Genomic DNA, 57671 nt, shown 5'->3' on the forward strand with positions numbered 1-57671 from the left:
ACCGCCGAGATGATCAAATACGCCGCCAATGCGTTCCTCGCGACCAAGATCACCTTCATCAACGAGATCGCGGACCTGTCCGAGAAGGTCGGCGCCAACGTGCAGGAAGTCGCCTGGACAACCGCATCGGCACCAAGTTCCTGCATGCCGGCCCGGGCTTCGGCGGCTCGTGCTTTCCGAAGGACACCAAGGCGCTGATCAAGATCGCGCAGGACTATGACGTGAGCTTGCGCATCATCGAATCCGTGCTCGCGGTCAACGAGAACCGCAAGCGCGCGATGGCGCGAAAAGTGAGTCAGGCGCTCGGCGGCTCGCTGCGCGGCAAGACCATCGCCGTGCTCGGCCTCACCTTCAAGCCCGACACCGACGACATGCGCGACGCGCCGTCGATCCCGCTGGTCACGGGCCTGATCGACATGGGCGCGAAGGTGAAGGCCTTCGATCCCGTCGGCATGGAGCAGGCGAAGGGTGAGCTGCCCAGCATCACTTATTGCGAGGATGCCTATTCCTGCGCGGAAGGCGCCGATGCGATCGTGATCGTCACCGAATGGGTGCAGTTCCGGGCGCTCGACCTCGACCGGCTGAGGACGACCATGGCGCAGCCCGTCATCGTCGACCTCCGCAACGTCTACCGCCCCGAGGAGATGGCTGCGGCTGGCTTCGTCTATGAGAGCGTTGGACGGCCGAGCGGGTCGCGCGATTAGCCAATCGTGGGCCGCTCCTTCCCAAGGTGAAACGGCCCTTTTCCCTGCGCTTCCTCCCGCTTTTTATCGATTGTATCCCGTTTAGCTCGATGCTTTTGGAAACTGATCGCAGGCCATGGCGCTCATGATGATGGGAACGCGCGCCAAGCAGCGTTTCGTCGCGCCGCTAAGCAATAAAGGCCGCAACGAAACGGCCGCCGCTCCTCCATCGAGTCGGTTCAGTACCTCCAAGGCACCGCGGCACTCCCATACGGGGATTGATCCTGTAGAGTTCAGCTGCCAATGGGGTTGGGCAACGCCCAAATCGAACCGTCGTCATCCTGGGGCATAATGGCCGTTTGAGCGAAAGGTCTCAATAAAAGATAGGCGGGTACCCATACCCCAGTTGCGCATGATCTTCTCCGCGGTTCGATCTTGAGCAAGCCGGTCCTCCGCACAAGCTGCCCGAACGACGCATTCGGCGTCGAGATCTGCGATGACATCCTCGAAAGCAGAGATCGTCTGCTGAATGGCTGCGATCTTCTGAAGCTCGTCGCTGATCGGGGCGATGCGGCTCCGAGCGCGACGACTATCTCGCGGCGCCGCTCTTTCAGTTGGAAAGGGGAAACCATGGTCGGGTAGATATCTCATCAGGTTCAGGCGGCGCAGCGGCCTCGACGAAGCGCCCCCCTGTTGACTTAAATAATAAATTGACATTTAATATCTCGGCTTTAAATATCGAAAATAATAGTGAAGTTAAAAGCCGTGCGGCGGCCAAATTTGGAGTAACTCAATTGCGCGTGCTTCCGATCGCTTTGATTGCATTCGGTTTGCACACCGAAGCCCAAGCTCAATACGCGGCTAGGAAGGAGCCCAATCTTGCAAATCCTTGCACATATACGATTCGAGCTTCTGCTTATGAAGTTCCCGTCGACGGCCACCTGTGTTGGCGCGCACCTGCGCCGTATTACTCTGAGTACGCACTGTTGCGCTGCGCGCCACCATATGGTCTTCAGGAGCTCACCTTGGTAAAGCGCGCGGATTCCCGATGTAGCCAATACGAGTTGCGCTAACAAGGGTGCCGCAGTCACCTGCACACGCGGTGATAAGGCCGGACGCCAGCAGTCGGCGCCTGAGCGGCGGCCCGTTTGCACATCATTCCAGAAGGCAGACAAAGAACGGTCTACCGGCTTTTCCTCAAGCCGCTGCTCGAATTAGCAGTTGAGCCAGTCTTGCAATACTGGCTCCGGCTACGCCTCCCGCGATCTTCTCTCCGGCATCGGCGATGTGGCCGTGCCGATCTGGCGTCAAATGTTGCAGCAATTCGAGCGCGCTTGCCACGACGAGGACTAAAGCTATGACGCGTAGCAAGTGTTGAGGGTAGGCCATGACAAAGAGTGCGCCAAGCAGGCCATAAGCGAGGAACCTCTCGATACCTGCGGAACCAGTACCTGGACGCATCCCAATCGGCGACAATGTCGCAAAGATAATAAAGCCTAGTACGCACCAGGCCGCCAAAACGATCAGTTTGCGGGACATAGCCAATCGAATAGTGCCTCCCGCGGCTTGCGTCGAGCTATTGTTCTGCGGTCAACCCGTGCGAGTCGCTTGCTGCTCAAGGTTGAGTTAGAGCTTCCCTCTCAGTTCTGGGAATTGAGCTGCATCGCTCTTTCCGAGTTCTTTTGCTGCTCTGCATGATCGCCAGCCCGCAAGCCGGCCGATGCACAGGAATGCGCGGCCTTTGCCGCCGAATGCGATTGGCCTGCGCAGTCGCAAAGTATCCCGCGTTCGGCGCCCAGTCGAGCGCGGCAAGAACGAGGCGCGCATTGGGCTTGCGGATTGCGAGAGGTGATCCCGGACTTAGCGGCTACGTGGCCGATTGTGTACGCCGCCTTCCGGCGGTAGCTCGACCTGAGCGGAATGCTATTTACGGACCGCCATTGACGGCGATATGGCTGAGCTTAGCGACTTCTCAACGGCCTGTCCGCTCCGCTCGGGAGGTGAGTTCATTTGCTTCAAGGCAGAGGCTTAGCGCCGACACCCGCGAAAGCGGCAGATAGCCGGGGGTCAACTAACCGCGCCGCAAGCTCCGCCGCGCGCGTGCGCGCTGATCCCATCGGGTCAGCATTTGACCAAGCTCACCCTTCTGCGAAGACTCCTTTTCGTTTCGGTTTGCAGGCTGAGTTGGTAGCCATCTGGGCTGCAAATAGGGTGCCCAGCGGCGCTCTTCGGCGCGGCGCCTACGAGAAATGAGATCTCTGGTCAAGTAACCGGCGCCAAAGGAGACAGAGATCATCGTAGACAAGATGAGGACCGCGAACACTAAACAACTCCACTTACGACGCTGCGGGTATTTGATGGGGATGGGCAGTCAACTGCTTGCTACCGTCGCCTCCCTCAGGGGCCGGTTCACTTCCTTCAAAGCTGTGCTCGGGATAAGCAGCGCGACAAGCGCGGCAGCTACGTCGCTAGCCAGCGCAGCGAAACGCTGAAGGAGGCGAAATGCCAATCCCGTCGCAACGCTTGGGCTGCATTGTGTCTCCTTCCGAAAGGCCGTCATCAATTCAGCGGACACTGTCGTCCTTGCCATTTGGGCTGCCATCGCCGCCACCGTTGCCCCAACCATTATTGCCGTGATGATGGACGGCCCTTGCACCAGACTGGGCAATCGCATCCGATGGGAGAGAGGTTGATAGGAAAATTTCCCACAGGTTTCAAGAATGCGCGGCGGTCGTCGTTCTGGACTGGCATCGTGTTTCCCACTTAGTCGAACGGAATTAAATCATATTAAACAATTAAATCAAACATATTATGTTCCAGGACCAAGTGCGTTGTCCGTTTACCCCCTCGCGTCAGCGCGTAAGACGTTTCCTCTGAAGGTCCGCATCTAAAATGCTCCTCCTTAACCGGCCCGGCTGCTCGATCGCTCGGACTCCGCGCCTGCAGACGGCGTACTTGCTCGGCCGCCACATCGATCGCCTGCGCTCGATGGCATGATCCGTTCCTAGCCGAGCTTAAGCGACTACAAAAAAAGCGCGCGCCGGCGGGCTGGCGCTACCTTGAGGAACAAGGCTGGACCATGCTGCGCCGAAGCGAAGGGGCTTCCGAGGTGCGGCGCTGCGCTGCCTGCGATCGAGCACGGCAGCGATGAGCATCATGCGCCCGAGGCGCTGGACGTCGTTGTCCGCACGCGTCCGCTCGAAGCCGAGCCTACAGCGTTTTCGTAAGCAGCTAGGTCGAGTAAGCCGAACCAGCGGACGCGCCTTTGCGCAGCGGATCGGATAAGTGCGTGGATTGCGAACAACGCGCCATGTTGTTCGACCGCGCCATCAATAATGTTGGAGCGTCGCTTTAGCCACCTGACGTCTCCTTTCTTAAAAACCAAAACTAGTGCAGGAATTCTGATAAGATAAAGGCTGGCTGCGCGCTACAGCTGGCGGCGGCATGGAGGCCAGAAGGTACGCCGAATAATCGCTTTGTTCAGGCGTCCCTGCCGCGCCTACCGACCGAACCCATTTCCAAAGCTGCGCCCGAGGCCCCAGCACAACATCGACCGGCTCGCGGTCACAGCCGGCGACGAATGCAAGGCTTTCGTCGACGGCGTTTCGCAGTAGCCAACCCATGTCGAAACCGCTGCTCGGTATCATTAAGCAACGAACAGGAGCGCCCGCCGAGGCTAAAGCATGTAAGTAAGGGTAAGCCAACCCGATACTGCGAAACACACTACAAGACCGATATAGGGAAGAGCCACGCTCATTGGAATCTCCCAAGGAAAGAATTACGTCGAAATGGCCGTCTTTCCGACGCTCGCATCTACGACGAGCCTAAGGCCTCGCCTTGTCGCAAGGGGCGCTTTCTTAGCGGCCGTCTGTTTTCGGAGTTCGATCTCTGCTAGCGCAACGCGCCTGCGCAGCCCTTGGACTTCCAGCATCAAGTCGTTTAGCTTTTGAAGTTCCTCGGAAAAATGGCGGCGACGCGGACTACAAAAAGCATCCATTGGCCCCTCACAATAAGTCAACGCTGCAAAACATAGCTCAATAGAATAACCCTATACGTATTTCTGGTTTTCGAAAATAATTTTGGACGGAACTAAGGTCGGCGCTTCCGATCGCCACTTATTTGAATCAGACTATTAAAGTTGAATTATAAGGCCGGACGTTGCGGCTGTATATATCGAAATTCAATATTTGACTTCGGCCGCTCTAGATCTGCCGGAAGGGATTTATTTCCCTGAAGCTGATTTCGGCTTGCTCAATTAACCGCGCGCGCCTCGGGGTGCTCCGTGAGTTCAGGTGATCCCGTGAAGTGTTGAGAGTTCGAGGCTGAGGATGATGTTGGATCTTCTTGTCATCGTGCTGGCCGTATCCGCCGTCTCGTCATTAGTCGCAAACCATGTTGTTCGTCGACGAGACGTTCTGTGGCAGGTGCGAAGGAATAATCGAGAAGGTCGCCAGGCTCTTCATTCAGCGTCCGTCATGAATAGGCGCCCCATCCCAATCTCCTTCAGAAGCGGTTCGAACGCGACGTCGGACGATCCAACGTCGCAGCCGATCAACGACCTTCGCTCGCAATCCAGCGGCGATGCGCGGAACTTTGATCGGCCGAGAGCGGCGGCCATTGCGATCCTTAGATCCCTGAACTCGTATGGGTCGTAAGGGCCGCGCAGCATTTCGATGCCTTGTCGGAATACGGCGAGTGCCTCGGGCGTCACCTGCGCAGAACGACGCCCCTTGTCACGTTTCAATCTTGCCGGCATTCAGCGTGGTTAACGAATGAGCGAGAGCCCAGGGCTGGAATGAATCTTTAATCGTCGACAGAACGAGTATAGCGGGAGCTCCTTCGACAAGGCTCACCATTGGCAGCCGCTCGACAGAAATATAGAAGATCGCCTGCACAATCTCGCGCAGATCGACCGCGCGCCGGCCCAACCGCCGTCGCGGCGGTATCTTCCGAACGATCAACGCCCTTCTGTACCGGGCAAATCACTTGTGTAACGCAGGACACTGCGCTGATGCTTGTTACGAGCGGCTTTGGTCCCGCGCTATGGTGTCCTCCCCCGAAACTTTGCAAATCCGAAGGAAACCGCGCACCTTTTTCGGTCAGGCTCTCGGGCCACGATCGGATAAGCTCCAGCGTAGGGTACGGAGGGAGGTACTTGGGTCGGGCTCGGGAATTTTGTCGACGTACTCGAGACACACTCACTCCCCGAGGTCGGCAATCGTGGTCCACAGCTGAGGGTTGTTCGGCATCTGACTTCGTACCCAGCGATACGGCGCACGCGCCCACGGTTTGGTTTGCGGCGTCAGATTGTCGAGAACTAGAGTCCCGCTTCGGGTACGCACGACGACAACAAGATGATGTTTTCCCAATTTTGTGACGACCTCACTCAGCAGCAGCGCCCCCGCGGGCCAGCCGCGATTGAGCAGTTCGTGGCGCTTGCTCACTGCGTAATCGTTGCAATCGCCACGATCCGGATTGATCAACCAGGTTTCGACAACTGGGCCCAATTCCTGGTTCTCAGGAATGATGCTGCGATTAACGGTCTAATTAACCAGCTTAAGATCGGCCCAGCGTTTGTCAGTGAGGCGAACCGCCCCGCCGCGAAACAACGGCCTTCTGCGGCATTCATCCCCGTAGCGCAGGCAAAACATAGTGTAGGCCATCGGTGGCAGCGTGGGGGTCCCGAACTGGATGTGCTGGTTCACCGAGAGCGTTCTCGGGGGCATGTCCAACTGTCCCGCATTGCCGGGCTGAAACCCGATCACCACCTCCCCGAGTACCAGCGCGGCTCCGGCTAAAGCGGCTGAAAAGGGTGCATTTGGAGCTCCCCACGTACTAATAACTCCCCACGTACTGTCTGCCGTAGACGCGGGCGGAAGGCGAAGAGCATTAGTGCCGTCGCCGGCCTGACGTGCGTTGTTGCGCGGACATCACTATAGGCTGTTTGATCAACGGCTTCGACCGGAAATGGTTCCTAAGATCCGCCTCTAGCATTGGAAACCGAACGGAGTGCTGGAGACCAGCTTGGGATGTCGGCGCAGATGAGCTCCGATCCCAGCACCCCGGGTCTCGGCATCTGGTGAGTGCCGCAGTTGCTGCATTGCGCAGAACAAGGTGGCGCAAAAGCTGCTGGACCTACCAGCAGTTGCGCAAATGCGATCGCAACCCCTGAGAGATTGGCAAAGATCGTCAGCTGCATGCTACGCGTGGTTCGCAAGATTTTGCGCCGGCAGTAGCAGTGAGGCGGGTGCCAATACCCACAGGTTTGTCAGCAGCGCCACGGGGTGAGCTGATGCGCGGGCATTCACGATGATGAGCGTTCGAAATCCGGGCGTGCGACAACAGCCCCGCTCAAAGCCTGAGCGGTGCGTGGGCCACGAAGGGGGCCAGTTCCCATAAGTTCAGCGCAACCCAACGGCGTGATCTGCAAGTTACCCCACCAAGCTCGTTCATTGCCCACCGATGCAGCTCTGAGTGATGGGCACGGCAGAGCGGCACCGTGAACTCGTCGCCGACCTTGCGCCCGAGAGTGCTCGGCTGAGCGAATCTCAGATGATGAGCGTCGCTCGGGGGTTGCTGGCAGACGAGGCAGGGCTGTTCTCGGACACGACAGGTGGGCCTTGCTGCACTTACGGGGCGGCTCTTTTGGGATAGGCAAGCCCATCCCCCTTTAGGAGTAGCTGCGACGCCGCGTCAGTCGCTGCGGCCGCATCCGGGAGCAGCTCCATTGTCATTTCGAGCGTTGGTTCGAAGCAGCTGGCCGGCGAACGGGCAAGGTCTTCAAGCTTGTTCTGATAAGCGGGCTCGGCGAGCCGGGCATCCGGCTCCAGAAGGGTGTGCTTTGAGCTGGCCTTCGCCCAGGGGAGCAGAGCTTAAAGGGCTCAACAGTTGTTCGCGGAGCTCAGCGGACTTCGGTGGGTCTGCACCGGTGCACGGTTGAGAAGGCTTCCTTAGTCCGCTTTCGTCGTTGCGCGAGAGGTGATTGCGGCTCGCGGCGTCGAACATCCTCCGGCTGCTGTTCGTCGACGAGACCGAAGCCTCGACCATGATGGCGCGGCTCATGGCCGTTCAGCGTATGGCAGCGCTGTGCCTTCGTCGGCGCGCTCAGGGCGAGTGGCATGACGGCGCCGATGGTCCTCGACGGCCCCATGGGTGATCCGGCGTGCGAGGCTTACGTGACGCAGGCGCTTGCGCCGACCGTTGGGCCCGCCGACCTCGCGGCCAGCAGACAAGCGGGCCGGAGTCGGCAGCGCGATCGAGACGGCGGGCGCCGAGCTCCCTTATTTGGCGCTGTATTCGGCCGATCTCAATTTAATCGACACGGCCTTCGCCAAGCCCCAGGCCCGCCTTCGAAAGACCGCCGCTTGATCAATCAAGGATTTGGTCGACGCTATTGGCCCCGCTCTGCCGCCTTCAGCGCGCTAGAGCGTCTGAACTTCTTCGTCGCAGCCGGTTATGATCACACCTGATCAGAATCTGTTCGATAAACGCGCTGTTTCCATTTTAATTTGGGCTGGTCCGTCCGGGTCTCTCAATGGCAGCACTAATTTCTTCGTTCACGCTGCAAATTGTTCTCGATCTTGTGCCTTTTTAGCGACGTGGGTCAGCGACGGAGTGCGGTGCCGGGGTAGTCAAAAGAAGACAGTGCAGAATTCCCGATCGCAAATCGGATCGGCGAATTAAATGCCCTAGCGTTATTCGCGCGCCACTGTATTACCGCCCTCTTGCCTTTATCGCCGCTGGTTGCTGCAATTAAATGTGGATTGGGGAACAGTTTTGTAAGCCGTGCCTTGCCCGCTGCTTGGGCTTGATGGATTAATGCTCTTAGAATCGGGGATGGAGCTATGAACATCGATCATCTGAAGTTGCTATCGCTTGACGAGCTTTCGGAAATTCGCGACGAGGTGATCGCCAAACTTGGCGACGCGATGTTGGCGGAAAAAGCTAGATTGGAGGAACGGCTGCGCAGGATCGGAATGGCTCACGAAGTCACCCGGTTTGAACGTAAGCGCCGCCAATACCCGCCCGTTCGTCCGAAGTATCGGAATCCAAAGAATCCGACGGAGACCTGGTCGGGGCGGGGCAGGGTGCCGCGATGGCTCAAGCCGCAACTTCGAGGCGGCCGCAAGCTGGCTGATTTCCTTATTGCCAAAGCTCTTGATTAGACGCGGCCGATCAATTGATCACGCAGCCATCTGCACCCTGTCGGCCGAAGAAATATCATAAAGGTGCTTCGGGTTTGCGCGCTCGGTGCGCGCCGAGGAATGCCGCGGCCGCAGCGAGCTGATGCGGTTTGGAGGGGCCGTTTGCGGGACGCCCGAGGTCATCATCTGTTGAAGGCCAAGCCGCGCGGCCGCAGATCGTGAGCCGAGCTGCAAGCCCCCGCTCAGATGTCGGTCTCGCTGTCTCATTCGCGGGCGCACCGGCTTCTCTCCTGAGAGAGCAAACTCGGACGCTAGGCGTTGAACAATGAACGCTTTGCGACTTGCACGGCTGCGCGAAGGCGGCCTTCGCCTCGCGACCGCCAAAATAAATGCGTTCCATTGTCTTGCTTCTCGACCCACAGTCTGCCTCGCCTTGACGAGCGATGCGGGCGGCCTCAGCTCAGCCGGTTTATTTCGCGCGGAGCAGCGCTTACGATGAGATAGTGCACGATTTTGTCCTTCTTAAGAAACCCGAATTAAACGAGAAGTTGATGTCCGGGATACAGGAGCGCATGGCGCATGGCCGATTAAAATGCCCACGCTCAAAACAATTAAAAAAAGAGCAACCAGGTACTCACGGCCACCTTCCCCCTTGGAAGTGAACCTGGCTGTTTATGCGCAGTCAAAGCATCGCGCAGCGAACCGCGATTTCAGCGGCGGCTGAGGGTTCATTGCCCCGGGCGGTCTATCGTCGGAACGCCAGAAAAAGGAGTGTGCCGACGATGGCGGTCGCGAGAAGTGGAAACCAAATGTCCGGCACTTCAGGGACTCCGACTCACTGCGTCGGATTGAATGCGAGCCGGGCTCATAATTCTTCTGGTTTTCGCTATTCTCCACAGCTCAAAAGCAGTGGCTGCCACTCGCAACGGATAATTGCGGTATTATATTCGTGGTGGGCCGCCCTCGGTTCGAAGCTATTCGATCTCGCGCATTCGTTTAGCTAGCCGGCGCCGCGTGCAGATTCCATTCTGATCGGCAGTTCCAGCTTTAACGCAACTCGCGAGCATCAAGCTTAACGAGTGACAATCGTTGCCAAGTTGCCGAGACGGAATACCGTCGCGTCGATCGGGTATTTTCCCGAACCACCAGTCAGTGGGGTTGTCTGAAAACAGGCATCGATTTCCATGATTCGATATTCGTCGTATGGAAGTTCGAACTATCGTGCACCTGCCAAGCAGTGCCCCTATCGCGACCCGCTGGAAGCCGAGTACCTTCAGCTCATCGAGCTGCGAGAGCGGGTCAGAAAGGCCGAAGCTGCGGCCTCAAAACGGCTTACGGTCGCGACAAAGCAAAAGAACTCGCAGCAACGAAGATGAATCCGCTGGCAGTGATCTGTTCAGTGCCCCCGGCGGCGCTTGTGGCGCGGCGTTTTAACCACCGAAGTAAAGTTGTCTACAGTGGTCGAGATGGGCTTGGTGGGCAGGCTTGGCGAGATGCGTGCAGTCTGGACAATCCTTCGGATTTCCCGGCGATGCACTGCCATCGGTCTTTTTCAAAGTTCTCTCGCAGGCATTAGACCTTGCCGCCGAGCAGCCGATCGGAACGTTTGGGAGGGACACCAGTCTTTCGGACCAGGTGAGCGGGCCACGCGCCGCGCGAGCTGGCGATAAAGTGCTCGACGCCCAGGCGCAGGTCGAGCGACCGCTTCGCCCAAACGCGTTCCCGCCACGAAAGGAAGGTTTCTGGTCTGCGAGCGAAGCGGCGAGCAGACTTGTGACCGACATCTGGTGGGTGGCAGGGTGCCACGATGGCTCGAGCCGCAACTCGCGGGGGCCGGAAGCCGGATATCGCACGATGAATAAGCGGCTAACCAGCAGTTAAGAAAGAACGAATATCCTATTCCGCAGTTACCTGTGCGCCATCCCGGCAAGCAAGGTTATTGTTTCCGCCGAGGATGAGTTTTGAACCCAGGCCGGAACAACATGAAGGACCTCAGGCCACGATTGAATAAGCTCCGCGCTGACGCCAGAGACTTTGCCGTTATGAGTCAGCGGGCGACGGATGCCGAAAAGCGCGCGTTCTTTCAACGCTTGGCGGATGAACTCGCCTTCGAAGCTCTTGAGCTCGAGGTAATCGTAAAACAGCAAGGGCAGTTGGATTGCAGCGACCAGCACGAGGTCGTGGAATTTAAGCCGTCCTCTCAGAAGACGCGCGGCTGATGCGGAAAGAGGCTAAGCGCTCGGCTTTATTTTCCTTATTCCCCCGCGCGCATAACGATCCTCAAGCATAGTTCTGTAATATACGAGCGCAACTGCTGCGAAAGCTTGGGGTATGGAGGAAAGTACTTTGGTCGGGCTACGGGAATTTTGTCGACGAACTCGAGACACACTCACTCCCCAACGTCGGCAATCGTGGTCCACAGCTGAGGGTTGTTCGGCATTTGAATTCGTACCCAGCGATACGGCGCACGCGCCCACGGTTTGATTTGCGGCGTCAGATTATCCAGAATTAGAGTACCGCTTCGGGTACGCACGACGACAATAAGATGATGTTTTCCCAATTTTGTGACGACCTCACTCAGCAGCAGGGCGCCCGCAGGCCAGCCGCGATTGAGCAGCTCGTGGCGCTTGCTCACTGCGTAATCGTTGCAATCGCCACGATCCGGATTGATCAACCAGGTTTCGACAACTGGGCCCAATTCCTGGTTCTCAGGAATGATGCTGCGATTAACGGTCTAATTAACCAGCTTAAGATCGGCCCAGCGTTTGTCAGTGAGGCGAACCGCCCCGCCGCGAAACAACGGCCTTCTGCGGCATTCATCCCCGTAGCGCAGGCAAAACATAGTGTAGGCCATCGGTGGCAGCGTGGGGGTCCCGAACTGGATGTGCTGGTTCACCGAGAGCGTTCTCGGGGGCATGTCCAATTGTCCCGCATTGCCGGGCTGAAACCCGATCATCATCTCCCCGACTGCCAGCGCGGCTCCGGCTAAAGCGGCGGAAAAGGGTGCATTTGGAGCTCCCCACGTACTTATAATTTCCCACGTACTGTCTGCGCGGAAGGCGTAGAGTTTAGTGCCGTCGCCGGCGTTACGTGCGTTGTTGCGCGGACATCACTATAGGTTGTTCAACCAACGGCTTCAATCGGAAATGGTTCCTAAGATCCGCCTCGAACAGAGTGCTGGAGACCAGCTTGGGATGTCGGCGAGATGAGCTCCGATCCTAGCACCCCGCGTTCTGCAGGTTTGCTGCATTGCGCCAAAGCGGTCAGGCTTGAGAACAAGGTGGCGCAAAAATCGGTGGTGCTGGACCTACCAGCAGTTGGGCAGGTGCGATCGCAACCACTGAGAGATCGGCAAAGGTCGTCAGCTGCACGCTACGCATGGTTCGCAAGATATTTTGCGCCGGCAGGAGCAGTGAGGCGGGTGCTAATACCACAAGTTCTGTCAGCGGCGCCACGGGGTGAGCTGATCCGCCGCGAAGGGCATTCACAATGATGAGAGTTTGAAATCCGGGCGTGCGACAACAGCCCCGCTCAAAGCCTGAGCGGGGCGTGGACCACGAACGGGGCCAGTCGCCCACAAGTCCGGCGCAACCGGCAACGGCGTGATCTGCAAGTTAGCCCATAAGGTTCGCTCATTGCCGTACCGATACAGCTCTTGGTGATGGGCACGGCAGAGCGGCAACGTGAACTCGTGCTGACCTTGCGCCCGAGGGTGCTCGGCTAGCGAACCTCAGATGACGAGTGTCGCACGGGGTTTGCTGGCAAACGAGGCGGGTTCTCGGACCATCAACGGGTGGACCTTGTGGCACTTACGCGGCGGCTCTTTGGGATAGGCAAGCCCATCCCCCTCCAGGAGTAGCTGCGGCGCCCGTCAGTCGCGGCGACCGTACCCGGGAGCAGCTCCATTGTTATTTCGAGCGTTGGTTCGATGCCGCTGGCCGGCGAACGGGCAAAGCCTTCAAGCTTGTTCTGATAGGCGGGCTCGGCGAGCCGGGCGTCCGACTCCAGAAGGGTGTTCTTTGAGCGGTAGGCTGGCCTTCGCCCACGCGAGCAGGTTTACGCGAGCAGTGAACCCGGCCCGATGGCGGGTCATCTAGACCACCTGCTGCCCAAGCCGTCCAAGCTGGCGCGCGGTCACCATGCTGCCATGTCCTTCAATATCGCCTGGTTCACCGCCCTATTGCGCGAGCGGGAGGCCGCAGCCGGGGTTGCTTTGGAACTCTGCATCCTGACAGCCGCCCGGTGAGGGGAAATCCTTGGCGCCCGTGGGCCGAGATCGATTTGGACGAGAAGATCTGGACGGTACCTGCAATACGCGCGAAAACGGGTCGCGAACATCGTGTGCCGCTGTCCGGTCGCGCCGTGGCGATCCTCAGGCAGCTCAACGAGGTGAGTTCATATCTCCCAATCAGGCTCCCGGGAAGCCGCTGTCCAACATGGCGATAGAAATGAGTTTGCGCCGGATGAAGATCGACGACGCGACGGTTTCGGCAACTGGCCCGTCAACGGCGGGAAGGCAGCCTTGATCGCCTCCATAGCCGAGGTTAACGCTGCGCCAAGCTTCGCCGTCCGTCGGAGTTTTGAGGTTGACGTCGAACCGTGCGCTCGCTGGCAGGTCCAACGCTCGACGGCGCTTGAAATCAGCTTCGTCGACGCGCGATCACCCTTTTTGATTTTGGGGGCGCGCGATTTCGGTGATCTTTAAGACCTCGGATAACAGCTTCTCGTGGACCTCAGCGCAGCCTTTATATTCCGCTAGATTCGGGTGGTGTGGGCTTTGTCGAGAACCCGCCATGTTCGGGCGGCATCTTCAATGTATGTTCCACGGCTTGAACACGGTACGAGGCGATTGCACGCTCGAAGTATCCGTCTGCTGCACGGAGAGGTAGTTTGAGCGAAACCTGCCTCGTCAGCGTGGTCATTCCCGCATACAACGCTTCCGCGACGATTGACGAAACGCTCCGGAGCGTCCGGTCGCAGTCACACGAGCTACTGGAGATCCATGTCGTGGATGATGGCTCGACCGACAACACCGTCATGGTCGCGCAAAAACATGCCGATCAGGATCCCCGGATCAGGATCATCAGGCAGGACCATGCGGGGGTCGCGGCGGCCCGCAATCGCGGGTGGCAAAGCGCTCGCGCCGATTTCATCGGATTCGTCGATGCCGATGATCTTTGGGCGCCCACCAAGGTCGAACGCGAGCTTCAGGCCCTTATTTCGGCAGGAGAAAAGACCGGCCTTGCCTACAGCTGGCACGTGCGCATCGACGCCAAGAGCCGGGAGCTCGTTAAGGCGGCTCCGGTCTATTGCGCAGGCGATGTCCTGGACGACATCCTCACATGGAATTTTGTAGGTAACGGCAGCGGGATCCTCGTCCGCCGGGAAGCACTGCATGCCGTCAATGGCTTCGACAGCAAGCTCCACGCGGCGGGCGCGCAGGGCTGCGAGGATCTGCTTTTCTATTGCCGCGTGGCTGAAAGATATCACTTCGCTGTCGTTCCCGAACATCTGGTTGGCTACCGCCTTTTGCCGGAAAATATGTCGAGCAACCTGCCGAGTATGCTACGGTCCTATATGCTGGTCGCAGACGAGATGGCCGTTTCCCATCCCGACCGGGCGCACAGGTTGAGGCTTGGAGTTCAAATCTATAGCGTCGCGTTGCTGCGGGTGGCCCTGGCCAGCCGCAAATTTGGCTATTTTGCAACTTGCCTGGCGCTCGTAGTTCGTCGGCATCCGTTGCTGGCGGTTAAAGCGTTGACGTTTCAGCTGCCACGCGACGTTCTGAGCTGGTTGCGCTCGGGGCTCCAAGCACGGCTGGGACCGCGGCAGCGCGGATTTCCGGAGCTGAGTTCGTGTTTTCGGATCGGCGAACCGGGCGCGAAGCAAAAGACGACGGCTGGTGCGGTGTCGGCGGAGCAGCGCGCCGCAACCCGAGGTACAAACACAGCCGCACCAAACAGCGCTGCCGGTGCTGGCGCCGTAAGCGTCGTCGGGGTTGGCCACTCGGCGAACGGTTTGCCAATCGGCGCGCCGGATCCGGCCCGGGCTCGCCCGAACAGCCGATAGGCTCGAGCCGTTAGGCCTGTTGCCTGCGCCTACCACTTACAAGCCACGTCGGGCAGGCTTTCCGCTCCCCCCGGTCGCTAAACTCCTCTGCTCGAATTTTTGAACTCTGACTCACGCCCTATCAGATCGCAGACAAACCAGTAGCGACCAATGGGAAGAACGGCGCGTCGCTTTTCGGCAGCGCCGTCGAGCGAGCTGCGGCGCCGTGGAAGCGAGCTGCGGCGCCGCGGACGAGCTGTTCACGGCTCCGGGCGCTCGGAAGCGGCCTCACTCAGAACCGCAGCTGTGGCTGGGCCGTGGATGGGGCCAGCCGCCCACAAGTCCAGCGCCACCTGCAACGGCGTGATCTGCAGGTTCGTCCACCATGCTCGTTCATTGCCGTACCTATGCAGCTCTTGATGGTGGGCGCGGCACAGTGGCACCGTGAACTCGTCGCTGACCTTCCGCCCAAGGCTGCTTGGTTGTGCGAATTTCAGGTGATGCGCATCGCATGGAGTTTGCTGGCAAACGAGGCAGGGCTGTTCTCGGACAAACACCAAATGGGCCTTGCTGCGCTTGCGTGGAGGCTCCTTCGGATGGGCGAGCCCAACCTCCTGGAGTGATGGGTGCGGCGTCAAGTGGGTTCCTGCGACGGCATCCGGGAGCAGCTCCGATGATATTTCGGGCGTTGGTTCGACGCCGCTGGCCGGCGAACGGGCAACGTCTTCAAGCTTGTTCTGATAAGCGGACTCGACGAGCCGGGCATCCGACTCCAGAAGGGTGTTCTTGAGCGGGAGGCTGGCCTTCGCCCAGGCGAGCAAGCCTTCGCTGGCCAGCAGAGCTTCAAGTTGGCTCAACAGTTGCTCGCGGAGCTCAGCCGACCGCGGTGGATCTAGCACCGGCGCGCGGTTGAGAAGGCCCTGAGTCCGCTTCGTTTTTGCGCCGAGAGGGGCTTGCGGCTCCGCCCCGCGCGGTCCGGCCAGCGCGTCGGGAGCATCCAGATCGTCCTCCCCGGCAATTCCGACCAGAGCGAATAGGGCATAGCGCCTTGCATAGGTGAGCGCGGCCCCCATCCGGTGCGGTGCCTCGACGTCCTTGGCGGCGCAGACCGGCCACTCCGAGGCGATCCACTCCCCGGAGGAATGGGCAAGCAGCGTCGTGAGATGGATTTTGGCCGTGGCGGCCTCGATCCGGGTGGTCTGGATGGTGGCGATCTCCTGCTGGCTTAAAGTCTTGCGGACGATCTCTAGCCCGGAGGCAAGGGACGCGTAACGAAAGGTGCGATCGTCCTCGCGCGGAAACGGCGAGCGCATCACCGCGGTCAGTGTCTTCTCTGGGTTCGTCAACTCGGCTTGGGCCCGGGCGAGGGCTGCAGCGATGGCGCCGATCCGCTCACTGGATTGGTGCATGTTCGGCCTCCGTAGGCTGCGCCTCGAAGCTGATCGCGCCCAACTTGGAGCGTTTGGCCTTGATGCCGTGGCCGGTTGCCTCCTTGGCATCCTCCGGCACCAGCTTCTTCAGGTCGGCCTTAGCGGTCTCATGCTCGCCGTGCGCCTCGCGCGTCCGAAGATAGGTGGCAGCTAGTTCGGCCCAGTGATTGGAAGAAGACATGTCCACGACCTTGACGGCGTCAAGCCGTGGACGTGGCGTTTCGATGTTGAACAGAACCGGCGGCTCGCCGCTTTGAACGCAACGCCAGAACTTCTTCTCGGCCGTGAGCAGCAGGTGCTGATAGAGCGGATCGGCTTGGACTTTGATCTCGACCCACTTGCCACCGCCCGTGATGATTGAGAGCACGGCCGAGCGGGAGGCGATCACCCACATGTTGTGCTGAAGCTGGGCCATGTGCTTGTCGGCGGCCGCTTCCTCGGAAAAATTCCAAGGCAGCATGAACTTGGCTTCGAACACGGCTCCAGTTTGCGCGACGCGGCCATCCAATGTCGCGCCCATCCATCTGTGGATCGGGTGTCGGACCCTTCGCTGAACGTCTTCGACCGTGTGGCCGCTATTTCGCTCGTACCAGGCTCGGTTGAGGTCCTCGGTGATGCTGCCAAGTTGGACAATCAGTTCTTGGCTCAGGTCCTCGGTCTCGAGCTCGCCCCGCTTCTCACGCCAAAGTCTGGCGAGCTTGTCTTCATCCTCTCCCATAATGATCCTGGCGTCGGACCCCCCGATAAATGTGCGCCTGTCGAGTATTCTGTTGGCAATTACGTGCATCGCTGTAATCCTGGGTCAGGTGATTCAAGAAGGATGAATTGATACTAAAAGTATCTATTCCGCTGGCAAGGATGTCAATACTAAAAGTATCAATTAGGCAAATAAAGGCAGCGCGGGCTCTACTTGGCTGGTCGCAAGATGATCTAGCGGCAACGGCCGGGGTCTCGATTCCAACCATCAAGCGCCTGGAAGCTTCAGACGACGTCCTTGGGGGGCGCGCCGAGACGGCTTCTAAAATCTTGAGCGCTCTTTCCTCTGCGGGGATCGAGTTCATCGAGGAGAATGCAGGTGGACCGGGCGTTCGACTGAGGAAACCCACGCAATGACGGGTAGCCGTCGCGTCGTCTGAGTCCATTCATTGCAGTGTCCTCCGAACCCGATCGATGATGAGATCGCTCATAATAAACGGCGCAACCACCTAACAGGCTCCTCGGTAAGTGCCGATGAAGGTTCGACTGCTCCAGTGCTCGCGGCCCCAAGCGAGGCCTTGGGTGAGCGCGTCAACCTGATCGTCATGGCGACCGGGGAATGCGAGCAGCTCGGCTACGAATTGTTCCAGCCATCCGGCGCGTCGGGGAAGACGGACCGAACCTCCAGCGAACAAGTCGGTCTGCGCAATCAATCGCGCGCGCTTATCAGTGCCCGGCTTGTAAGACGTCACGTTGACGGATTGCTCTCGCAGACTCTGAATGAGGCCCAGACTGATCGGAGAATCCTCGATCAGAAGCGTTGATGATCTGTACCTTCTTTTGACCTCCATGACCTTTCTCTTCAAGGTTTCGAAGGGAAATCGGCCGCGCACCACCTCGAGAACGAACACGATTTCCTTGCGAACCAGAAGAATGACGTAGGCGGAATAATCGCCAGATTGGGTTTCACTCAAAGCGATGTCCCAGCTCATAACGATGCGATCGCCAGGCTCAGATGAGATCTGATCGTAGGTAACGAGCCATTTCTTCTTGATGATCGTGCCGCCAGGCGGGGTCGGATTCTGCTGGTATTGTGCCGAAAAAGCGATTGGCCCCATCTCACGCTTCAGTTCGCGCAGCACTTCCACCGACTCATGCGTAGGGTGGAGGAGCTCACCCTGCTGTCGCCTGTAGGTGCGGCAACGACCGAGGTCATAGGTTTGCGAGTGTTGCGCAATTGCAGGAAGATTGAGGACGTCAAAGCCACCTTGCTCCTGCAGGTACCCGACGAGGTCATCCTGATGGACCCGTTGCATGACCACCACGATACGCGTCGCTGTCTTGTCGTCGCCACGCGAAAGTAGGGTGGAGCGATACCACTCAAGGACCCGCGCCCGCACCGTCTCCGACATGGCGTCGCCAAGCTTCAAGGGATCGTCAATGACAATCAGGTTGCCCCCGAGCCCAGTGAGCGTCCCCTCGATCGAGGTCGCGATGCGTTTGCCACGCTTGGTGGTGACGATCTCGCGGTCGGTCTCCCGATCAATGCGCATGCCGGGAAAGCTAGCCAGATAGAGCGGATCATTCACCAGGCGCCGGAAGTCGCTGGCATGGGTGCGCGCAAGAAGATCGGAATAGGAGACCACGACCACGCGTTCCCAGGGAGAATGTCCGAGAAACCATGCCGGCAACGCAACCGATGCACACAGTGACTTGAGCGAACGTGGCGGCAGGGTGATGATCAAACGTCGGATGGGACCTGCAGCGACCTGGGACAGCTTGTATGTGATGGCCTCGTGATGCCAGTTCGGTTTGAACTCGACTTCTGGCCGCACCACACCGAAGGCAAATTGCGTGAATGCGGTCAGGTCATGGGCGAGCACTGCGCGCAGAGCGACATCCGCATTTGGCTCGATGTGTGTCGGCATGGTCATGTGTTCATGTTTTATCGGCTTCGTCTGGCGCATCGTCATCCAGCAGGTCGGGAGGAGCGAGAACAGGAGACGGTGCGGAGGAGCCCGAGGGCTGTGTTTGCCGTGCGACATACGCATCAAGGATGGCTTGGCGGTCCCCCGTGAGAACTTCACCGAGCACTTTTGTCTTCGTTAAGAACTCGGAGCCCACGCGTTCGGCGATCCAGAAGGCGTCGTGACGCGCATGCCGGTCGCCCTTGGCAAACTGAACGGCGAGCTGCTGCATGCCCGCGTCCCACATCGTAATAACGCGTTCTCGTTCGCCCTGCGCCAGCTTCACTTTTTGGCTGAACGCGCGTTCAAAAAGCTCTTTGAGATCAGGGACGAGTGATGGCGCCTTCCGCTTGGCGCCCCCGGGGTTGCCGCTCTGTCCAGGCTTGAATTGATGCTCTTTCGGCGGGCAACCCGGGCCGATCTTATAGAGCTGCTCCGCAGAAGTGTTGGACGAAGCGGCATGTTTGGCGGATTTTCCGCCTGAGCCACGCATTGGCGGCGGTGAGTTACCTGCCATTGCAATCCTCGCGGGGTGATCGTCGTTGATCGACGGGGTCGAGGCTTGCGTGGTCGTCGAGGCGGAGTGCTTCGACGTCATCGAAGGTCATGCCTCCGTTATCCAGTTCTGCGGCTTTGCCACTGTAACGATGAAATCGACGGAGGATCAGGTCGCAGCAAGCGGGATCGACCTCGAGCAGATAGGCCTGCCGCCCTGTCTTCTCGGCGGCAATCAGCGTACTGCCGGCACCCGCAAACGCATCAAGCACGATCGCGCCGCGACTGCTCACGTCCCGGATAGCATCAGCGATGAGCGCAACGGGCCGACAGGTGAGATGCGTCGGCAACGTTTCCGCGCGGCTCGGGTGAAAGGAGGCGCCGTCGGCATATTTCCAGAGGTTGCTGCGATTACGACCATGCTGGACGGGTGTAGAGGAACTGAGAGCGGCACCGTCGCCGCGCCGGAGAACGGCGATCAACTCATGCTGTTCTCGATAGAGACCACCCACCCTGGCTTCGCGCTTTACCCACACCACCGTGGCTTCGAGCGACAGTTGTTCCGCTCGCGCCGCAGCAAACAGCGCGTAGTTCAGCCCGCTCGAAAACGCGAACATGAACGCACCGGGCTGGGAGCTCGCCTTTGCGAGCCGCAAAGAGGACGACACGAACTCAATGACATCCAGCTCCGACCTCGCACCGTGCGCCGATACGAAGGCGGGATCGAGGCGCCTGCCGCGGCCGGAGAACTGTTCGCCTGCAAAATTTCTGAGCGGGTCAAGAAAAACCACCTCGGCCAGCTGGCCGCGCATGAGACGTCGGACGTCGGTGGCGCTGGTGGGATCGCCGCACAGGAGGTAATGACGACCTAGCTTCCAGAGGTCGCCCCGGTGCGACACTACAGGCTTTTCCGGTGTGGGCAATTCGTCGTCGGGACCGACGGTGTGGCCGTTCAGCTCTGCAGGTTGGTCGAGGCGGATGTCTATGTCGCCTAGCGAGAATCCTGCCACTTCAATTTCATGAAATCCGAGATGCGTTAGCTGCTCAAGCTGGATCGCGAGTCGTTTCCGGTCGTACCGGCCCAACTCCGCCAATTGGTTGTCCGCCAGGCTGTAAGCGAGACGTTCCGCTTCGGTGAGGCCGGATAACCGTACCGCAGGGATTAGCTTCAGCCCGAGATATTTCGCGGCCTCGACTCGGCCATGACCCGCGATGATGTCCATACCCGATATCAGGATCGGGTTGGCGAAGCCGAACCGTTTGATTGATTTCGCAATCTTTTCAATCTGCCGTCGGCGATGAATTTTAGCGTTGCTGGGGTTCGGGCGCAGGGCCTGGACGAGCACATAATCGATCGTTAGTCGGTCCGATCCGGCTTTTGACATAGGGCACTCCGTGGATAGCGACGCGGAAACATGCCTGCGCTGGATCTGAAAGGAAGAACGAAACGCGAGAGGATCTGTAGTGAGTTTTGTCCCGCCGGCGGCCCTGGCGGCTAACGGCGGTCGCCGCTGTGCTGAATAATGCTGGCAATCTTCGCAGCACGCGCGCTGAAGTTGATAACTCCACCCTCGCGATACTGTTGACATTGATCCCGGGCTCGGGACGTTTTGCCGGCTCTAGGGTAACGCCGATTTTCCTGCAGATCGGTTGCGCAGAAAGGCGAACCGATTGGAAATAAGTTCAAGGTTATTTCGACGAACTTTCGCGCTGCGAGGTTGCGCGTTGGCTTTCGATCGGCAGGCGACGCAGCGCCGCTTTGATTTGCCTGTCAATGCCGTGGCTCTTGCGCTCAACGGACAGCCCTGTTGCCTGTTCGTAAAAAAGGCTGGCAAAGTCTACGAAGTTGTTTTTCCCGTCGCTGCTCGGTTTATAGGGTGAAAATCTTGCCCAAAATGCCAGCGCCAAATTCACGATGTGCTGTTTGCGGTAATCGCGGGGTCGACCAGTTTGGGTCATACGGGCTTTGCACGCCGCGTGGCGAATGTTCTCCAGGGTTGATATCACAGCGGGTGTCTCTAAGTTGGGTCCGCGAAGAGGCCCGAACGCTTCGCATCGCCAGAAAGCTCCATGTGAGTGTCCGTGACGCCTCAAGTCGTCAAGGGCCGCGATTAATTGGTCGGTGGCGCGCGCAATCGCATTGAGCGGCGCATTGTGTTTGGCGGGCGTTGGTCGCGGTTCGTGGGCAGCAAGGGCGCGAGACGCTGCCAACGCACTCTCGATCCAACCACGCGCCTTGGAATCCGTGGTCGGGACGCCGGCCAATTTCAACCATCCGCTAATCGTCTCATTATCCGATCGCTTGGCAAGCATGTGTCACCTCTTGATCGACGGCGTTCTCTGGCAGATTAGAGTTCCGGTGCCCACGGGATTGTCAGATGTGCTTCACCGTCCCTGTTGCTTGAACAGTGCTTCCCTGCTCGCCCAATCAGGGGGAATACCGGCTAATCCTTTGTAATCAAACAAGATTTCAATCCGACGAAACCGTGGCGTCCCTGCATTTTGGAACAAATCACCCTGCATTCCCCTAGATTTGCAAGCGGTCGAACTCTATTTGAATATCGCAGATGAGCGAAGACACCCACGTTCTCCAAAGCGGATCCCTTTCGGCGACCATCAAGGCGCAAGGCGCCGAGATGTGTTCGCTGGCGAGCGATGCCGGCGTCGAGTTCGTCTGGCAGGCGGAGGCGGCTTGGCGGCGCCATGCGCCGCTGCTGTTTCCGATCGTCGGGCGTCTCGCCAATGACGAATTGCGGCACCGGGGCAGGACCTACCGGATGACCCAGCACGGCTTCGCGCGTGACAGCCGCTTTGCGTGGGCGGAACGTGGCGAAAGTCGCTGTGTCCTGGTGCTCGAAGACAGCGAGACGACGCGCGCGCTCTACCCCTTCGCGTTCCGCCTGACGGCAACCTATGCGCTCGACGAATCCGGTCTCGATCTTTCACTCGTGGTCGCGAACACCGGCAAGGAGATATTGCCGGCCTCGCTCGGCGGCCATCCCGCTTTCAACTGGCCGCTCCAACCGGGACTGGCGAAGGAGAGTTACGCGCTGAGCTTCGCGAACGCAGAGCCATCTCCCGTCCGCCGTCTCGACGGCGGCTTGCTGCGTCCGGCAACGGAGCCGAGCCCGATCAAAGGCTCCGTGTTGCCCTTGTCCGAATCCCTGTTCGTCGACGACGCAATCATCTTCGATCGGATCGCGAGCAATTCTGTCCGTTATGCCGCGGAGCAGGGCGCGTCCGCCGGGCCGTGGTTGGAAATGTCATGGCGAGGCTTTCGCGAGCTTGGCGTCTGGTCGAAACCGTCGGGCGCGCCGTTCCTCTGCCTTGAGCCCTGGCGCGGCTATGCCAGTCCGGCCGGATTCGACGGCGAGTTCACCGACAAGCCGGGGCTGATGCACATCGCGCCCGGAACGGAACAGCAGTTGTCGTTTCGGGTCGAGGTTGGATCCGCCTGAGGCCGGACGGCCTTCGCGCATCTCGAGTTCTCAGACCTCGATCCGTGTGAGGTCCGCGCCGAGCACGACTGGACCTGCGTAGTCCCGCCTGACGTCCGCAAGCAGCGCGTTCAGCATGGAATCGTCGGTGCGAGGCCGGTGATGGGTCAGCGCGAGCTTCTTGACGCCGGCCTTGGCCGCGACCTTCCCGACTGTATCGCCGCAGGCGATCGTGAATTTCGCAAGCCGGCGCAGGTGCTCGTTGTCGATCTCCGGCGTGGCGAGGAAGCAGCACTGGACCAGCAGGTCGGCCCCCTGAGCCAACCGCTCGAGACCGGGGCAGGGCACCGTGTCGCCGGAAATTGCGATGACCTTGCCCTCGGCCTCGAAGCGATAGCCGAGACACATCCAGCGTGCGAGGAAGGCCGGCGACATGTCGAGGCCGTCGCCATGCGAGACCAGTTCGGCGCTGATCTTCCAGCGCCCGGTGTCGAGAACGGGGCCCGGTATAATGTCGGTCGCGACGACAGGTTTCCACCCGCCAAAGCTCGGCTCGCCCTGATCGCGCCAGGCGATGTCCTTGTCGTAGACCTGCGTGACGAGCGTATTGACGAGCCGTTCGGTATCCGGCGGTCCATAGATGCGCAGATCGTCCTTGCGCCCGTGCAACCATGAATTGAGCATCACATCGTAGAGGTCGCCGATGTGGTCGAAATGGTGATGGGTGAGAAAGACCGTGTTGATCGAGCCGAACGGCACGCCCGCCTTGCTGAGCTGCACCATGACGCCGCGGCCTGCGTCGATCAGGACATTTTCCTCGCCGAGCCTGATCAGCGTGGTCGTCGCCATGCGGCGCGGGTCCGGGCGCGGGCCCCCGGTGCCGAGCAGGATGACTTCCATGGCGCCACCTCCTGGGTCAGGCTTTTCGGGCGCCACAGTAGATTTGAAGCTCTTGGCGTGGCAAGCGGCCGCGGGATGGGCTTCAGCCCGCACAACAGCCGCTTGTGCGGGGCTCCCGAACATGATGCGTGGGATGAGAAGTGTGGGCCAATTCATACTTAATCCAGTTGGTTCGTGACCAATGTTGTTTGGGCGCGATAACGCGCCTAGTATTGCAGCAGGCAATTCGAGGGGGCTCGAACAGTCGTGAATGTACGTTCACAGGACGGCGCGCTCGGCGACCTGAGCTTCCAGGCCGGCCCGCAAGCACACAGGACATCCAACATCGTGGCTGATTCCGCAGTTCAGGAATTGCGTGTCGCCGGCCGCGAGCGGCTGATCGTCGTCGAGGACGATCCGGTGACGCGGACGATGCTGGTCGGCTATTTCAGCGAAAACAATTTCGACGTGGTCGGCGCCGGCTCCTGCGCCGAATGCCGCCAGGCGCTGCGGACGCGGACCGATCTCGTCTTTCTCGACGTGCAGCTGCCCGACGGTGACGGCTTCGATCTCGCCAAGGAGATCCAGGCGACCAGCAACGCGGGCATCATCTTCGTCACCCGCCGCGACACCGACGTCGATCGCATCCTCGGCCTCGAGATCGCGGGCGACCACTACGTCACCAAGCCGATCAATTTGCGCGACCTGCTCGCGCGCGCGCGAAGCGTGCTGCGGCGGCGCTCGATCGACCGCAAGGCGGCGCGCAACCATAATTCGATCGCCTTCGGCGACTGGATCATCGACCTGACGCGGCGCGAGCTGCTCGGCAGCGACGGCAAGCCGGTGGCGCTGACACGCGCCGAATTCGACCTGCTCGCGGCGCTCGTCGGTGCCGACGGCAGACCGCTCAGCCGCGACTATCTGATCGAGGTGGTCAGCAATCGCCAGGCCGAGGTCGATATCCGCACTGTCGATGCCTTGGTGGCGAGGCTGCGCCGCAAGCTGGTCGGCAGCGGCACGCCCGTCATCACCACAGTCACCGGCGTCGGCTACAAGCTCGCGCTGAGCGAGCGGCTCTAGACTCGGGCGCAGCACGAAATGGTGCCGGCTGCGCCGTCGGGTTCAGCCACTGAAACCGACCAGGAACCGAATCGCGAGAAAGGCCGACAAGGCCACTGCGCCGGTCGCGACGATTGCAAACAAAACTCTCAAACTATTGTGCATGATCTCTATTCAGGTTCGGTTTCAAAGTTCGGTTTCAAAAATGTCGTTCGTCCAACCGCTGGTCGTCTCAAGGCAGCAATTCTAATTCGATTGGCGTGATGCGACCCGTTTCCACTTGGCTTCGACGCGCGCCTTGATGAGGCGCACCCGGGCTTCCTGTGCTGCCCAATAGGCCCTGCTCGCGACCGCCGTGCCTTGACGGTAACGCGCGTAAACGTCCTTCGGCTGTGCCGTTCCCTTTTGATTGTGCGCCGACCTCTGATTGTGCGCTGACTTCGAGACGGTGGGTGTCGGTGCTGGCGCCGGTGCCACATCTGGGACGGCCGCAGCCTGGTTTCCCACATTCGTCGAGTTCATCGAGGCAAGACGATTGCGGGCGCGATTACAATAAACCTGGGAGCGCGGGGTCATGGACTCCTCGTCATGACCGGCTCGATATTTCATCAGGGCTCGGCAAAGGTCCCCGCCTGCCAGGCGCCATGCGCGGCTCAGATAGAGAACGCCGTAGTGAATGTTGATGTCGGGCTCTGCGAGCTCTGCGTTATGTCCCCGGAATCCGAGCATCGCTGCCGTTTCGGCCCGAACCTGCATGAGGCCGATCTCGCCGACGGCGCCAATGGTGGCCGGATTGTATCCGCTTTCAACGAAGACGACGGCCTCCGCGATGTCCGCGGGCAGATCGGTCTTGGCCGTTTCTCTTTCGATGATTTTTCGGATTGCCGCCCGCGAGGCCGGCGTCTCTCCAGCGCCGAGATCTGCATCGCGAGCGCCCGCCGCCAACGCCGGTTCCACGTCGTTCTGGGCGTGCACGGAGGTGGATGCCAACCAAAGCACAGCGATCGCAACGTGTGTCCACGCTGCGCGGGCATTGATGTGTGTTCGATCCCGCAGCATGGACACGTATTATATCTTTCGAGTTAACAACCGATTTTCTGACGGCCCGGGGGGCGGCCCGGCTCGGACGGCGCGAGCGGCCGGCGGCGCAATGAAGCTATCGCGACCGCGAGCTCTGGTCGGTTGATATGCTTGGCGCAGCCCCGGTCAATTTGTCGTCGACCGCATAGAGCGTGCAGGTGGGCGACCATTTTGTGCAGGCGCCAAGTGAATCGCGTTGGGCGTCGTCGGCCGTTGCGCGCCCCGAACGCCAGCCGTAACCGCCGTTCGGCGACACCGCAAAAGCCTTGTGCGGCATCGTGCTGGTAAGATAGCGCGCGAACTCGGCGCGCGCGGCCTCGCTGAGCTGGCCCGGCGGCGGGAGCGGATCGGGCGGGCTCAGGATGTCGTGGCCGAGACCTCGCTCGCGCAGGAAGGCGTCGAGATACGGCGTCCATTGCGGACGGCTCACGACCGAATAGAGATAGTGGCCATCGTCGCCAAAGGGCGGCGCTGCGATGAATTTCGCGTTGCCGCCATTGGCGCGAAATCCGTCATGGAGGCGGCGCGCGAGTTCGGGACCGAAGTAGGAATCGTTGCTGGCATAGACCCACAGCATCGGCGCGCGCGAAGTTTTGCCGAACGTGGCGAAGGCCTGCACCAGCCCAATCGGATTGCAGACGTCGTCGTCGTCGCGCGAGCCGCGCCCGCCGGCAAAGCTGATTGCGGCGACGAGAACCCGCTGGTGCCTGCGCGGTCAACGCGACGGTGGCGAACCCACCGGCGGAATGGCCGACAGCGATCATGCCTGATGTGGTGACGTCGGCCCTGCGCGCCATCGCCTCGATCGCCGCGCGTAAATCAGCCACCGCGACCGCCGCGGCCGGCAGATAAGCGGCATTGACGCAGCCCCCGACGCTGTCGACGCGCCCACCGGGCGAGGTGCCGTAGCCGCGCCGCATCACGATCAGCGCGGCAAAGCCGCGCCGGGCATATTCGAGAGCGATGCCGTAATATTTGTGCGCGGACATCGTCGCCCGATCGTCGAAACTGCGCGGCGAGCCGTGGCTGAGCAGTGCGAGCGGATAGCGCTTGGTCCCGGCCGGCCGAACCAGGAACGCCTCCAGCCCCTGCGGTCCGGCCTCGGCCATCGGGATACGCAAATCCTCGGTGTAGAACTCCGCGGCCATCGCATCGGGCGCGATGCCAGCGGTCGCAAGCCCGGCCATCAGAACAACCAAAAGCCTCTGAAACAGCGTCATGCCCCGACTCGAATAGCCCCGATCGAAAGACCATAGCATGATCTCAGGAACGGCCGCCCCCTCGCGCGTGTTGTGCTCTTGGCGGGGGCTTGGCCGATGCTATGGTATCGCGCAATTCTACGATAGGACGAGGTATACCCAGTGGCTGATGTTCATCCCGCGGCGGGCAAGCAGGCTTCGCCGGACGTGCTCACCAACGTTCCGCGGCTGGTGACAGCCTATTTCGCCGGCAAGCCTGATGTCGCCGATCCCGCGCAGCGGGTGGCGTTCGGCACCTCCGGCCATCGCGGCACCTCGTTCAAGACCAGCTTCAACGAAGGCCATATCCTCGCGACTACGCAGGCAATTTGCGATTACCGACGTGAAAAGGGGCTGACCGGCCCGCTCTTTATCGGCATCGACACCCATGCGCTGGCCGAGCCGGCGCTGGTCAGCGCCGTCGAGGTGTTCGCGGCCAACGGCGTCGACGTCATGATCGACAAGGACGGCGGCTACACGCCGACGCCGGTGATCTCCCACGCGATCCTGACCTATAACAAGGGCCGCAGCTCGGGCCTCGCGGATGGAGTCGTCGTCACGCCGTCGCACAATCCGCCCGAGGACGGCGGCTACAAATACAATCCGCCGCATGGCGGACCGGCCGACACCGACGCGACCTCCGTGGTCGAGAAGCGCGCCAATGCCTATCTTGCCGACGGCCTGAAGGGCGTGAACCGCATCGACTACGCCAGGGCGCGCAAATCCGCGAACGTCCACGGCTATGACTACGTCACACCCTACGTCGCCGATCTCGGCAACGTGGTCGATCTCGACCTGGTCAAATCCGCCGGCGTCAATATCGGCATCGATCCGCTCGGCGGCGCCGCCGTGCATTACTGGCATCCGATCATCGAGCGCTACGGCCTGAAGGCCACGGTCGTGAACGAGGCGATCGACCCGACGTTCCGCTTCATGACGGTGGACTGGGACGGCAAGATCCGCATGGACTGCTCCTCGCCTTACGCGATGGCGAGCCTGATCGCGATGCGAGACCGCTTCGACGTCGCCTTCGCCAACGACACCGACGCGGACCGCCATGGCATCGTGACGCGCACCGGCGGCCTGATGAATCCGAACCATTATCTTGCGACCGCGATCTCCTATCTGTTCGCGCACCGCCCGAACTGGGGCAAGGACGCCGCGATCGGCAAGACCGTGGTGTCGAGCTCGATCATCGACCGCGTCGCGAAAAAACTCGGCCGCAAGCTGGTCGAGACGCCGGTCGGCTTCAAATGGTTCGTCGATGGCCTCCTCACGGGCGGCTTCGGCTTCGGCGGCGAGGAGAGTGCAGGCGCCTCGTTCCTCCGCCGCGACGGCACGGTGTGGACGACCGACAAGGACGGCATCATCCTCGGCCTGCTCGCGGCCGAGATCATGGCCAAGACCGGCCGCGATCCGAGCCAGCTCTTCAACGACCTCACCGCCGAGTTCGGCGTGCCCCATTACGCGCGCATCGACGTTGCCGCGACCCCGCCGCAGAAAAACATCCTGAAGTCCGTCACGCCCGAGCAGCTTGGCCTGAAGGATCTCGCCGGCGATCCCGTCCGCGCCACGCTGAGCAAGGCGCCCGGCAACGGCCAGCCGTTCGGTGGCATCAAGGTCGAAACCGATTTCGGCTGGTTCGCCGCCAGGCCGTCGGGCACCGAGGACGTCTACAAGATCTACGCGGAGAGTTTTCGCAGCCCCGAGCACCTGAAGGCGATTCAGCAGGAGGCTCAGGCAGGATTGGCGAAGGTATTCGGGGCGTAGTCGTCGAGCCAAGCGCCGCTGCCACTGCTCCTCCAAGGGAGGACTCGCCGCATCAACAGGTGTCATCACCCGCGAGAGCGGGTGATCCAGTACGCCGTGGCGCCAGTTGAGTGAACCAATGACCGGCGCGGCGTACTGGATTCCGCCTTCGCGGGGAATGACGGCGGAGAAGATGTGTATACACGATTAGATATAAAGGTATTATAATACGTCTTATCTGCCCTTGAACGATTCCATTCCTCTGCTATTGTATACATAACGTATTCAAAAGCTTTGGGAGTGAGACCGGTGACAAAACCCTTCCCGATGAACGCCTGGTATGCCGCCGCCTGGGACGCCGACGTCAAGCCGGCACTGCTGCCGCGGACGATCTGCGGCAAGCACGTCGTGATGTACCGCAAGGCCGATGGCTCGGTCGCCGCGCTCGAGGATGCCTGCTGGCACCGCCTGGTGCCGCTGTCCAAGGGCCGGCTCGACGGCGACACCGTCGTCTGCGGCTATCACGGCCTGAAGTACAATGCGCAAGGGCGCTGCACCTTCATGCCCTCGCAGGAGACCATCAACCCGTCGGCCTGCGTGCGCGCCTATCCCGTGGTCGAGCGTCACCGCTACATCTGGCTCTGGATGGGCGATCCCGCGCTGGCCGATCCCGCGCTGGTGCCGGACCTGCACTGGAATCACGACCCGGCCTGGGCTGGCGACGGCAAGACCATCCACGTCAATTGCGACTACCGCCTCGTGCTCGACAATCTCATGGACCTCACCCACGAGACATTCGTGCACGGCTCGTCCATCGGCAACGAGGCGGTCGCGGAGGCGCCGTTCGACGTCACCCATGGCGAGAAGACGGTGACGGTGACGCGCTGGATGCGCGGCATCGAGGCGCCGCCGTTCTGGGCCAAGCAGCTCGGCAAGTCCGGTCTCGTCGATCGCTGGCAGATCATCCGCTTCGAGGCGCCGTGCACCATTGCGATCGACGTCGGCGTGGCGCCGACCGGCACCGGCGCGCCCGAAGGCGACCGCTCGCGGGGCGTCAACGGCTTCGTGCTCAACACTATCACCCCGGAGACCGAGAAGACCTGCCACTATTTCTGGGCCTTCGTGCGCAATTATCAGCTCGGCGAGCAGCGCATCACCACCGAGATCCGCGAGGGCGTCTCCGGCATCTTCCACGAGGACGAGCTCATCCTCGAGGCGCAGCAGCGCGCGATGGACGAGAACCCTGATCGCATCTTCTACAATCTCAACATCGACGCCGGCGCGATGTGGACGCGCAAGCTGATCGACAAGATGGTGGCGAAGGAAAACCCGCCGCAGCACCTTCAGGCCGCGGAGTAAGCCGACATGGCCGAGCGCGAGGTCGACCGCTCCGTCTCGCAGACCGTGAAGGCGCAGCTCGCGCTGCGCGACCAGCTCCTGTCGGGCTTACTGCGCCCCGGCGAGCGCATCTCCGAGCTCCAGGCGGTGGAGACGACCGGCGCCTCGCGCACCCCGGTGCGCATGGCGCTGGTGCGGCTGGAGGAGGAGGGTCTCTTGGAGGCGATTCCCTCCGGCGGCTTCATGGTGAAGGCGTTCTCCGAGCGCGACATCTCTGATTCCATCGAGCTGCGAGGCACGCTGGAAGGGCTCGCCGCGCGCTTTGCCGCCGAGCGCGGCGTCTCCGCGCGCGAGCTCGAGCCGCTGAAGGAGTGCCTGGCCGCGATCGACGAGTTGCTGCGCCAGGTGCCGATCTCGGTCGACGCCTTCTCGTCCTATGTCACGCTGAACGCGCGCTTCCACGCTCTGCTCACGGAATTGTCGCGTAGCCCGCCGCTGATCCGGCAGATCGATCGCGCCTCGGCGCTGCCGTTTGCGTCCCCGAGCGGTTTCGTGATGGCGCAGTCGGCGCTGCCCGAGGCACAGCAAATCCTGGTCATCGGGCAGGAGCACCACCGCGTCGTGATCGACGCGATCGAGAACCGCGAAGGCGCCCGCGCCGAAGCGATCATGCGCGAGCATGCGCGGCTCGCGGTGCGCAATTTGCGGCTCGCACTGCGCAACCGGACCCATCTCGACCTCTTGCCGGCGCTTGCGCTGATCAAGTCCGCAACCGATTGAGGGCAGTCACCATGCGCTTCATCGAAACCTGGATTCCGGCCACGCTCGTCTCGACGCGCGATCTCGCGCCCGGCATCCGCGAATTCCTGATCCGGCCGGATCAGTTCGACGGCGCCGCCTATCCGGTCGGCAGCCACATCAATATCAGCGTTACCATCGACGGGCAGCCCGAGACGCGGTCCTATTCTCTGGTCGGGGAAGCCTCGTCGCAGGGTTTAAGGATCGCGGTGCGCCGCGCCGAGGACTCGCGTGGCGGCTCGCGCTATATGTGGTCGTTGCGGCCGGGCGCGCGGCTCGACATCACGACGCCCGCCTCGCTACTCGCGGTCGATTGGGCACGCCAAAATTACTGCCTGATCGCTGGCGGCATCGGCATCACCCCGATCCTCGGCGCCGCGCAGGCGCTGGCGAAGCGCGGCGCCGATGTCACGCTGCATTACGCGGTGCGCTCGCGCACCGAGGCCGCCTATCTTGACGATCTCGCCGCAACGCTTGGTGATCGCCTGGTCGTTCACGCCAGCGATGAGGGCAAGCGGCTCGATCTCGACTCCCTGTTCGCCTCGGTGCCCAAGGACACGCTGGCGCTGTTCTGCGGCCCGATGCGGATGCTGGATGCCGCGCGCCACGCCTGGATCCGCGCCGGCCATCCGCTTCCCGATCTCCGCTACGAGACGTTCGGCTCCAGCGGCACGCTGCCGACCGAGACATTTCGCGTGCGTCTGAAAGGCTCCGATGTCGAGCTGGAGATCCCGCGCGAGCGCTCGATGCTTGATGTCCTCAACGCCAGCGGCCACGACGTGATGTACGATTGCAAGCGCGGCGAATGCGGCCTGTGCGCCATCGACGTTGTCGCCGTCGACGGCGAGATCGACCACCGCGACGTCTTCTTCAGCGACCATCAGAAGCAAAGCAACCAGAAGATCTGCGCCTGCGTTTCGCGCGCGCGGGGCACCATCACGGTTGACACACTGCTGCGAGCGGATGCGGTCTGAGGGGTAGGGCGTCTCCTCATACGCTTACCCCACGAAGGCAGGCCTTGTCCGCCCTGCCTTCTGGGGCCGGCAGGTTCAGTTCGCCCTAGCCGGATGGCTAGAGGCCAAGAAGAGACCTCGCTCGGGCAAAGAAGCCAAACATCTCCAGCGTAAGCAACTCTTGGTCGAGCCGAGACTGCGTCATCGCCGTAATACTAATATCCCCCGCTGTTACCATTCTGTCACGGATTTGGACGCTGCTTGTGCCCTAGTATTGGATGCCCGTCGTAACTTAAGGTTCCGCGGTTCGCGGGGCGCTTTGCAGTAGCCCGCCACTGGTTGCAATGCCGCCCAGAGGTTTGCAATGAGATCAAACAAATCGGGAAGCAGCGTCATCAACTATGCGGCAGCGGTGGCTGCTCTCGTGCTTTGCGCTGATGTTTCGCATGCCGACCAGGGCGGTAGCTCATTCTGGTTTCCGGGTCAGTTTGCGAGTCTCGCCGCCATGCAGCAGACACCGGGCTGGGCGCTCAGTGTGATCGATTATCATTCCAGCGTCGCCGCCGCTGGGAGTGCTGCTGCAGCCAAAGAGATCCTGGCCGGCAAAATTCCCGCGAACGTCAATGTTAATTTGAATCTGAGTCTGAGCGGGCGGGCCGATCTGGTCGCCCTTACGCCATCGTATACATTCGCGACGGCGGTGCTTGGCGGTCAGTTGGTCGTAGGCATATCGGGCCAGTACGGCAGAGCCGCCACCAGTATCGCCGGAACGCTGACTGCGATAGCCGGACCGATTGTGGTGACGCGCACCGGAATGCTGGAAGGATCGCTTACCTCCTACGGCGACCTCGCACCGTTCGCGGAACTGCTATGGAACCATGGCGTCGACAATTACATAGCTTACGTCACGGGCAATGTTCCCGTCGGCGACTATGATCCGACGCGGATTCCCAATATCGGGCTCGGGCACGGCGCGATCGACATTGGGGGCGGCTATACCTATTTCGACCCGGCGGCAGGAAACGAAATCTCGGGCGTCGCCGGCCTGACCTACAATTTCAGGAATCCCGACACCCAGTACCGGAGCGGCATCGATTTCCACTTCGACTGGGGCGCATCGCACTACCTGACGAAGCAGCTTTTCGTCGGCATTGTCGGATACGCCTACCAGCAAATTACCGACGATTCCGGCCAGAACCCGATCCTCGGTAGTTTCAGGTCACGCGTTTTCGGTGTCGGTCCGCAAATCGGGTACAGCTTCCCGGTCGCAGACATGCAGGGCTTCCTTGGTCTGAGGGGATACGGCGAATTCGGTGCAGCCAACCGTCCGTCAGGATGGAATACCTGGCTGACGTTCACCATTTCCCCGTCCGCGCCTGCCGCCATAGCACCCACGACGCATCTGGTTGCGAAATAAACCTCGTGCCAACCGGACGTCGTCTGCGATCGGCCGGTGTCAAATGGGTCAATCGCATCACTTTGGCCGTATGCCGGCCGTTTCTGCTCGCCTACGCCGCGTAGGTCGCCCGCAACTTCTTCGGATCAAGCAGCGCTCGAACCTGATCCGCCGACACCGGCCGGCTGATGAGATAGCCCTGCACCTCGTCGCAACTAATCTGGCGGAGATATTCGAGCTGGTCGGCGGTCTCGACGCCTTCCGCGACCACGCCGATGCGCAGGTCGCGCGCCAGCCCAATCACCGATTTCACGATTGCGGCGCAGTCCGGCTGCACCAGCATGTCGCGGATAAAGGACTGGTCGATCTTGATGCGGCTGAACGGCAGCTTGCGCAGGTAAGTCAGCGAGGAGAAACCCGTTCCGAAATCGTCGAGCGCCACGGTGACGCCGAGCTCCAGCAGCGCGTTCAGGACCGACGCGGCGGAGCCGTATTTCGACAACAGCATCGATTCCGTGATCTCGATCTCCAGGCGGTGCGGGGCGACCTTTGCGTCCGCAAGCGCCTGCACGATGATCTGGAGCAGGCCGTTGTTGTGAAACTGCGCGGCCGAGAAATTCACGGCGACCCTGATCTCTTCGGGCCATTCGGCAACCGTCGCGCAGGCGCGACGGACGACCCATTCGCCCGGTTTCCTCGGCGATCGGGATGAACTCGCTCGGCGGCACCAGCCCGCGCTGGGGATGCTGCCAGCGCAGCAGTGCCTCGAACCCGGTGATGCGGTTGCCGTCGAGGTCGAGAAAGGGCTGGAACACCAGGAACAGCTCGTCCCTGGCGATGGCGCCTTCCAGATCCGATTGCAGCGCCTTGCGGTCGCGGGACGAGCGGTCGTCGGCTTGCTCGAAGAAGCACACCGTGCCCGGCCCGGCCTTCTTGGCGCGGTAGAGCGCGGCGTCGGCGTTCTTCATGATGTCGAGTTGCGTGCTGCCGTCGCGCGGCGCCAGCACGATGCCGACGCTGGTCGCGCCGACGATCTCGCGGCCCTCGATCCGAAACGGTTCGTCGAAGGCCGCAACGAAGCGTTCGGCGATTTCGAGCGCATCCTCGGGGCGCGCCAGATTGGCCATCACCAGGGCGAACTCGTCGCCGCCGATGCGTGCGACATGCTCGGCCGCGCGGGTGCAGCGTTGCAGGCGGCTCGCGATCTGGACCAGAAACTCGTCACCGGCGGGATGGCCGAACTTGTCGTTGACCTCCTTGAAACCATCGAGATCGAGCAGAAGCACCGCGGACTCCTCGCCGGAGAGGCTGAGCCGCTTCAAGGCTGCATCGAGCGTTTCGTTGAAGGCGACGCGATTGGGCAGATGGGTCAGCGGGTCCTGCCGCACCGAACGCTCGGCCTCGATCTGCCGCATCACGCGCCGTGCGAACGCGAATGAATTGACGAACACGCCGCGCAACAACACGCTTCCGTAGACCACGACGAGAAAGGCGATCAGCAGGAAGGCGAGGTCGCCGTTCCTGCCGAGGCAGATCGCGATCCCCAGGAAAATGGGCGCCGTGAAGGCGATGGCCGCGATCGGGATCGTGGCGAAGGCAAGCGCGCCGCCGGCCAGCATTCCCGAGCAGAGGCAGGTGATGACGAGCTGCCCGCCGGTCGAGGCGCCTGCAAAGAACGCGGCCGGGACGATGCCCCAGGCGGCGCCGAGGAGAAGGGCATTGCGAACGAGCCGGTGCATGGCGCGGCGCGAGACGAATTGCGGCTTGGTGATGCGGCGCGCGGCGTGGGATTGCAGACCGAAGCCGATGGCAGCGCCGGCCACGGCGAGGGCCCAGATCAGCGCGAAAATCCGGTCGGGCGACTGCCACAGCGCGATCGCCAGCACCGCGGCGTTGCAGGCATTGGCCAGCATGATGCCGACGGAATAGCCGAGCACCAGCGACATCTGTTCGGCGCGGATATGGCCGGTGACGGCTTCGTCGGTTACAGGACCGCCAAAGGCCGACAGATCGCCAGCGAACAGCCGCGCGAAATAGCTGGTCGTTTGAGTCCGCATTTCCAGAGCCTAGCAGCATGGGCCGCTTGTCCGGCCCGGTCAGGAGAATTCGCTGCGAACCTTTGACGAACTATGAATTATCCCCATTGGCACGGCGCGCCGCGACCACTTCTGCGTGTCCAACCCGCGATATCGATAACAAATCGATACAAATGCGGAGCGCCGGCGTTACCGCGGTCGCGGACCTCGGGACCCTGAGGCTTTCACAGGGGGCCGGCTTAGCTGCCGTCGCAGCGCAGATTTCATGGGCACCAAAGCCCGCCTATCAGTTGTGATGGCCAGGGCGCCGCTAGACCTCGTCAGAAACTGCGAGATCCGGCGGCGCCATCTCACAGCTTGTTTCGGTTCTTGCTCGCTCCCTTCAATTTTGGAGCGTCCGAAGTCGATTTCGCCCAATCTGCCATTTGCATGCAGGTAAGCAGGTCGACATAGCTGTCACTGCCGCCAGCCGTCGCTTCGCCTTCGCATCGGTTTCGAAGGTTGTCGGAATTCGTGAGCCAAACGGAATGAAGTTGTTGCAGCGCGGAGTTTTCGTCGCGCATGCAATCATCGTAGGACTGCGCCAGATCGAGGCCCATCGCCTTGTCAGTGGCTACGGTTGCCTTGCAGGTGGCCTCGACATTGAGTTGAGGGACGCGTTCGCTGACTGGAATTGTTGTTTGGCCGCCTATCATCGCCAAGGTCAGCAATACAATCTTCATGCAGAACTCCCCGGTTGAGATCTCACTGAAGCAATTTCATCAGGCGACAACCGAGCGGGCATCATATTGATCTGAATCAAGGCGAACGAAGGAGACTGTCTCTCAGTATTGCGCGAGTAAACACACCAACCAGCATCGAGACAGTTTTCGGACAACCAGCTCGATCGCGCGAGCAAGAACACGAGCCAGATCGTGATAGTAGTGGGGTATTGAAGACGCAGACGATCCCTGCTGGCTCAAACGTTCAGGTTGTGCTAAAGCAAAAATTCTAGAGGGCCCGTATTGCGCACGCAACCGAAGAGGCCCCTCAAGCGACGTAAGTTCGACCAGGCTTTATAGCTCTGTTTCTAGCAATCTGTTTCGAGTTCTGCAGACGCCGTTCGGCGTTTGATGCAGTCGGTGACACACGTTCTCTTGCAAGCAATAGGCACCCCTCGCGTCGGATCGAGAATGCTTCAATCAATACCGCCGCGAGCGGCGTGAACGCATCTGACATCGGCTTTGCTGCCATTCTTCTCTTCGTGCTGAATTCCCGCGGCGCCACACTGCAAGGCAATACGCTGAGACCTTCAATGCTCAGACCCTCGAACGCGGTCATTCCGACGGTACAAAGTGAATTGAACGAAGTCGCAAATCAGAGGTCACCAAATCAGAAGAGGAGGATTCGACATGTTTCGAGGAATTCTGACGCTGACAATTTCTCTTTGCCTTGGTGCGGCGGCCGTGCCTGCCGCGCAGGCGCAGGGCACTGCACCGGCCATCACCGAACAAGAGGCGCATGCCATCGCAGTGGATGCCTATGTCTACTTCTACTCGCTAATGTCGATGGACATCTCGAGAAAGCAATTCACCAACGGCACGACCGATTTCAGAGGTCCGATGAATACCTTTGTCAACGTGCCGGAATACCCCCCGGCCAATTTCAAGGGCGTGGTGCGGTCGAACTTCGACACGCTGTATTCCGTCTCCTGGCTGAACATGACCAAGGAGCCCGTCGTCATCTCCGCACCAGATACAAGTGAGCGCTACTATCTGCTGCCGATGCTCGACATGTGGACCGATGTCTTCGCGTCGCCCGGCTGGCGAACGACGGGCACCAAGGCAGGCACGTTCCTGATCACGCCCCCGGGCTGGCGGCCCGATCTGCGCGACAGGTTCGCGGAAGAATTCAAGCTTCCGAGCGACACCCTGCGCATCGAGGCTCCGACGCCCTATGTCTGGGTGATCGGCCGCACCAAGACGGATGGCCCGCCCGATTACGATGCCGTCCATAAGATCCAGGCCGGTTACAAGGTCACGCTGCTTTCCGAGTACGGCAAGACACCCAAGCCGGTCGAGTTCAAGCCGGACCCAAGCGTCGACATGAAGACGCCGCCGAAGGTCCAGGTCGATACCATGTCGGCCGGGGTGTACTTCGCCAGCGCCGCAGAACTGCTCAAGCTTCACCCGCCGCACGCTACCGATGAGCCGATCATTGCGCAGATGAAGAAAATCGGCATCGAGCCCGGCAAGAGCTTTGACATCGGCAAGCTCGATCCGGTGTTGCAGCGGGCGCTGGAGACCGCCCCGCACGACGGCCAGAAGCTGATGGCTTGGAAAGTGCCGACAGTGGCGCGGGTCGCAAATGGCTGGTCGATGAACACCGATACGATGGGTGTCTACGGCAACTACTATTTGAAGCGGGCCATCGTCGCCCAACTTGGCCTGGGCGCGAACCTGCCTGAGGATGCCATCTATCCGCTCAATCTCGGCGACGAGACCGGCAAGCCGCTGGATGGAGCCAACAAGTACACAATTACGTTCGAAAAGGGCGCGGCTCCGCCGGTCAACGCCTTCTGGTCGATCACGCTATACGACCCGGAAGGTTTCCAGGTCGGCAATGCGCTCAACCGTTTTGCCGTGAGCAGCTGGATGCCGTTCAAGTACAACGCGGACGGGTCGCTCGATATATTCTTCCAGAATGATAGTCCGGGCAAGGACAAGGATGCGAACTGGCTTCCGGCGCCGAAGGGAGCCTTTAATCTGACCATGCGCCTCTATAGCCCGAAGTCCGATGCGCTGACCGGAAAGTGGAATCCTCCGCCGGTCGTGAGGATGCAGGCCGAAACGGTGGGCTTGGCTCAATAAACTTGATTTGAGCGCCGGCGCTTTGGCGCCGGCGTTCGACCGCATGAGCACAATGGCGATGCGGCTCAACTGGCCCAGGACCGAAGCACCGTCGATCCTGCGTTCGGGCGAAGGGATGGTAGCCGCCGGGTGTGAAGCCGGTCTCGTAGAGACAGTCCGCGGCTCAGCGTCCCAATTGTTTGGGGTCGTAATAAAACCGTTCTTCGATCAACTGATCGCCACGCCATGTCTGCCAGGCAATCTCATCCAACGTTCGGATGATGCCCTCGGCGTTGGTGAAGCTGAAGGTCCAGCGCGTGGCAACATGATCGCCTTCGATCAGGCTCGGCCCGATGCGCACCGCCTTGACCTCCTTGAAGGCTGCCAGCACGCCGCGCTCCTTGGCCGCGAGCTTGTCGCGTCCGACGAGGGGTTCGGCCTGGTTTTCACAGGTGGCAGCGTCCGGCGTGTAGTAGTCGAGGATCGCCCCGACGAAATCCCCGTCCTCCAATCGTTTGGCGAAAGCTTCGACGACATCACGGCTCGGCATGGCGCACCTCATGAGTAAAACCGACTGATAGTCGGTAAATACCGACCGACGGTCGAAAAGTCAACTGGCTGTCCTCGTCCGTTTCGACTACAGCAGACCCATGGCCAAACAGGCGGAGCGGCGCGCAGCGACATCGGAGGCGATCCTGACGGCGGCGCGCCGCCTGTTCGGGACGCAAGGCTTTGTCGCGACGACTATGGACGAGATCGCCGAAGCCGCCCACGTCGCCAAGGGCGCGGTCTATCATCACTTCAAGACCAAGGAGGCGGTGTTCGAAGCGGTGTTCGACCAGGTCTCGCGCGATCTCGTCGCCGAGATCGACAGCACGGCCCGTGCCGAGAAGGACGTGCTTGCCGCGATGGTCGCAGGCACCCAGCATTATTTCGCCGCGACCGCCAAGGGCCCGACCGGCCAGATCATCCTGCGCGACGGCCCGGCCGTGCTCGGCTGGGAGCGCTGGCGCGAGATCGACGCCAGACATTTCGGCGGCAAGCTGCCGCGTGCGATTGCGGCGGCGATGGAGGCTGGCCTGATCGCGCGGCAGCCGGCCGAGCCGCTGGCCCGGCTGCTGCTCGGCGCGGTCACGGAAGCGGCGGTCGCCTGCGCCGGACGCGCCGATATCGCAAGGGCGGGTGCGGAATATGCCCGTGCGTTCAGGTCGCTGGTCGAGGCGCTGCGCGTCGCTGCATGATCGTGCTAAGTGATGATCGGAAACGCCCCCACCAACAAAAAGAACAGTAGCGCATGAACGCAACTTCCTCCCTGACGCCCTCCGATCCTGAATTCGACTACGTCATCGTCGGTGCCGGCTCTGCGGGCTGCGTACTCGCCAACCGGCTGTCGGCGAACGGCAAGCACAGCGTGCTGCTGCTCGAGGCAGGCCCGAAGGATTCCAACATCTGGATCCACGTGCCGCTCGGCTACGGCAAGCTGTTCAAGGAAAAGACCGTCAACTGGATGTACCAGACCGAGCCGGAGCCCGAGCTGAAGGGCCGACAGGTGTTCCAGCCGCGCGGCAAGACGCTGGGCGGATCGAGCTCGATCAACGGCCTGCTTTACGTCCGCGGCCAGCACGAGGATTACGACAGATGGCGTCAGCGCGGCAACGCCGGCTGGGGCTATGACGACGTGCTGCCCTATTTCAAGAAAGCCGAGAACCAGTCGCGGGGCGCCGATCAATATCACGGCAGCGGCGGCCCGCTGCCGGTCTCCAACATGGTCGTGACCGATCCGCTGTCGAAGGCGTTCATTGATGCCGCGGTCGAGACCGGTCTGCCCTACAATCCTGATTTCAATGGCGCCACCCAGGAAGGCGTCGGCCTGTTCCAGACCACGACCCGCAACGGCCGCCGCGCCTCGACGGCGGTGGCCTATCTCGGCCCCGCCAAGGCCCGCGGCAATCTCAAGATCGAAACTGGCGCGCTTGGCCAGCGCGTGTTGTTCGAGGGCCGCCGCGCAGTCGGTGTTGAATACCGTCAGGGCGCCAATTTGCGCCGCGCCCGCGCGCGCAAGGAGGTCGTGCTGTCGAGCGGCGCCTACAACTCGCCGCAGCTGCTCCAGCTCTCCGGCGTCGGACCCGGCGACCTCCTGCGCAAGCACGGCATCGATGTCGTGCTGGACGCGCCGGGCGTCGGGCACGATCTCCAGGACCACATGCAGGTTCGCATCGTGATGCGCTGCTCGCAGAAGATCACGCTGAACGACACCGTCAATCATCCGCTCCGCCGCACCATGGCCGGCGCGCGCTATGCGCTGTTCCGCAAGGGCTGGCTGACGATCGCGGCCGGCACGGCGGGCGCCTTCTTCAAGACCAGTCCGCGACTGGCCTCGCCGGATATCCAGGTCCACTTCCTGCCGTTCTCGACCGACAAGATGGGCGAAAAGCTTCATGGTTTCTCCGGCTTCACGGCGTCGGTATGCCAACTGCGTCCCGAAAGCCGCGGGTCCTTGCGCATCAAAAGCGCCGACCCGACAGTGCCGCCGGAGATCCGCATCAACTACATGTCGACCGAGACCGACCGCACCACCAACGTGGAAGGTCTGAAGATCCTGCGCAAGATATTGCATGCGCCGGCGCTGAAGCCGTTCGTGGTCGACGAGTACGATCCCGGAGCGAAGGTAGTCACGGATGCCGAGCTGCTGGACTATTGCCGTGAGCGGGGCAGCACCATCTACCATCCGACCTCGACTTGTCGTATGGGCAATGATGCGCTCGCGGTGGTCGATCAGCGGCTGAAGGTGAGGGGCCTCGAAGGGCTTCGAATCGTCGACGGCTCGATCATGCCCGATCTCGTATCGGGGAACACCAATGCGCCGATCATCATGATCGCCGAAAAGGCCTCCGACATGATATTGGAGGATGCGCGGTAGAGCATGATCCGGACCCGGAGGGCCGCGTTAGCGCAAAGTGGAAACCGGTTTTCCGATAAGATGATGCTCAAAAGAATGACGTGCGTTGAAAGGGACCAGGGCTTGGCTACGCGATTCAAGATCGGCACACGCAAGAGCGCGATGGCGCTGGCACAGACGGAGGAGATCGCGCGTCGCCTGACCGCTGCCATGCCCGATCTCGACGTCGAGATCGTCAAGTTCGACACCACGGGCGATCTCGACCAGACCAGCAAGCTGCTGCCCCATGGCGGCAAGGGCGGTGCCTTCGTGGCGCAGATCCGCGCCGCCGTGCTGTCGGGCGAACTCCAGGCGGCGATGCATTCGCTGAAGGACATGCCCGGCAACGAAGACACGCCCGGCCTCGTGATCGGCGCCACGCTGTCGCGCGATCCTCCCAATGACGCGCTTGTCCTGCGCGATGGCGTGACGCTGGAGGCGCTGCGTCAATCACGTGGCAAGGGTTTCAAGATCGGCACCAACGCCGTCCGCCGCGCCGCCTATGCGCGGCGATTGTTTCCCGACGTCGAGATCATCCACTTCCGCGGCGCCGCCGATACGCGCGTGCGAAAACTCGACAATGCCGAAAAGCAGCGGCTGCCGGATGGTGGCGAGGTAGGTCCTGCCGATGCGCTGATCATGGCGCGCTCGGGCCTCGACCGCGTCGGCCTTTCGCAGCGCATCGCGTACGAGTTTACCGCAGCGGAGATGCTGCCGGCAGCGGGGCAGGGCATCGTCGCCGTCGAATGCGCGGCACAGGACTGGCAGACGCGTCGCATCCTCGCATCGATCGACGATCCCGCTGCACACGCTTCTGCCGATGCCGAGCGCGAGGTGCTGTGGGTGCTGAACGGCCATTGCAATTCGCCGGTGGCGGGCTTTTCGACCATTGCGGGCGATCAGATGTCGCTCACCGCGTCCGTGCTCGATCTCTCCGGAAACACCATCATCGAAGCCTTGCGGTCGGGCCCCGCCAATCGCCCACGCGAACTCGGCCGTGCGGTAGGACTGGATCTGTTGGCCAAGGGCGCCGCCGAGATCATCGAGCGCAGCCGGCCGCGCTAAGTCGGTCGCGTGACGGGCATGGGTGCGATGATGACATCATGCGCCTGTTTTGCCCGACGCGTCAAATGTTGGCGCGATCTGATGCGATGACGGCGCATCCGATTTCCGTCCCCCCTAAGTCATTGATCGGGCGTGGCCTCTCTACTGTGCATGGGGTTGTTTTCGCGCTTTTTTGTTTTCCCACTCCCCAGGCGCAAAATAAATCAGCCCCGCACGCGCTTCAGCATCTGCTCGACATGGGCGATCGGCGTCTCCGGCTGGATGCCGTGGCCGAGATTGAAGATGAACCGCCCTTGCGCAAAATTCGCCAGCGTGTTGTCGACCGCGCGGTCGAGCGCGGCGCCGCCTGTGATCAGCACCAGCGGATCGAGATTGCCCTGAACCGCAACCTTGCTCTGCACGCGCTCGCGGATGAAGGCCGGCTCCGCGGTCCAGTCGATGCTGACCGCGTTGACACCGGTCGCCTCGACGAAACCGGGTAATTGCGCGCCGGCGCCGCGCGGAAAGCCGATGATCTTTGCATCCGGCACTTTGGCGCGCACGCCTTCGACGATGCGCCGCGTCGGTTCGACCGACCAGCGCGCGAACTCGGCGGGTGGCAGCACGCCGGCCCAGGTGTCGAAGATCTGCAAGGCGTTGGCGCCGGCCGCAAGCTGCGCCAGCAGATATTCGATCGAGTTCTCGACCAGCACGTCGATGATCTCTGCGAACGCCTCCGGATGCCGGTAGGCCATCATCCGTGCCGGCGCCTGGTCGGGCGTACCCTGGCCGGCAACCATGTAGGTCGCCACCGTCCACGGAGCGCCGCAGAAGCCGATCAGCGCGATCTTGGGATCGAGCGCGCCGCGCACGATCTTGAGGGCCTCGAACACCGGCGCGAGCTTGCCGAAATCGGCGTGCTTCGCCAGTGTTGCAACCTTGGCGGGATCGTCCAGCGGTTCGAGCCGCGGACCCTCGCCGACCTCGAAGCGCACGGAACGTCCGAGCGCATAGGGGATCACCAGGATGTCGGAGAAGATGATCGCCGCATCGAAGCCGAACCTCCGGATCGGTTGCAGCGTCACCTCGGCGGCAAGCTCGGGATTGAAGCAGAGATCGAGGAAGCCGCCGGCCCTGGCGCGCACCTCGCGATATTCCGGCAGGTAACGGCCGGCCTGCCGCATCATCCAGACCGGCGGAATGACCTGCCGCTGGCCGGAGAGGACGTCGATGAACGGTTTTGTCGCAGACTGGGGCACGAACGGTCCTGAAGATGGTTACGGCTCCTGATACACCGCCACAGCCCGGAGCGGAACAGGGGAACCAAGCGCAATTGGACCGCGTTGACCAGCCAACGGAGGACGAGACCATGGCTGAGACATTCAACCCCGCGCCGCATGACAAGCACGCCGACGATCTGCACGAAGCGCTCGCCGCCGACCGCCACGCCAAGCTCGACGCCGGTCTGAAAGATACCTTCCCCGCTTCCGATCCCGTGAGCGCCGCCCAGCCGACGCCCTCGAAGGCCGATGCGGAGGCCGACAATCCTTCGCTCTGGGACAAGGTTAAGGCCATGTTCAGCTAGCCGCGGGGAGCGCCGGATTCCGATAGGCTTGCTAAAGGCTTGTTAGCGATGCGCCGAGTCCGGCGTCCGTACGACTACGGGAAACCGGGGACATCACTGCATATTTATCCCGGTGTTTCAGGGTTCACTAACAGAAGCAGCAGAGTTTCCGATCTTCGGAGAATTCTGCCGCATGATTGCTGTGACCCAAAGAGCCGGATGGAGCCGCCTGCCGCTGCGGGCGGCTGCGTTCGTCGCGCTGACTTGCGTGGCCATCCTCGGCGTCAGCGGCTGGCGGGAATGGGCGGCGCGCGACGCGGTGCTCAAGAGCGCCGAGGCAGAGATGGCGAATGTTGCGCGCTCGTTGACGCAGCATGCCGAGGACAGCCTCGATCTCCTGGATTCAGGCGTCGTCGGCGTCGTCAGCCGGCTGGAGATGGACGGCACCGAGCCGGCCACGATCGCCAAGCTTAAAACCCTGCAGGAGGCGCGCAAGAAGGCGATAGAGCGCATCCACAGCCTCGCCATCATCGACGACCGCGGCAACTGGCTGACCTCGCCCGGCACGATTGGCACGACGTTCAACGACGACGCGTTCTTTCGTTATCACCAGCTCTCGCCGAAACGGGAGCCCCATGTCGGCCGGCCCGTGAAGAGCCTGCTGGACGGCGAGTGGGTCGTCACCCTGTCGCGTCGTTTCAACAAGCTGGACGGCAGCTTCGGCGGCGTGGTGCTCGCGACCATCAGCTCGGGATATCTTTCGCATTTCTACGAACAGTTCGAGATCGGCCGCAACAGCTCGGTCGCGTTGACACACGGCGACGGCCTGATCATCGCGCGCAACCCGAGCAACGAGAAATTCATCGGCCGCAGCGTTGCCAATACGCCGCTGTTCCGCGACGCCGGCCTGCAGCGGCCGGGCGGCGTTTATCACTTCAAGTCGCCGCTCGACGGCGCCGAGCGTGTCAGCTTCTTCAAGCGCTCTGGCCGCTATCCGCTGGTCCTGCTCGCTACCGTCGATAAGGCCGAACTGCTGGCGCCCTGGCGTGCTGCGGCGATCTCTCGCATGCTCTACGTGCTCGCGCTGGTCATGCTGCTCGCGATCATCGGTGCCGTGCTGGTGCGGCAGTTGCAGCGGGGCCAGAGCATGGCGGCCGCGCTGGTCGAGAAGGAAGCGCATTTCCGACTGCTTGCCGAAGGCTCCAGTGACATGGTGACGCGTATCGGGCTCGACGAGCGGCTGCGCTATGTCTCGCCATCGTCGATTGGCGTCGTCGGCTGGCGCGCCAATCAACTGATCGGAACGCCCGCGCTCGCCGGCGTTCACGCGGACGACCGGCCGCAGGTCCAGGCTCTCGTCGATGCCATGAAGCGCGGCGAAAAGGAGGAGGTGCGCGTCACCTATCGCAACGCGCACCGGCAGAATGCCGAAGTCTGGCTCGAATCGACCATGCGGGTGACCCGCAAGGATAATGGCAGCGTCGACGGCGTGGTCGCGATCTCGCGCGACATCACCGAGCAGAAGAAGCTTGAGAACCGGCTTGGAACGCTGGCGATCGAGGACAGCCTCACCGGGCTTGCCAATCGCCGCCGCTTCGATGAACGGCTGAAGGAGGAGTGGGCGCGTGCCTATCGCGAGCGCTCCAGCCTCTCTTTGCTGATGATCGACGTCGATCACTTCAAGTCGTACAACGACGAATACGGCCATCCCGCGGGCGATGCCTGTCTCCGGCAGGTGGCGCAAATCATCGCCACCGAGATGCATCGTTCCAGTGATCTGGCGGCGCGTTACGGCGGCGAGGAGTTCGCCATGCTGTTGCCGAACACCGACGCTGCCGGCTGCGCCCTGATCGGCGACCGGATTCGACGGGCGATCCGCGATGCCGGCCTCGTCCACACCAGCAACCATGCGGCTGGGTGCGTCACCGCTTCGCTCGGCGGGGCTGCCTGCCGGCCGGCGCTGGAGCGCACGGCCGGCGTCACCTCGCTGATCGAGGCCGCCGACCAGGCGCTCTATGCCGCCAAGGACGCCGGTCGCAACCGGCTGATGATGTCGGGGGAGGTGAGCAACCTCCTGCTCAAGGCGTCCGGTCAGTGACCCCGCTCAATAATGCGGCGGGCGCTCATTGGTCGCTCCCGGCGCATTCACCTCGGCCTCCTGCAGCCGCTCGCCGAGCTCTGCGATCCTCCGCGTCAGCGTGTCGATCTGCTTCCACTGCGCGGTGATGGTCTGGTTCAGCGTCTCGATCGCGTCGTCCTGATAGGCGAGGCGCGTCTCCAGCGTGTCGATGCGCTCGCCGAGCGTCTTGATCTCATTCGTCACGTGCAGCGTCCTTATTCCGTTCGGGCAAGCTAGCTTCTCGCACTCCAAGGACTTGCAAACCATGGCCGAGCGCGACACGCTCGTCGAACACGAAGCATTCGCCGCGCCAGCGGCTCTCGGTCTCCGGCACCTCTTCCAGATATTTGAGAATGCCGCCCTTGAGGTGATAGACCTCGGCAAAGCCGCGCGCGAGCAGGTGCGCGCTCGCCTTCTCGCAGCGGATGCCGCCGGTGCAGAACATCGCGATTTTGCGGTGTTTGGCGGGATCGAGCTGCTCGGCCGCAAATTCCTTGAACTGGCCAAAACTCCTGATGCCTGGGTCGAGCGCGCCGTCGAACGTCCCCATCGCCACCTCGAAGGCGTTCCTGGTGTCGAGCACCAGCGTGTCGGGCGCCGCGATCAGCGCGTTCCATTCGGCCGCATCGACATAGGCGCCGACCTGCCGCGTCGGATCGGCGGCTTCGTCGCCGAGCGTGACGATCTCCTTCTTCAGCCGCACCTTGAGCCGGCCGAATGGCATCGCCTCGGCGGTCGAGAACTTCAGTTCGAGATTGTTCAACCTGCCGCCGAACATGTCGCCGTGCGCGAGCTCATGGGTGAGCGCGTCGATCGCCTCGCCCGGGCCCGCGACCGTGCCGTTGATACCCTCCTGCGCGAGCAACACGCTGCCCTTCAGCGCCAGGCCGGCGCAGAACGCGCGCAGCGGCTCGCGCAGCTCGCGGTAATCGGGGAGGGCGGCGAATTGGTAGAAGGCGGCGACCTTGTAACTCATCGCGCCCGTTTAGCAGGCGCAGCGTGCCCGCAAAACCCGCAACGAGCAGCTCTATTGCCAGCGGATGGCAGCCATTTCCCTGGTATGCCAGCATTGCCCCGGCAGGCCGGAATGTGTCATGTAGGCCCGGTTTTTCCGAGCCGGTGCGCCATCCGCGCCAGACGTCCAATGAGAGCAAGAATTCGATGAGAAACTTCCATTTCCCCGGCAGGTCCACGGTGCACGCCACCAACGCAATGGTGGCGACCTCGCATCCGCAGGCGTCGCTCGCCGCGATCGAGGTGCTGCGCGAGGGCGGCACGGCGGTGGACGCGGCAGTCGCTGGCTCGGCCATTCTCGGCGTGATCGAGCCGCAATCGACCGGCATCGGCGGCGACTGCTTTGCGCTGATCCAGCCGCGCGGCGAGGGCAAGATCATCGCCTATAACGGCTCCGGCCGCGCCCCGAAGGCGGCGAACGCCGACTGGTATCTCGAGCGCAAGATCAACTCCGTGCCGCTGACCTCGGCGCACGCGGTCTCGATCCCCGGCGTGATCGACGCCTTTGCGACCGTTTTGCGCGATCACGGCAAGTTCGGCTTCGACCGGCTGCTCCAGCCCGCGATCAAGGCGGCCGAGGAAGGCTACGTCGTCGCCCCTCGCATCGCCTTCGACTGGAAGAACCAGTTCGAGAAGCTGAAGGGTGGCACGAACACGGAGCGGTATCTGTTGCCGCACGGCAAGCCGCCGGTGGCCGGCGACGTCATCCGCCAGGCCGAGCTCGGCAAGACGCTGCGGGCGATTGCCAAGGACGGACGCGACGCCTTCTACAAGGGCCCGATCGCGGAAGACATGGTGGAGACCCTGCGCGGAATCGGCGGCCTGCACACGCTCGACGATTTCGCCGCGCATACCACCGAAACGACGACGCCCATCGGCACCATGTACAAGGGCTACGACGTCTGGCAGTGCCCGCCGAACGGGCCCGGCCTCACCATGCTGCTGATGTTGAACATCCTGTCGCGGTTCGACCTGACGAAATATGCGCCGCTCAGCGTCGAGCGTTTCCACCTTGAGGCCGAGGCCGCGCGCATCGCGTACATGCATCGCGAGCTGCATGTCGCCGATCCCGAGCATATGCAGATCGAGGTCGCCAAGATCCTTGCCAAGGAATACTGCAACGAGCACATTGACAAGATCCGCATGGACGGCATGCTCGACCTGCCGAACGTCGCGCCGCCGATGAATCCCTCGACCATCTACATCACCGTCGTGGACAAGGACCGCAACGTCTGCTCGTTCATCAACTCGGTCGCGCATTCCTTCGGCTCGGCCATTGTCTCGAACAAGACCGGCGTTCTGCTCCAGAACCGCGCCGGCGGCTTCCGCATCCAGCCCGGCCACCCGAATTGCATCGCCGGCGGCAAGCGTCCGCTGCACACGATCATGCCGAGCCTGCTCACCAAGGGTGGCCGTTCCGTGATGCCGTTTGCGGTGATGGGCGGACAGTATCAGCCGGTTGGCCAGACCCATGTGGTGACGAACGTTCTCGATTATGGTTGCGACGTGCAGGAGGCGATCGATATGCCGCGCGGCCTGCATTACGAAGGCCAGTACCAGCTCGAGGACAGCGTGCCGGCCGATATCGTCGAAGGCCTGAAGAAACTCGGCCACAAGACCACCAGCGTCGTCGGTCCGCTCGGCGGCGCGCAGGCGATCTGGATCGACTGGGACAAGGGCACGCTCACCGGCGGTTCCGATCCGCGCAAGGATGGTTGCGCGCTCGGATACTGATCACCGCGCACGGGTTCCCCGCGCAAGATCAGGAAAAATTGACAAAGGGCGACGCGGCATTTGCTGCGTCGCCCTTTCTCGTTCGGAACGGAGCTCATTGCTTCAGGTTAAGGGCCGATGAGCGGTGCAGGCGTGCGCTGCTTTTGCTCGAAGCGGCGGAGGCCCTCCATGTCCGAAAAACCAGGTTCCGGACCATCCGGATTCGATCGGCGCGCCTTCATCGCGGCGGCCGCCGGCAGTGCGCTGGTCCCTATGGCGGCGCGTGCCGCCGCGCAGGATGCGAACGTGTCGGTCGCCCAGGATCCGGCGCTTCCCGTCGATGTCACGCTGCGGGTCAACGGCAAGGACAAGCGCCTGCGCATCGACGCGCGCACGACGGTGCTCGACGCGCTGCGGGAGCATCTCAAGCTCACCGGCAGCAAAAAGGGCTGCGACCATGGCCAGTGTGGTGCCTGCACAGTCCTGATCGACGATCGGCGCGTGGTCTCGTGCCTGACGCTCGCGCTCGCAGCCGAGGGGCAGGAGATCACGACGATCGAGGGCCTTGCCACCGACGATCATTTGCATCCGATGCAGCAGGCCTTCGTCGACAACGATGCGTTTCAATGCGGCTATTGTACGCCGGGCCAGATCATGTCCGCCGTGGCCTGCGTCAAGGAGGGGCATGCTGGCAGCGAGGCCGACATCCGCGAATACATGAGCGGCAACATATGCCGCTGCGCCGCCTATCCCAACATCGTCGCCGCCGTGAAGCAGGCCGCGCCCGAGATCATGAAAGGCTAGGCGCATGCGACCGTTTTCCTATCAAAGGGCAACAGACCCCGACATGGCCGTGCAGGCGCTCAGCGCTGCCGCGGCTGCGAACAACCCGCTGACGAAGGCTACAGCGCAGCCGCTCGCGGGCGGCACCACGCTGATCGATCTGATGAAGCTGGATGTGATGCGGCCCGCCGCGATCGTCGATATCAATCCGCTGGCGCGCAGCTGGTCCGCGATCGAGCCCGGCAGTGATGGCTTGCGGCTCGGGGCGCTGGCGAAGATGTCCGACGTGGCCGCGCATGCCGAGATCCAGCGCAACTATCCAGTGATCGCGAATTCCCTGAAACTTGCCGCCAGCGCCCAGCTGCGCAACATGGCGACGCTCGGTGGCAACGTGATGCAGCGAACGCGTTGCAGCTATTTCCGCGATGTCTCCTATGAGAATTGCAACAAGCGCAATCCCGGCTCGGGCTGTGCAGCCATGGATGGCGTCAATCGTATGCATGCGGTGCTCGGTACGTCCGATCAGTGCATCGCGACCTATCCCGGCGATTTTGCCCAGGCGTTGATCGCGCTGGATGCGATGATCGAGATCACCGGCAGGTCCGGCACGCGCAACCTGCCGTTCGCGGACTTGCACAAGGCACCCGGCAGGACGCCCGATATCGAGACCACGCTTCGGCCCGGTGAGCTGATCTCTGCGTTCTCCATTCCCGCCCGCTGGCCGCGCTCCGTGTATCTCAAGGCGCGCGACCGCCAGTCTTACGAGTTTGCGTTGGCGTCGGCTGCGGTCGCGCTCGACGTGCATGATGGCACGATCAGGGATGCGCGTGTCGCGCTCGGCGGTGTCGCCACCGTGCCGTGGCGGGCGCGCGAGGCGGAGGCGCTGCTGAAGGGACAGAAATTCGACGACGGTCTGGCGCAGCGTGTGGCGGATGCCGCGTTTGCCGAGGCCAAGGGCCGCCGGCACAATGGCTTCAAGATCGCGCTCGGCAAGCGCGTGGTGGCGCGCGCGCTCCAGCAGGCCGTAACGATGGAGATCTGATCATGACCGCTGCAGCTCCCGAGCCGAAAGCAAACATGGGCCGGCCCGTGCCGCGCTACGACGCGGCTGCAAAGGTCACGGGCCGGGCGACATATGCGTCCGACATGCCGCTCGACAATCCAGCCTTCGCATTCCTGGTCACGAGCGCCATCGCCAAGGGTCGCATCGACAGTTTCGATCTCGACGATGCCAGGCAGGTCCGCGGCGTGATCGACATCGTCACGCACGAGAACGCCCCGAAGCTGAAGGAATCGAAACTGTTCAGCAATGGCGGCTATGCCGGCACCACGATCCAGCCGCTGAAATCAGCCGACATCGCCCATGACGGCCAGATTATCGCCGTCGTCATCGCCGAGAGTTACGAGGCGGCGCGCGAAGCCGCCAATCGCGTCAAGGTCAGCTACACGGCCGTAGCTCCGAGTGCGACCTTCGACTCGCCGGGCACCACCACGGCAGCGGCAAAGGGACAAAACGCGCAGTTCAAGGAAGACCCGGAGGTCGGCGATTTCGCCAAGGCGTTCGACGCAGCCGAGGTCAAGCTCACCGCCTCCTATGAAACGCCGACCCAGCACCACAATCCGATGGAGTTGTTTACGACGAGTTGTGCCTGGATGGGCGACGAGCTCGTCATCTACGAGGGCAGCCAGTATGTCTATGGCCTGAAGAACGGCGTCGCCGAGCAGCTCGGTATCGACGCCGACAAGGTCCGTGTCGTCAATCCCTATGTCGGTGGCGGCTTTGGTTCGCGCGGCTCGATGACGCCCCGCACCGCCATCATCGCCGGCATCGCCAAACGCCTGAACCGGCCGATCAAGCTCGTGCCGACCCGCGATCAGGGTTTCACCATCGCGACCCATCGCGCCGAGACGCGCCATGAGATCAGGCTTGGTGCGGGCCGGGACGGCAAGCTGGTGGCTTTGAGGCACGACGGCGCGGAGGTTTCGTCGCGCCCGGATGCCTATTGCGTCGGTGGCACCAAGACGACGACGCGGCTCTATGCCTGCCCGACCGTCGCCAGTCTGGTGTCGATCGTGCGCGCCGACCGCAACACGCCGGGCTTCATGCGTTCGCCGCCGGAGGTGCCGTATCTCTTCGCGCTGGAGAGCGCGATGGACGAGCTTGCGGTGAAGCTGAACATGGATCCGGTCGAGCTCCGCCGCATCAACGACACCAATGTCGAGCCGATCGGCGGCAAGCCCTATACGACGCGGTCATTGATGGCATGCTTCGATGAGGCCGCCAGGGCGTTCGGCTGGTCGCAGCGTTCGCCGCAGCCGAAATCGGTGTCCGACGGCGACTGGCTGGTTGGCTATGGCTGTGCCGCCACCTGCTATCCGACGCAGATGGCGCCGTCTGCGGCGCGCGTCCGCCTCCAGCGCGACGGCCGTACCCGGGTCGAGATCGCCGGTCACGAGATCGGCACCGGTGCGTATACCGTCATCGCCCAGACCGCGGCCGAGCGGCTCGGCGTCCCCCTGGAGAAGGTCGCGGTCTTCCTGGGTGACAGCGATCTGCCGCCGGCGCCTGTTGCCGGCGGTTCGAACTCGACTGCCAGCACCTGCTCGGCGGTGATGATGGTGTGCGACCGGATTCGTCAAAGGCTGTTCAAGGCCGTGATGCCGAGCGACAGCCTCGCCGACAAGGCCAAGGAGACTGTCGGCATCAGCCAGGCGCCGAGCACCCAGGCGGCGAAGAGTGATCGTCCGCTCGACATCGAGAAGGCCTTCGACGCGCTCGGCGTCGGTATCGTCGAGGAATACGGCGAGTGGAAGCCTGAAGGCGCGCCGCTGGATTCCTTCACGGCGATGCACAGCGGGCACGCGCGGCTCGTCGGTGGCCATCAGATGAAGGACAAGATCGCCTACGCCTTCGGTGCCGAGTTCGTCGAGGTCCGCGTCAACCGCTTTACCCATGAAATCCGCTGCCCCCGGCTGGTGGGAGCGTTCGCGGCCGGGCGCATCATGAATCCGCGCACGGCACGCAGCCAGCTCATGGGCGGCCTGATCTGGGGCATGTCCTCGGCGCTGCTGGAAGCCACCGAGATCGACGAGCGCAATGCACGCTACGTCAACGACAATCTTGCCGACTATCTCGTGCCTGTGAGTGCCGACGTCCCCGGTGTCGAGGTGATCCTGCTCTCCGAGCAGGACGATCACATCAACCCGGCAGGCGTGAAGGGCCTCGGCGAGCTCGCCAATGTCGGCACCAATGCGGCGATCTGCAATGCGATCTATCACGCCACGGGCCAGCGCATCCGAAAGCTGCCCGTGCGGCTCGAAAATATCGAGGTGTGAGGGGTGGCAACGGCCTCGGCGTTGCGCTAGACACCTTGCGCCTCAAACGGAAGGTGTCTTATGCAGCGTTTACAGCGCGTGCTCCTCGCCATCATGTCGGCACTCGCGATCACCGTGATCGCCGGCGTGTCCGATTTCGTTTCCACCACGGCCTCGGCCCAGACCGCAGGGAAGACCATGACCACAGCTTCAGGTTTGCAGATCACCGACAGCGTCGCCGGCACCGGGGCTTCGCCCAAGCCGGGCCAGATCTGCGTGATGCATTACACCGGCTGGCTCTACGAGAACGGCCAGAAGGGCAAGAAATTCGACTCGTCGGTCGACCGCAACGAGCCGTTCGAATTTCCGATCGGCAAGGGCCGCGTTATCGCCGGCTGGGACGAGGGTGTTGCCTCCATGAAGGTCGGCGGCAAGCGCACGCTGATCATTCCGCCGCAGCTCGGCTATGGCGCCCGCGGCGCAGGCGGCGTGATCCCGCCGAACGCGACGCTGATGTTCGACGTGGAATTGCTCGGGGTGAAGTAAGCCCGCAACAAAAAGACCGGCCTCTCGGCCGGTCTTTTTGCTTTCAGTGCGGCGCCGTTATTCCGTCGCGCGCTTGGCTGCAGCCGCGGCGCGATCGACCGCGTCCTTCGCGGCGTCCTTGGCGTCGCCCATGGCCTGCTGGCCCTTGCCCTTCACTTCCTGGACCGCACCTTCACCCTTCAGGCGCTCGGACCCGGTGGCTTCACCGATGCCCTGCTTGGCCTTGCCCATTGCCTCGTTTGCGGTGCCCTTGATCTTGTCGGTCGTGCTACCCATGAAACTCTCCTGCGGTTTGCTCGCTAGGACAACGTCCGGCGGCTACGAGGGTTCCGTTTTTGTTATGGCTCGATGTCGCGGCTTTGGGTTAGTTTGCCGCACACGGAACCAACAGAAAGCAAGTCCCATGACCGGCCATGACCATTCGCATTCCCACCATGACCACGATCGCGACGATCGCTGGAAACATGATGGCGTGCGCGTCATTCCCGGCAACCAGCTCGATACCAACGTGCCGTCGACGGCGGGCATGGACCGCGCGGCCGCGATCAATTTCGCGCGCGTCGGTGCGCAGAAATTGTGGGCGGGCACGGTCAGCATCAAGCCCGACGCCAAGACCGGCGCGCACCACCACGGCCATCTCGAAAGCGTGATTTACGTGGTGAAGGGCAAGGCGCGGATGCGCTGGGGCGAGAACCTGCAATTCACTGCGGAAGCCGGTCCCGGCGACTTCATTTTCGTCCCGCCCTACGTGCCGCATCAGGAGATCAACGCCAGCCCGGACGAGGTGCTGGAATGCGTGCTGGTGCGCAGCGACGGCGAGGCGGTCGCGATCAACCTCGACATCGAGCCGGTCGAGAAGCCCGAGACCGTGCTGTGGGTCGATCCCATTCACCGCGATCCGAACGAGAAGAAGTGAGGATCGCCTGAAAGCCAGCGGGTTCGGTGCGACAGAACCTCGCAGGCAAGGGTCCAAAAAAAGATCCGGAAGCCGTGTCGGATCGCCGCTTGGCCGTCCGTCCTTGGGCAGAACCCCGCCCAAGGAGCTCCGATGCCCAGGATGATTTTCGTCAATCTGCCCGTGACCGACCTCAAGCGCGCCACTGCGTTTTACGAGGCGGTCGGTGCGACCAGGAACCCGCAATTCAGCGACGAAACAGCGAGCTGCATGGTCTTTTCCGAGACCATCTACGCGATGCTGACGACCCACGAGAAATTCCGGCAGTTCACGCCGAAGCCGATCTCGGATGCAAAGACCTCAAACCAGGCGCTGTTCTGCTTGTCCGCCGACAGCCGGACCGAGGTCGACGATATCGTCAGCAGGGCCAAGGCTGCAGGCGGGGTCGCCGATCCCAGCCCGAAGGACGAATACAGCTTCATGTACGGCCGCAGCTTCGAGGATCCGGACGGCCACATGTGGGGCGTGAACTGGATGGACATGGCAGCCTTCGCGGCGCAGTCCGAGATGGCGAACGCCTGATCTAAGCGCGCGAACATCACAACTGAAGAGGAGCATTCACGATGTCGAAGGTCGTTCCCTGCATGTGGTCCAATGGCGATGCCGAGGAAGCCGCGAAGTTCTACGTCTCGCTCGTGCCGAATTCGGCGATCACTCATGTTCAGCGCAACGTTTCAGATGGCCCGTCCGGCAAGGAAGGCTCCGTGCTCGTCGTCGAGTTCACGGTCGCGGGACAGCCCCTGGTCGCGCTCAACGGCGGCATGAAGATGGAATACACCCATGCGCTCTCGCTGATGATCCATTGCGACGATCAGGCCCAGGTCGACAGCGTCTGGAATGCCTTCCTGGCCCATGGCGGCAAGGAAGAGCAGTGCGGCTGGCTCCACGACCGCTACGGCGTGTCATGGCAGGTCGTGCCAAAGGTGATGTTCGAATTCCTATCGAGCCCCGACAAGGCGGCTGCCGCACGCGCGATGCAGGCCATGATGAAGATGGTGAAACTGGACGTGGAGACCTTGCGCCGCGCGTTCGAGGGCAAGTCGGCAGCGTGAAGGGCGTGCCCTTGTCACATACTCACTGTCATCGCCCGGCTTGACCGGGCGATCCAGTACGCCGAGACGGTCGTTGGTCAATCGATAGGCCGCGGCGTGCTGGATGCCCTCGAGCCGGGCATGACAGCGGAATTTGAGGCGAAGGCCTGCCGCTAATAATTGATCCGCAGCCCCACGCCACCATGGATGGTGTTGCCCACCGGCTGCGGGCCGAGCGTGCCGTTGGCGAACAGGTCCACGATCCAGCCCTTCTGCACGCGGAAGCCGAGCCGGCCGCCATATTCGAACCAGCCCTGGTTGCCCATGGTCGGCACCACCACGCCGTCGCCGGTCACGGTGGCGACGATGCCGCTATGGCCAGCGAATGACTGCACCCAGCCGCCGTTGATGTTGGCCTCGATATTGCTGCCGTAGAGATGCGTCCACTGGCCGCCGATCTTGACCAGGCTGGTGCGGTCGGTGCCGGTCGCGATGCTGGCGTCGAACGGATTGAACGCCACTGCGCTGTCGGTGTAGCCCGAGACGCGCTGCCAGAGCTGCCAGACCTCGATCGAGGCGGCGACCTCGTCGCGGGGCGACACGCGGCTTATCCAGCCGGCGCGGCCGTAGACGGCGTAATTCGAGGCGTTGGTCGAACTCGTGACGCTCACCGGGCCGAGGCTGGTGTTGTAGCTGCGGGTGTAGCGCGCCTTCTCCCACGGCGTCAGGATCGTGCCGACGTCGAAGAACGGACGCGACGAGCCCCAGTCGGTGAAGTCATAGCGCAGCGCGAACGCACCGATCGGCGCGCTGGTGATGTTGTAGCCGCCCTCGCTGTACTGCGTGTAGGCGATGCCGGCGAGCAGCGACAGATTGTTGGTCAGCTCCTTGCGGCCGTGGATGCCCGCCGAAAAGGAGCCGGCGGAGCCGAATGCGCTGACGCAGTTGCTGCAATTGACCTGCTCGTTGACCCCGAGCAGCACCGTGCCGAGCACCCGGTTGGTGATCATCTGGTTGAAGCGCTGGTTGGCAAGGCCGCCGATCGAACCGCCGCTGGAATCCGCGCCGGTCGGCGTCGGCGTCGGGCTCGGCGAGGAGGACGGATAAGGGCTTGGCGACGATGACGGGTAGGGGCTGGGCGAAGGCGAGGGGCTGTAGGTCGGCGTCGGCGAGGGTGAATAGCTCGGCGCCGGGGTGGGCGTCGACCCTGCGCACTCGGACTCGCACGCCGTGGCGGCTGCCGCCGGACGGGCCTCGACCGCGACGAACGCAAACGCAGCCACGACGGTCAGCACGCCCGCGAGCATGAAGCGCCTGACGTTGAATACTTCCATCGTCAGCGCCCGCACAGCATGCCGTCGTCATGGACGGCGGGCGTGATGGTCGGCGACGCGTCCGCATATTGGTTCACCGCGCACAGTCCCGCGCTGGCGGCGCAGGTCGCGGCAAAGGTCCAGGGCGGCGTATTGGTCTTACTGATAGAGACCTTGCCGCCGGTCGAGGTGATGATTGCGGTGTCGCCGGGCTGGGTGAGCTGCACGCACTGTTGGCTCGTCGTGCAGACACTGGCGGCGCCGTCCTGCAGCACGACGACCGAGCGGCCGCGCTGGGACAGGATATCGAGTGTGGTACCGCGCACGCCGATGGTCGCGAGCGGGGTCGTGATCTTGTAGGCGGTCTTCTCGGAATGTCCGGTGACGAAACGGAATGCGCCGGTCGTCATGCGGATCGCGACGTCGCGATAGCTGTGCTCGTCGTTGAAGACCGTGCGGTCGAGCTTGAGCGTGGCGCTCGGACCGAGCGACAGATTGGTGCTGTCCGCCATCACGAAGCGCGCCGCGCTGCCGGCGCCGGTGCGCACGGTCTCGTCCCGCAGCATGCTGTCGCCGACGCTGATCGGCGTCGTGGTCGCGGCTACGCGAACCACTTCATTCTGGATCACGACGGCTTCACCGACGCGCGTCTGCGCCTGGGCGCAAGGGGCTACGCACAAGGCAGTCGAGAACAGCGTGGAGAAAAGCCAGAAACGCAAATTCATTTCGCAACCGATCGATGTGTCCCTGATCGTACCGGATCACGCGCGCTTGCGATGTGGCGGAATTATCACAAGCGCCGCGGGACCTGCGTTATGCTTAGTGACAGTTGCGGCAGAATGCGTTCAATGAAAACCGCGATCTCTATTATTCTCCGCGGTGACGCAAATTTGCCACGCAAAACATCTCCACAAGCGCAACTTGACTTGCCCGCGGTTCCGAAGGTGTCGCGGAGCGCAGTGATTGCTGTCGCGATTTTCCTGTTCGCGCATCTCGCACTGCTGATCGGCCTGACGACGCCGGAGAAGTTCGTCTTCGACGAAGTGCACTATGTGCCGGCGGCGCGGCAGATGCTGGCACCA

Annotated in this window: 48 protein-coding genes and 4 pseudogenes (1 of these 52 running past the window's edge); 27 read left to right on the plus strand and 25 right to left on the minus strand. The window is 62.1% G+C overall.

Annotated elements, in window-relative coordinates; genetic code table 11:
- Nucleotides 1–704 (plus strand): annotated as a pseudogene (locus tag AC0L27_RS30340) (UDP-glucose dehydrogenase family protein); the annotation flags it as partial.
- Between the two features lie 315 nt (nucleotides 705–1019).
- Here AC0L27_RS30340 and AC0L27_RS30345 read toward each other — a convergent pair.
- The 5 genes and pseudogenes from AC0L27_RS30345 to AC0L27_RS30365 form a co-directional block, all read right to left on the minus strand.
- Nucleotides 1020–1400, minus strand: coding sequence for a hypothetical protein (locus AC0L27_RS30345; protein WP_473321405.1), 381 nt, complete (start codon nucleotides 1398–1400; stop codon nucleotides 1020–1022).
- Nucleotides 1401–1880: 480 nt separating this feature from the next.
- Entirely contained in the window at nucleotides 1881–2222 is a 342-nt protein-coding gene (locus AC0L27_RS30350; RefSeq protein WP_275171411.1) for a VanZ family protein, read from the minus strand.
- A 3313-nt stretch (nucleotides 2223–5535) separates the two neighbouring features.
- Nucleotides 5536–5682 (minus strand): annotated as a pseudogene (locus tag AC0L27_RS30355) (transposase); the annotation flags it as partial.
- A gap of 199 nt (nucleotides 5683–5881) precedes the next feature.
- Nucleotides 5882–6211 carry a transglutaminase-like cysteine peptidase gene (locus AC0L27_RS30360; protein ID WP_354211883.1) on the minus strand — a complete coding sequence of 110 codons (330 nt, stop codon included), beginning with the start codon at nucleotides 6209–6211 and terminating at the stop codon, nucleotides 5882–5884.
- Between the two features lie 823 nt (nucleotides 6212–7034).
- Nucleotides 7035–7235, minus strand: coding sequence for a hypothetical protein (locus AC0L27_RS30365; protein ID WP_473321460.1), 201 nt, complete (start codon nucleotides 7233–7235; stop codon nucleotides 7035–7037).
- Nucleotides 7236–8527: 1292 nt separating this feature from the next.
- On the opposite strand from AC0L27_RS30365, the gene AC0L27_RS30370 reads away from it, so the two are divergent.
- Complete coding sequence (locus AC0L27_RS30370) at nucleotides 8528–8848, plus strand: H-NS histone family protein (protein WP_275171415.1); 321 nt, start codon at nucleotides 8528–8530, stop codon at nucleotides 8846–8848.
- 1886 nt (nucleotides 8849–10734) lie between these two features.
- Here AC0L27_RS30370 and AC0L27_RS30375 read toward each other — a convergent pair.
- Both AC0L27_RS30375 and AC0L27_RS30380 read right to left on the minus strand, forming a co-directional pair.
- Complete coding sequence (locus AC0L27_RS30375) at nucleotides 10735–11001, minus strand: hypothetical protein (RefSeq protein ID WP_473321407.1); 267 nt, start codon at nucleotides 10999–11001, stop codon at nucleotides 10735–10737.
- A gap of 215 nt (nucleotides 11002–11216) precedes the next feature.
- Nucleotides 11217–11546 carry a transglutaminase-like cysteine peptidase gene (locus AC0L27_RS30380; RefSeq protein WP_473321461.1) on the minus strand — a complete coding sequence of 110 codons (330 nt, stop codon included), beginning with the start codon at nucleotides 11544–11546 and terminating at the stop codon, nucleotides 11217–11219.
- Between the two features lie 1362 nt (nucleotides 11547–12908).
- Between AC0L27_RS30380 and AC0L27_RS30385 the strand changes: the two genes are divergently transcribed.
- A complete protein-coding gene (locus AC0L27_RS30385; RefSeq protein ID WP_354218079.1) occupies nucleotides 12909–13073 on the plus strand; it encodes a hypothetical protein in 165 nt (54 codons plus the stop codon).
- Nucleotides 13074–13717: 644 nt separating this feature from the next.
- Complete coding sequence (locus AC0L27_RS30390) at nucleotides 13718–14896, plus strand: glycosyltransferase family 2 protein (RefSeq protein WP_354211875.1); 1179 nt, start codon at nucleotides 13718–13720, stop codon at nucleotides 14894–14896.
- A gap of 239 nt (nucleotides 14897–15135) precedes the next feature.
- Here the strand turns inward: AC0L27_RS30390 and AC0L27_RS30395 are convergent, their stop codons facing one another.
- Together AC0L27_RS30395 and AC0L27_RS30400 are read right to left on the minus strand one after the other, a co-directional pair.
- Complete coding sequence (locus tag AC0L27_RS30395; protein ID WP_473321408.1) at nucleotides 15136–16284, minus strand: ERF family protein; 1149 nt, start codon at nucleotides 16282–16284, stop codon at nucleotides 15136–15138.
- Complete coding sequence (locus AC0L27_RS30400; protein ID WP_473321409.1) at nucleotides 16268–17092, minus strand: YqaJ viral recombinase family protein; 825 nt, start codon at nucleotides 17090–17092, stop codon at nucleotides 16268–16270. Before AC0L27_RS30400 ends, AC0L27_RS30395 begins: the two co-directional genes overlap by 17 nt.
- Before the next feature lie 71 nt (nucleotides 17093–17163).
- On the opposite strand from AC0L27_RS30400, the gene AC0L27_RS30405 reads away from it, so the two are divergent.
- On the plus strand, nucleotides 17164–17418 hold the full coding sequence (locus AC0L27_RS30405; protein ID WP_473301918.1) for a helix-turn-helix domain-containing protein: 255 nt from the start codon (nucleotides 17164–17166) through the stop codon (nucleotides 17416–17418).
- A 92-nt stretch (nucleotides 17419–17510) separates the two neighbouring features.
- On the opposite strand, the gene terL is transcribed toward AC0L27_RS30405, so the two are convergent.
- From terL to AC0L27_RS30425, 4 genes are all read right to left on the minus strand, one after another.
- Nucleotides 17511–18974, minus strand: coding sequence for a phage terminase large subunit (gene terL / locus AC0L27_RS30410; protein WP_473321411.1), 1464 nt, complete (start codon nucleotides 18972–18974; stop codon nucleotides 17511–17513).
- Nucleotides 18940–19485 (minus strand): DUF5681 domain-containing protein, encoded by a 546-nt coding sequence (locus tag AC0L27_RS30415; protein ID WP_473321412.1) that lies wholly within the window; start codon nucleotides 19483–19485, stop codon nucleotides 18940–18942. The genes terL and AC0L27_RS30415 overlap by 35 nt, the downstream gene beginning before the upstream one ends.
- Complete coding sequence (locus AC0L27_RS30420) at nucleotides 19475–20848, minus strand: site-specific DNA-methyltransferase (protein ID WP_354211869.1); 1374 nt, start codon at nucleotides 20846–20848, stop codon at nucleotides 19475–19477. Before AC0L27_RS30420 ends, AC0L27_RS30415 begins: the two co-directional genes overlap by 11 nt.
- Nucleotides 20849–21152: 304 nt before the next feature.
- Complete coding sequence (locus AC0L27_RS30425) at nucleotides 21153–21776, minus strand: hypothetical protein (protein ID WP_354211867.1); 624 nt, start codon at nucleotides 21774–21776, stop codon at nucleotides 21153–21155.
- A gap of 254 nt (nucleotides 21777–22030) precedes the next feature.
- On the opposite strand from AC0L27_RS30425, the gene AC0L27_RS30430 reads away from it, so the two are divergent.
- Nucleotides 22031–22921, plus strand: coding sequence for an aldose 1-epimerase family protein (locus tag AC0L27_RS30430; RefSeq protein WP_473321414.1), 891 nt, complete (start codon nucleotides 22031–22033; stop codon nucleotides 22919–22921).
- A gap of 30 nt (nucleotides 22922–22951) precedes the next feature.
- On the opposite strand, the gene AC0L27_RS30435 is transcribed toward AC0L27_RS30430, so the two are convergent.
- Nucleotides 22952–23800: an MBL fold metallo-hydrolase gene (locus tag AC0L27_RS30435; protein ID WP_473321415.1), complete on the minus strand. Its 849-nt coding sequence runs from the start codon at nucleotides 23798–23800 to the stop codon at nucleotides 22952–22954.
- Between the two features lie 246 nt (nucleotides 23801–24046).
- Between AC0L27_RS30435 and AC0L27_RS30440 the strand changes: the two genes are divergently transcribed.
- Nucleotides 24047–24859, plus strand: coding sequence for a response regulator (locus AC0L27_RS30440; RefSeq protein ID WP_473301816.1), 813 nt, complete (start codon nucleotides 24047–24049; stop codon nucleotides 24857–24859).
- Nucleotides 24860–25084: 225 nt separating this feature from the next.
- Here AC0L27_RS30440 and AC0L27_RS30445 read toward each other — a convergent pair whose 3' ends face one another.
- Both AC0L27_RS30445 and AC0L27_RS30450 read right to left on the minus strand, forming a co-directional pair.
- Entirely contained in the window at nucleotides 25085–25897 is an 813-nt protein-coding gene (locus AC0L27_RS30445) for a transglycosylase SLT domain-containing protein (protein ID WP_473301919.1), read from the minus strand.
- Between the two features lie 97 nt (nucleotides 25898–25994).
- Nucleotides 25995–27138 (minus strand): annotated as a pseudogene (locus tag AC0L27_RS30450) (alpha/beta hydrolase family protein).
- Nucleotides 27139–27279: 141 nt separating this feature from the next.
- Here AC0L27_RS30450 and pgm point away from each other — a divergent pair.
- The 5 genes from pgm (at nucleotide 27280) to AC0L27_RS30475 (ending at nucleotide 33411) form a co-directional block, all read left to right on the plus strand.
- On the plus strand, nucleotides 27280–28926 hold the full coding sequence (gene pgm, locus AC0L27_RS30455) for a phosphoglucomutase (alpha-D-glucose-1,6-bisphosphate-dependent) (protein ID WP_473321417.1): 1647 nt from the start codon (nucleotides 27280–27282) through the stop codon (nucleotides 28924–28926).
- Between the two features lie 288 nt (nucleotides 28927–29214).
- Nucleotides 29215–30264 carry an aromatic ring-hydroxylating dioxygenase subunit alpha gene (locus tag AC0L27_RS30460; RefSeq protein WP_275171433.1) on the plus strand — a complete coding sequence of 350 codons (1050 nt, stop codon included), beginning with the start codon at nucleotides 29215–29217 and terminating at the stop codon, nucleotides 30262–30264.
- Nucleotides 30265–30270: 6 nt separating this feature from the next.
- Nucleotides 30271–31023: a GntR family transcriptional regulator gene (locus AC0L27_RS30465; protein WP_473321418.1), complete on the plus strand. Its 753-nt coding sequence runs from the start codon at nucleotides 30271–30273 to the stop codon at nucleotides 31021–31023.
- Nucleotides 31024–31034: 11 nt separating this feature from the next.
- Nucleotides 31035–32015 (plus strand): PDR/VanB family oxidoreductase, encoded by a 981-nt coding sequence (locus tag AC0L27_RS30470; RefSeq protein ID WP_354211852.1) that lies wholly within the window; start codon nucleotides 31035–31037, stop codon nucleotides 32013–32015.
- Nucleotides 32016–32358: 343 nt separating this feature from the next.
- Nucleotides 32359–33411, plus strand: coding sequence for a SphA family protein (locus AC0L27_RS30475; protein WP_354211850.1), 1053 nt, complete (start codon nucleotides 32359–32361; stop codon nucleotides 33409–33411).
- A 91-nt stretch (nucleotides 33412–33502) separates the two neighbouring features.
- Here the strand turns inward: AC0L27_RS30475 and AC0L27_RS30480 are convergent.
- Nucleotides 33503–35447, minus strand: a pseudogene (locus AC0L27_RS30480) (putative bifunctional diguanylate cyclase/phosphodiesterase).
- A 329-nt stretch (nucleotides 35448–35776) separates the two neighbouring features.
- Complete coding sequence (locus AC0L27_RS30485) at nucleotides 35777–36148, minus strand: hypothetical protein (RefSeq protein ID WP_354209177.1); 372 nt, start codon at nucleotides 36146–36148, stop codon at nucleotides 35777–35779.
- Between the two features lie 669 nt (nucleotides 36149–36817).
- Here AC0L27_RS30485 and AC0L27_RS30490 point away from each other — a divergent pair.
- Complete coding sequence (locus tag AC0L27_RS30490) at nucleotides 36818–38275, plus strand: DUF1254 domain-containing protein (RefSeq protein WP_354256369.1); 1458 nt, start codon at nucleotides 36818–36820, stop codon at nucleotides 38273–38275.
- A gap of 163 nt (nucleotides 38276–38438) precedes the next feature.
- Here the strand turns inward: AC0L27_RS30490 and AC0L27_RS30495 are convergent, their stop codons facing one another.
- The gene (locus AC0L27_RS30495; RefSeq protein WP_354209175.1) at nucleotides 38439–38804 is read right to left on the minus strand and encodes a nuclear transport factor 2 family protein; all 366 of its coding nucleotides are present in this window, start codon (nucleotides 38802–38804) and stop codon (nucleotides 38439–38441) included.
- A gap of 100 nt (nucleotides 38805–38904) precedes the next feature.
- On the opposite strand from AC0L27_RS30495, the gene AC0L27_RS30500 reads away from it, so the two are divergent.
- From AC0L27_RS30500 to hemC, 3 genes are all read left to right on the plus strand, one after another.
- A complete protein-coding gene (locus AC0L27_RS30500) occupies nucleotides 38905–39495 on the plus strand; it encodes a TetR/AcrR family transcriptional regulator (protein WP_354209174.1) in 591 nt (196 codons plus the stop codon).
- A 53-nt stretch (nucleotides 39496–39548) separates the two neighbouring features.
- Nucleotides 39549–41174, plus strand: a complete 1626-nt coding sequence (locus AC0L27_RS30505) for a GMC family oxidoreductase (protein ID WP_354209173.1) — start codon at nucleotides 39549–39551, stop codon at nucleotides 41172–41174.
- Between the two features lie 102 nt (nucleotides 41175–41276).
- The gene (gene hemC, locus AC0L27_RS30510) at nucleotides 41277–42257 is read left to right on the plus strand and encodes a hydroxymethylbilane synthase (RefSeq protein WP_354209172.1); all 981 of its coding nucleotides are present in this window, start codon (nucleotides 41277–41279) and stop codon (nucleotides 42255–42257) included.
- Between the two features lie 203 nt (nucleotides 42258–42460).
- Here the strand turns inward: hemC and hemE are convergent, their stop codons facing one another.
- Nucleotides 42461–43495: a uroporphyrinogen decarboxylase gene (gene hemE, locus AC0L27_RS30515; protein WP_354209171.1), complete on the minus strand. Its 1035-nt coding sequence runs from the start codon at nucleotides 43493–43495 to the stop codon at nucleotides 42461–42463.
- 110 nt (nucleotides 43496–43605) lie between these two features.
- On the opposite strand from hemE, the gene AC0L27_RS30520 reads away from it, so the two are divergent.
- Together AC0L27_RS30520 and AC0L27_RS30525 are read left to right on the plus strand one after the other, a co-directional pair.
- On the plus strand, nucleotides 43606–43821 hold the full coding sequence (locus AC0L27_RS30520; RefSeq protein WP_354209170.1) for a hypothetical protein: 216 nt from the start codon (nucleotides 43606–43608) through the stop codon (nucleotides 43819–43821).
- Between the two features lie 172 nt (nucleotides 43822–43993).
- Nucleotides 43994–45898 (plus strand): sensor domain-containing diguanylate cyclase, encoded by a 1905-nt coding sequence (locus AC0L27_RS30525; protein ID WP_473321423.1) that lies wholly within the window; start codon nucleotides 43994–43996, stop codon nucleotides 45896–45898.
- 6 nt (nucleotides 45899–45904) lie between these two features.
- Here AC0L27_RS30525 and AC0L27_RS30530 read toward each other — a convergent pair whose 3' ends face one another.
- Both AC0L27_RS30530 and trhO read right to left on the minus strand, forming a co-directional pair.
- On the minus strand, nucleotides 45905–46123 hold the full coding sequence (locus AC0L27_RS30530; RefSeq protein WP_354057373.1) for a SlyX family protein: 219 nt from the start codon (nucleotides 46121–46123) through the stop codon (nucleotides 45905–45907).
- A complete protein-coding gene (trhO, locus tag AC0L27_RS30535; RefSeq protein WP_354209168.1) occupies nucleotides 46113–46895 on the minus strand; it encodes an oxygen-dependent tRNA uridine(34) hydroxylase TrhO in 783 nt (260 codons plus the stop codon). The genes AC0L27_RS30530 and trhO overlap by 11 nt, the downstream gene beginning before the upstream one ends.
- Before the next feature lie 185 nt (nucleotides 46896–47080).
- Here trhO and ggt point away from each other — a divergent pair, with 185 nt between their 5' ends.
- The 5 genes from ggt to AC0L27_RS30560 all read left to right on the plus strand — a co-directional run bounded on the left by ggt (nucleotide 47081) and on the right by AC0L27_RS30560 (nucleotide 53290).
- Nucleotides 47081–48667 (plus strand): gamma-glutamyltransferase, encoded by a 1587-nt coding sequence (ggt, locus tag AC0L27_RS30540; RefSeq protein ID WP_354209167.1) that lies wholly within the window; start codon nucleotides 47081–47083, stop codon nucleotides 48665–48667.
- 168 nt (nucleotides 48668–48835) lie between these two features.
- The gene (locus AC0L27_RS30545; protein WP_354209166.1) at nucleotides 48836–49450 is read left to right on the plus strand and encodes a (2Fe-2S)-binding protein; all 615 of its coding nucleotides are present in this window, start codon (nucleotides 48836–48838) and stop codon (nucleotides 49448–49450) included.
- 4 nt (nucleotides 49451–49454) lie between these two features.
- A complete protein-coding gene (locus AC0L27_RS30550; protein ID WP_354209164.1) occupies nucleotides 49455–50471 on the plus strand; it encodes an FAD binding domain-containing protein in 1017 nt (338 codons plus the stop codon).
- Nucleotides 50472–50473: 2 nt separating this feature from the next.
- Nucleotides 50474–52765, plus strand: coding sequence for a xanthine dehydrogenase family protein molybdopterin-binding subunit (locus tag AC0L27_RS30555; protein ID WP_473321428.1), 2292 nt, complete (start codon nucleotides 50474–50476; stop codon nucleotides 52763–52765).
- Nucleotides 52766–52825: 60 nt separating this feature from the next.
- On the plus strand, nucleotides 52826–53290 hold the full coding sequence (locus tag AC0L27_RS30560; protein WP_007606926.1) for an FKBP-type peptidyl-prolyl cis-trans isomerase: 465 nt from the start codon (nucleotides 52826–52828) through the stop codon (nucleotides 53288–53290).
- 57 nt (nucleotides 53291–53347) lie between these two features.
- Here AC0L27_RS30560 and AC0L27_RS30565 read toward each other — a convergent pair whose 3' ends face one another.
- Nucleotides 53348–53566, minus strand: a complete 219-nt coding sequence (locus AC0L27_RS30565) for a CsbD family protein (RefSeq protein WP_275171453.1) — start codon at nucleotides 53564–53566, stop codon at nucleotides 53348–53350.
- A gap of 127 nt (nucleotides 53567–53693) precedes the next feature.
- Here AC0L27_RS30565 and AC0L27_RS30570 point away from each other — a divergent pair, with 127 nt between their 5' ends.
- The 3 genes from AC0L27_RS30570 to AC0L27_RS30580 all read left to right on the plus strand — a co-directional run bounded on the left by AC0L27_RS30570 (nucleotide 53694) and on the right by AC0L27_RS30580 (nucleotide 55297).
- Nucleotides 53694–54206 (plus strand): cupin domain-containing protein, encoded by a 513-nt coding sequence (locus AC0L27_RS30570; protein ID WP_354209162.1) that lies wholly within the window; start codon nucleotides 53694–53696, stop codon nucleotides 54204–54206.
- A gap of 132 nt (nucleotides 54207–54338) precedes the next feature.
- Entirely contained in the window at nucleotides 54339–54767 is a 429-nt protein-coding gene (locus AC0L27_RS30575) for a VOC family protein (RefSeq protein WP_275171455.1), read from the plus strand.
- Between the two features lie 41 nt (nucleotides 54768–54808).
- Nucleotides 54809–55297, plus strand: a complete 489-nt coding sequence (locus tag AC0L27_RS30580) for a VOC family protein (RefSeq protein WP_473321430.1) — start codon at nucleotides 54809–54811, stop codon at nucleotides 55295–55297.
- Between the two features lie 152 nt (nucleotides 55298–55449).
- On the opposite strand, the gene AC0L27_RS30585 is transcribed toward AC0L27_RS30580, so the two are convergent.
- Together AC0L27_RS30585 and AC0L27_RS30590 are read right to left on the minus strand one after the other, a co-directional pair.
- A complete protein-coding gene (locus tag AC0L27_RS30585; RefSeq protein WP_354209161.1) occupies nucleotides 55450–56610 on the minus strand; it encodes a hypothetical protein in 1161 nt (386 codons plus the stop codon).
- A gap of 2 nt (nucleotides 56611–56612) precedes the next feature.
- Nucleotides 56613–57314, minus strand: a complete 702-nt coding sequence (locus AC0L27_RS30590) for a FecR family protein (protein WP_027568515.1) — start codon at nucleotides 57312–57314, stop codon at nucleotides 56613–56615.
- Between the two features lie 51 nt (nucleotides 57315–57365).
- Between AC0L27_RS30590 and AC0L27_RS30595 the strand changes: the two genes are divergently transcribed.
- On the plus strand, nucleotides 57366–57671 hold the 5' end (the start) of the coding sequence (locus AC0L27_RS30595) for a glycosyltransferase family 39 protein (RefSeq protein ID WP_354209160.1). The gene runs 1125 nt beyond the window's last position; only the first 306 of its 1431 coding nucleotides appear in the window; its start codon is at nucleotides 57366–57368; its stop codon lies beyond the right edge, outside the window.

This window comes from Bradyrhizobium sp. Ken51, assembly GCF_055807435.1.

Bases quoted from the DNA above. Each gene is read 5' to 3' on its own strand.
- AC0L27_RS30585 (WP_354209161.1), bottom strand. From the start codon at position 56,610: ATGGAAGTATTCAACGTCAGGCGCTTCATGCTCGCGGGCGTGCTGACC.
- AC0L27_RS30370 (WP_275171415.1), top strand. From the start codon at position 8,528: ATGAACATCGATCATCTGAAGTTGCTATCGCTTGACGAGCTTTCGGAA.
- terL (WP_473321411.1), bottom strand. From the start codon at position 18,974: ATGACGATGCGCCAGACGAAGCCGATAAAACATGAACACATGACCATG.
- AC0L27_RS30435 (WP_473321415.1), bottom strand. From the start codon at position 23,800: ATGGAAGTCATCCTGCTCGGCACCGGGGGCCCGCGCCCGGACCCGCGC.
- AC0L27_RS30520 (WP_354209170.1), top strand. From the start codon at position 43,606: ATGGCTGAGACATTCAACCCCGCGCCGCATGACAAGCACGCCGACGAT.
- AC0L27_RS30385 (WP_354218079.1), top strand. From the start codon at position 12,909: ATGGCGGGTCATCTAGACCACCTGCTGCCCAAGCCGTCCAAGCTGGCG.
- AC0L27_RS30345 (WP_473321405.1), bottom strand. From the start codon at position 1,400: ATGTCAATTTATTATTTAAGTCAACAGGGGGGCGCTTCGTCGAGGCCG.
- AC0L27_RS30560 (WP_007606926.1), top strand. From the start codon at position 52,826: ATGCAGCGTTTACAGCGCGTGCTCCTCGCCATCATGTCGGCACTCGCG.
- AC0L27_RS30415 (WP_473321412.1), bottom strand. From the start codon at position 19,485: ATGGCAGGTAACTCACCGCCGCCAATGCGTGGCTCAGGCGGAAAATCC.
- trhO (WP_354209168.1), bottom strand. From the start codon at position 46,895: ATGAGTTACAAGGTCGCCGCCTTCTACCAATTCGCCGCCCTCCCCGAT.
- AC0L27_RS30590 (WP_027568515.1), bottom strand. From the start codon at position 57,314: ATGAATTTGCGTTTCTGGCTTTTCTCCACGCTGTTCTCGACTGCCTTG.
- AC0L27_RS30545 (WP_354209166.1), top strand. From the start codon at position 48,836: ATGTCCGAAAAACCAGGTTCCGGACCATCCGGATTCGATCGGCGCGCC.
- ggt (WP_354209167.1), top strand. From the start codon at position 47,081: ATGAGAAACTTCCATTTCCCCGGCAGGTCCACGGTGCACGCCACCAAC.
- AC0L27_RS30445 (WP_473301919.1), bottom strand. From the start codon at position 25,897: ATGCTGCGGGATCGAACACACATCAATGCCCGCGCAGCGTGGACACAC.
- AC0L27_RS30470 (WP_354211852.1), top strand. From the start codon at position 31,035: ATGCGCTTCATCGAAACCTGGATTCCGGCCACGCTCGTCTCGACGCGC.
- AC0L27_RS30465 (WP_473321418.1), top strand. From the start codon at position 30,271: ATGGCCGAGCGCGAGGTCGACCGCTCCGTCTCGCAGACCGTGAAGGCG.
- AC0L27_RS30575 (WP_275171455.1), top strand. From the start codon at position 54,339: ATGCCCAGGATGATTTTCGTCAATCTGCCCGTGACCGACCTCAAGCGC.
- AC0L27_RS30550 (WP_354209164.1), top strand. From the start codon at position 49,455: ATGCGACCGTTTTCCTATCAAAGGGCAACAGACCCCGACATGGCCGTG.
- AC0L27_RS30495 (WP_354209175.1), bottom strand. From the start codon at position 38,804: ATGCCGAGCCGTGATGTCGTCGAAGCTTTCGCCAAACGATTGGAGGAC.
- AC0L27_RS30400 (WP_473321409.1), bottom strand. From the start codon at position 17,092: ATGCACGTAATTGCCAACAGAATACTCGACAGGCGCACATTTATCGGG.
- AC0L27_RS30525 (WP_473321423.1), top strand. From the start codon at position 43,994: ATGATTGCTGTGACCCAAAGAGCCGGATGGAGCCGCCTGCCGCTGCGG.
- AC0L27_RS30475 (WP_354211850.1), top strand. From the start codon at position 32,359: ATGAGATCAAACAAATCGGGAAGCAGCGTCATCAACTATGCGGCAGCG.
- AC0L27_RS30505 (WP_354209173.1), top strand. From the start codon at position 39,549: ATGAACGCAACTTCCTCCCTGACGCCCTCCGATCCTGAATTCGACTAC.
- AC0L27_RS30485 (WP_354209177.1), bottom strand. From the start codon at position 36,148: ATGAAGATTGTATTGCTGACCTTGGCGATGATAGGCGGCCAAACAACA.
- AC0L27_RS30580 (WP_473321430.1), top strand. From the start codon at position 54,809: ATGTCGAAGGTCGTTCCCTGCATGTGGTCCAATGGCGATGCCGAGGAA.
- AC0L27_RS30395 (WP_473321408.1), bottom strand. From the start codon at position 16,284: ATGCACCAATCCAGTGAGCGGATCGGCGCCATCGCTGCAGCCCTCGCC.
- AC0L27_RS30350 (WP_275171411.1), bottom strand. From the start codon at position 2,222: ATGTCCCGCAAACTGATCGTTTTGGCGGCCTGGTGCGTACTAGGCTTT.
- AC0L27_RS30555 (WP_473321428.1), top strand. From the start codon at position 50,474: ATGACCGCTGCAGCTCCCGAGCCGAAAGCAAACATGGGCCGGCCCGTG.
- AC0L27_RS30405 (WP_473301918.1), top strand. From the start codon at position 17,164: ATGTCAATACTAAAAGTATCAATTAGGCAAATAAAGGCAGCGCGGGCT.
- AC0L27_RS30490 (WP_354256369.1), top strand. From the start codon at position 36,818: ATGTTTCGAGGAATTCTGACGCTGACAATTTCTCTTTGCCTTGGTGCG.
- AC0L27_RS30425 (WP_354211867.1), bottom strand. From the start codon at position 21,776: ATGCTTGCCAAGCGATCGGATAATGAGACGATTAGCGGATGGTTGAAA.
- AC0L27_RS30500 (WP_354209174.1), top strand. From the start codon at position 38,905: ATGGCCAAACAGGCGGAGCGGCGCGCAGCGACATCGGAGGCGATCCTG.
- AC0L27_RS30420 (WP_354211869.1), bottom strand. From the start codon at position 20,848: ATGTCAAAAGCCGGATCGGACCGACTAACGATCGATTATGTGCTCGTC.
- AC0L27_RS30430 (WP_473321414.1), top strand. From the start codon at position 22,031: ATGAGCGAAGACACCCACGTTCTCCAAAGCGGATCCCTTTCGGCGACC.
- AC0L27_RS30570 (WP_354209162.1), top strand. From the start codon at position 53,694: ATGACCGGCCATGACCATTCGCATTCCCACCATGACCACGATCGCGAC.
- AC0L27_RS30565 (WP_275171453.1), bottom strand. From the start codon at position 53,566: ATGGGTAGCACGACCGACAAGATCAAGGGCACCGCAAACGAGGCAATG.